The following is a 57,671-nucleotide window of genomic DNA, read 5'->3' on the forward strand; positions in this document are numbered from 1 at the left end:
GCGTGATGCGGCGGCAAGCCGCCCACCCTGAATACGCGACAGATGCTTGCGCACGATATTCATGTCGGTGATCGGCGCACCGCAGCGCAGCAGCTCGCGCGTCACGGCTTTCAGATCGGACATCGGGATGCCCTCGGCGGGCAGCGACAGCAGGCTGGAACCGCCGCCCGAGACCAGCACGATAAGCCGGTCGTTCTCGGTGAGCGCGCAGACGCGATCCAGGATTTCCTGCGCGGCTTGTTCGCCCGCCTCGTCCGGCACCGGGTGCCCCGCTTCAATGACGCGGATGTGCTCGGTCGGCAACCCATGCGCATAGCGCGTGACGACCAGTCCTTCGAGCTGCGCGCGGCCGGCATAGGCCTGCTCGACAGCCAGCGCCATCGACGCAGCCGCCTTGCCGGCGCCGACCACCAGTGTTTTGCCGCCGGCATACGGCGGCGGAAGGAAGTTTGCGACGATTTTTAGCGGATCGGCCGCGCCCACGGCGGCGGCGTAGCTCTCCAGCAGGAGGGCGCGGGCGGCGGTGCGGTCGAGCTTCATGGGAATGGCTTCTCCGGTTAAGGCAATCTGGAGGCGGTGGCGTGCGGCATGTGCGCAACGCCCGGCCCCCAGGCGCGGCGCCGTGAAGACGAAGGCGCTTGGCACCCCCGGCGGCCGGCAGGATAATGATCATTTTATTGCATCCGACTTTTCCCCCACCATGTGCCAGCTGCTGGGCATGAACTGCGCTGAACCGACCGATGTGACGTTCTCGTTCACGGGGTTCGCCGCGCGCGGTGGCGTGACCGACCACCATGCCGACGGCTTCGGCGTCGCCTTCTTCGAAGACAAGGCATGCCGCCTGTTCATCGACAACCAGTCTGCCGGTACCTCGCCGGTAGCGGAGTTGGTCAAGCGCTACCCGATCAAGTCCAAGAACGTCATCTCGCACATCCGCAAGGCGACGCAGGGCACGGTGCGGCTGGAAAACTGCCACCCCTTCATGCGCGAGCTGTGGGGCAGGCACTGGATCTTTGCCCACAACGGCGACCTGAAGAACTTCTCGCCGTTCCTCTCGGGCGTCTACCAGCCTGTGGGCGATACCGACAGCGAACTCGCCTTCTGTTTCATCATGCAGGCGCTGCGCAAGCGCTTTCCGGGTTCGCAGCCGCCGCTCAACGAGCTGTTCTACGCGCTGTCTGACATCACCAAGGAAATCACCCGCTACGGCGTGTTCAATTTCCTGCTGTGCAATGGGCAGGCGCAGTTCGCGCATTGCTCGACGCGGCTGTATTACATCGTGCGGCAGTGGCCGTTCTCGACGGCGCATTTGATCGACGCCGACATGACGATCGACTTCGCCAAATACACGACGCCTGCCGATCGCGTGGCTGTCATCGCCACCGCGCCGCTCACCGACAACGAAGTCTGGACGCAATTCGTGCCAGGCGAGCTGCTGATGTTCGAATCGGGCCAGGCCACGATGGCCACCAAGGTGCCGATTCCGGAAGCCGTGCAGATCGCCAACGCTGCCAACACCGCCTGCACCTGACGCCGCGTCGCCCACAAAAAAAAGCCGCTCTCGAAAGAGCGGCTTTTGTTGCCGGGAACCGTCGATCAATGCGACAGGATCTTCGACAGGAACTGCTTGGCACGATCGGAACGAGCGTCGATGTTGCCGAAAAACTCTTCCTTCTCGCAGTCTTCAACGATGCGGCCCTGGTCCATGAAGATCACGCGGTTGGCAACCTTCCGCGCGAAGCCCATTTCGTGGGTCACGCACATCATGGTCATGCCTTCCTTGGCCAGTTCCACCATCACGTCGAGCACTTCGTTGACCATTTCAGGGTCCAGCGCGGAGGTCGGCTCGTCGAACAGCATGCAGATCGGGTCCATCGACAGCGCGCGCGCGATTGCCACGCGCTGCTGCTGACCGCCCGACAGTTGGCCCGGGTACTTGGCAGCGTGCGCCTTCAGGCCCACGCGGTCCAGATACTTCAGGCCCTTGGCCATGGCTTCTTCTTTCGAGCGGCCCAGCACCTTTTGCTGTGCGATCGTCAGATTCTCGGTAATCGACAAGTGCGGGAACAGCTCGAAGTTCTGGAACACCATGCCCACGCGCGAACGCAGCTTCGGCAAGTTGGTACCCTTCGCGCCCACCGAAGTGCCGTCAACGAAGATCTCGCCCTTCTGGAACGGTTCCAGCGCATTGACGGTCTTGATGAGCGTGGACTTACCCGAACCCGACGGGCCGCACACCACCACCACTTCGCTCTTCTTCACGCTGGTGGTGCAGTCGGTCAGCACCTGGAAGCTGCCGTACCACTTGGAAACGTTCTTGATCTCGATCATTGGGTCACCTTCTTCTGAAGTCGCTTCACCAGCACGGAGGCGCCGAAGCAGATCACGAAATAGCACAAGCCGGCAAACAGCAGCAGTTCGACGATACGGCCGTCGCGCTCACCGATGTTGTATGCCTGCGTAAAGAAGTCCGACAGCGCGCTCACATACACCAGCGACGTATCCTGGAACAGGACGATGGCCTGGGTGAGCAGCAGCGGAATCATGTTGCGGAATGCCTGCGGCAGGATCACCAGGCGCATGGCCTGGCCGTACGTCATGCCCATCGCATAGGCCGCGAACATCTGCCCGCGCGACACGCTCTGGATACCGGCGCGGATGATCTCCGAGTAATACGCCGCTTCAAACAGCGCGAAGGCGACCAGCGCAGACATCATGCGCATGTCGGTCGCCGGCGACAGATCGAAGATCCTCTGCAACACCTGCGGCACGATCAGGAAGAACCACAGCAGCACCATCACCAGCGGGATGGACCGGAAGAGGTTCACGTACGCCTGCCCGAACCACTGCAGCAGCTTGATGCCGGAGAGGCGCATCATCGCGAGCAGCGTGCCCCACACGATGCCGACCAGGATGGCCGTGCCCGTGATCTGGAGCGAGAGAACCATCCCCTCGCCGAGCACACGCATGTTGTCGACGTTGATGGACGAGAAATCGAATTGATAAGCCATGAAGAGTCCTCGCCCGATTACTTGCCACCGATGAAGCCAGGCAGCCGGGAACGTGCTTCCACCCAGCGCATCAGGCCCATTACGGTCAGGTTGATCAGCATGTACATCAGCGTCACGGCGATGAACGATTCGTACGGCTGCGCGGTGTAGTCAACCAGCTGGCGGCCCTGTGCGGCAAGCTCCAGCAAACCGATGGTCGATGCCACAGCCGAGTTCTTGAAGATGTTCAGAAACTCCGACGTGAGCGGCGGCACGATGATGCGGAACGACATCGGCAGCATCACGTAGCGATACGTCTGCGCCAGCGTGAAGCCCATGGCCAGTCCGGCGTTGCGCTGCCCGCGCGGCAGCGAATTGATACCTGAGCGCACCTGCTCGCAGACACGCGCGGCGGTAAACGTGCCAAGACACAGCATCGCAGACAGGAACATCGCCGTGTTGGGGTTCATCTGCTTGATGTAGTCGCCACCCGGCACGAGCTCGGGCATGACGAAGTACCAGATGAAGAGCTGCACGATCAGCGGAATGTTGCGGAACAGCTCCACGTACGCTGCGGCCAGGCCCGACAGCCACTTGTTCGGCACCGTACGCAGCACGCCCAGCAAGGAGCCGATGACGAGCGCGATGATCCAGGAAGACAGGCCGAGTACGACGGTGGTCTTCAACCCCGCCAGCAGCCAGTCCAGATAGGTCTGATTCTGGGCGGCTTCCGTAAAGAAGACGCCCCAGTTCCAGTGGTAATTCATGATGGTTCCCTCAAAAAGAAACGGAAGGGAGAAGACCTGTTAACCGGCCTTTGCCTTCCGTTTCGGTGACGCTTGTATCAGGCCCGTTGAGGGAGCCGATCAGTCAAGAGCCTTGTCGTTCGGGTTCTTGATCAGCGCCTTCATGTCGTCCGACAGCGGGAACTCCATGTTCACACCCTTGGGCGGAACCGGCTGTTCGAACCATTTCTTGTATTCGGCTGCAATCGAGCCGTCCTTCATCATGCCGGCGATGGTCTTGTCGGCCAGTGCCTTGAACGGCTTGTCGTCCTTGCGAACCATACAGCCGTAGGCTTCGCGCGATTGCGGCTTGGCCACGACCACCCAGTCAGTCGGGCTCTTGGCCTTGGCGCGCTCGCCGTACAGCAGGGCGTCGTCCATCATGAACGCAACAGCGCGGCCCGATTCCAGCGTCAGGAACGACTGGCCGTGGTCCTTCGTGCTGATGATGTTCATGCCCATCTGCTTGTCATCGTTCATCTTGCGCAGCAGGCGTTCCGACGTCGTGCCGGCGGTGGTCACGACGTTCTTGCCCTTGAGCTGCGCCCAGTCGGTGATGCCCGAATCCTTCTTCACCATGATGCGCGTGCCGATGATGAAGATCGTGTTCGTGAACGATGCTTGCTTCTGGCGCTCAAGGTTGTTCGTGGTCGAACCGCACTCCAGATCGATGGTGCCGTTCTGCAGCAGCGTGATGCGGTTTTGCGAAGTGACCGGGATCTCGTTGATCTTCAGATCCTTCAGGCCGAGCTGCTTCTTCACGTCCTCGGCAATCTTGGTGGCGACGTCGTACGAATAACCGATCGTGCGGACACCGCCGACGTTGTAGCTGAACGGAATCGACGAATCGCGCACGCCCAGCGTGATGGTGCCGGTGTCTTTGATCTTCTTGAGCGTACCAGTCAGCTCTTCTGCGTGGGCAGCGCTGCCGAATGTACCAACGGCGACACCAACGGCTGCAACCACGGTTGCCAGCTTGGCGAGGTTCATGAAAGTCTCCTTTTGACCATGAAAGAGAAAGACGGGACTGTACCAAAAAACGTTTGGCGACAGTATTGGTGTTGCCACTAAATCGTTGAATCCAACGGAGTTTTTCCTCTGGCGCGGACCCTGCCGCAACCGCGTTTTCCATGCAACCGGATACCTTACGTTGTGCTTTTCCGAAAATCCGGAAAAGACGCGCAGCGCCCGACACGGCAACGCTCTGCAACATCGGCACGCGGGCCCGATTGCTTGAGCGGATAACCGCCAATTGCTAAGGAAAACAAGGGGAAATAAAGCCCGCCCGATGTGCGCTCTCTGTCGCTTAACGAACCCGACTTGAGGATGGGAAGGACGACGATGATGCCATCGCCCTTCTCATGGTGCGGTGCTCCGGAACGTTATGGTTCGTCCCATGAGCACCGGCTTTCTTCAACCGTCGCGCATGGCCGCCTGATCGGCAGCAACGCGATAGACCAGTGCAGTGCCCTGTTGGGGCACCGCGCCGGTATTGATCAGCGCGTTGCCGATCAGGGGTACAGACCGCGCTCTTGGCGGGCCTGCAGAATCCGCGTACAGGCGATGATGAATGCCGCCGTACGCAGAGTAACCTTGTTGTCCTGCGCCACTTGCCAGACGCCACGGAAGGCGTCTTGCATGATCCGTACCAGGCGCTGGTTGATCTCGTCTTCGGTCCAGAAGAAGCTCGAGAAATCCTGCACCCACTCGAAATAGCTGACCGTCACGCCGCCGGCGTTGGCAATCACGTCCGGGCAGACCAGGATGCCGCGGTCGCGCAGGATGTCGTCCGCTTCGGGCGTTGTGGGGCCGTTTGCACCTTCCACGACAATCTTTGCCTTGATGTGGGGCGCGTTCTTCGCAGTGATCTGGCCTTCCAGCGCGGCCGGGATCAGGAATTCGCACTCCAGCCCCCAGAAGTCGTCTTGCGAGACGGTCTCTGCAACAAAGCCGGCCACGCTGCCATTGTGGTCAACGTGCTTGATGAGCGCGTCGACATCCAGGCCGCTGCCATTGAACACGATGCCCTTGTGGTCTTGCACGGCAATGACCTTGGCACCAGCGTCGTGGAACAGCTTGGCGGCCACGCTGCCCACATTGCCGAAGCCTTGCACCACCACACGCGCGCCCTTGACGTCGATGCCAAGGTTGCGCGCGGCTTCGCTGCCGACCACGAACACGCCACGGCCAGTGGCTTCGCGACGGCCCAGACTGCCGCCCAGTGCGATCGGCTTGCCGGTCACCACGCCGGTGGCGGTGGAGCCTTCGTTCATGGAGTACGTGTCCATCATCCACGCCATGATCTGCGCGTTGGTGTTCACGTCCGGGGCCGGAATGTCCTTGTTCGGGCCGATAATGATGCCGATCTCGCTGGTGTAGCGGCGGGTCAGGCGTTCGAGTTCACCGGAAGACAGCTTGCGCGGGTCGACGCGGATACCCCCCTTGGCACCACCGTACGGCACGTTCACGGCCGCGTTCTTCACCGACATCCACGCAGACAGCGCCATCACTTCCGACAGCGTCACGTCCTGGTGGAAACGCACGCCGCCCTTGCCCGGGCCGCGCGACGTGTTGTGCTGCACGCGGTAGCCCTCGAAGTGGGCGATGCGGCCGTCGTCCATCTGGATGGGCACGTCAACGATCAGCGCGCGCTTGGGGCGCTTGAGCGTTTCAACCCAACGTGCCAGCGAGCCGAGATAGGGGGTGACCCGATCGACCTGCTGCAGATAGATGCCCCACGGGCCGAGGTTGTCGGCCGGCAGATAGGACGGGATGGCGTGCTGGAGTGTCGACGGAGATGCGACATTGGACATGGCTGTCTTCCTTTTTTGGGCCTCGGTAAGGCCCTTCAAGTCCCACAAAATGCCCGCCAGCTTAGGGACCGCCCAGAACGAAATCCAATGCCGTTTTTACATCGGGTTATGCATTGGACGCATAACCTCATAGTCGAACCCGATCGCCCGTTCAGCCCGCCAGCGCGCTCCATAACGTGTCGATCAGCTCGCGCTTGCGCTTGGACTGCGGGTGCCGACGGTCGTGCGCGCCGCTTTGCGGGTGCTCACGATAGAGCCGGATTTCCATCTCGATCGACAAGGTACCGCCGCCCTTGCCTTCCGCGCGCACGAGGCGTCCGGCTGCCACATCCTCCCGCACCGCACTCTCGGGCAGGAACGCCACGCCGTGGCCCGCCAGCGCCATCACCTTGAGCGCTTCGGCCATGTCGGTTTCGTAGCACTTGTCGAGCAGCGGTGCCACGGGCGAGTTTTCCAGCAGCACATCCACCATGCGGCCCAGAAAGGCATTGGGCGTGTAGCTGAGGTAGGCGATCGGCTTGCGTGCGGTGGGAACAAGCCGATAAATCGGCCGCCCGCTTGCATCGGGCTTGGAGAACGGCGAAAGCCGCTCGGTGCCCAGCACCAGCATGTCGTAGCGCGTGGGGTCGAGCTGGATCATCTGCCGCGCGTGGTGATAGACCATCACGAGATCGCAGCCGCCCTCCACCAGCGTCATCACCGCATCGTGCACGTTGAGCGCGCGCAGCCTGCATTGCAGCTTGCCGATCTTCTCTTCCACCTGCGCGAGCCAGCCGGGGAAGAACGTCAGCGATAGCGTATGCGGCACGGCAAAGTCGATCGTCGACGCACTGGCCGGGCGCTGGCCGCGCATCAGGGCGCGCGTCTCACTCACCTGGGCGAGCATCGCCAAAGCCTGTTCGTAGAAGACCTCTCCGGCGGGAGTCAGGCGTGTTGGGTAGCTTGATCGGTCGATCAGCTCATTGCCGAGCCACGCCTCGAGGGATTGAATGCGCCGCGAAAACGCCGGCTGCGTCACGTGCCGCAATTCGGCCGAGCGCGAAAAGCTGCGCGTCTCCGCCAGGCTGATGAAGTCTTCCAGCCATTTGAGTTCCATCGCGTTGTCTCTCCCTCAACCTGCTCGGGTGTCTTCTGTTTCTTCGGCCACGCGTTCGGGCTCGCGTGCCTGCATGCGCCACATCTGCGCGTAACGGCCTTCCGCACGCAACAACGATTCGTGCGTTCCGCGCTCGATGATGTGGCCGTGTTCCATCACCAGAATCTGGTGCGCACGCACGATGGTCGACAACCGATGTGCAACGACCAGCGTGGTGTGGTTCTGCGCCAGCCGCATCAGCTCTTCTTGAATGGCGTGCTCGGTACGCGAGTCGAGTGCGGACGTTGCTTCATCAAACACGAGAATCGGCGGGCGCTTGAGCAAGGTACGTGCAATCGCCACACGCTGCTTCTCGCCGCCGGAGAGCTTCAGGCCGCGCTCGCCGACTTGCGTCTCGTAGCCATCGGGCAGCGATTCGACAAAGTGGTGGATCTGCGCCGCGCGGGCGGCTTCGATCACCTCTTCGCGACTGGCATCGGGGCGGCCGTAGGCGATGTTGTAGTAGATGCTGTCATTGAAGAGCACCGTGTCTTGCGGAACGATGCCGATGGCGGCGCGCACGCTGGATTGCGTAACATCACGCAGGTCCTGACCGTCGATCTGGATAGCGCCGGACTTCACGTCATAGAAGCGGAACAGCAAGCGCGCCAGCGTCGATTTGCCCGAGCCGCTTTGCCCCACGACTGCCGTGGTCGTGCCGGCAGGAATAGTGAAGTCCACATCGAACAGGATCTGGCGCTTGGCCTCGTAGCTGAAGTCGACATGCGCGAAGCGGACTTCGCCCGCGTGCACCGCCAGCGGTTTGGCGTCGGGCTTGTCGGCTACCTCGCGATTGGTCTGCAGCAGGTGGAACATGCGGTCCATGTCGGTCACGGCTTGCTTCAGCTCACGATAGATCACGCCCAGGAAGTTGAGCGGAATGTAGATCTGCAGCATCAGCGTGTTGACGAGCACGAGGTCCCCCAGCGTCATGTGCCCCGCCGCCACCCCCTGCGTGGCGCGATACAGAATCAGGATGAGCGCGGTGGCGACAATGACCTGCTGGCCGAAGTTCAGCACCGACAACGAGTTCTGCGAGCGGATCGCAGCCGCGCGGTAGTGCTTCAGGTTCTCGTCGTAACGACGTGCTTCGTAGTCTTCGTTGCCAAAATACTTGACCGTCTCAAAGTTGAGCAGCGAATCGATTGCCTTCTGGTTGGCGCGCGAATCCAGCTCGTTCATCCTGCGGCGGAAGTGCGTGCGCCAGTTCGTCACCGTCACCGTAAAGACGATGTAGCTGACCAGCGCGCAGAACGTGATGAGCGCGAACCACACGTCGTACTTCACGAAGAAATACGTGATGACGAGGCCGACTTCCACCAGCGTCGGCAGGATGCTGTACAGCGAATACGAAATGAGCGACTGGATGCCGCGCGTGCCGCGCTCGATGTCGCGGCTCATGCCGCCAGTTTGGCGCTCAAGGTGAAAGCGCAGTGACAGCGCATGCAGATGCCGGAACACCTGCAGGGCGAGCGTGCGCACCGAACTCTCCGTCACCTTCGCGAACAGGATTTCGCGCAGCTCCGAGAACAGCGACGTCGACAACCGCAGCAGCCCGTAGCCGATGATGACGCCCACCGGCACAACCAGCAGCGCGCGGGGGTCGGACGGCGACACGTTCATCGAATCAATCAGCCGCTTCATGACCATCGGCACACCAAGGTTTGCCACCTTGGCCGCGATCAGGAACGACAGCGCCAGCGCCACACGCCATTTATAGGCCAGCAGATAAGGCAGCAGGCTCTTGATGGTGCGCCAGTCACCGCGGGCAGCCCCCGGCGGAGGCGGTTCGGAAGAAGCGGGAAAGCGGCGCATGTGCGGTGCAATAAAATGGCGGATTGTGTATTCTCCCACCGATCACCTGCGCGCGCCCTGGGCTCGCTGGTGGGCCCTCCCTCCGCTTCAATGCTGCCCTGCATCATCATGTCCGATACCCAAGCCACCACTGAAACCGTCACGCTGCCCGCCGACAAGCAGCCCGCCGTGCGCGTGATGCCGATGCCCTCCGACGCCAACGTCCACGGCGATGTTTTTGGGGGCTGGATCATGTCGCAGGTGGACATCGCCGGGTCGATCCCTGCCGTGGTGCGCGCCAACGGTCGTGTCGCCACGATCGCGGTCAACTCGTTCGTCTTCAAGCAGCCCGTGTACGTGGGCGATCTGGTGAGCTTCTACGCCAACGTGGTCAAAACGGGGCGCACGTCGATCACCGTGGATGTGGAGGTCTATGCGCAGCGCATGCACGCCAGCGGCCGCCACGCCACCGTCAAGGTCACGGAAGCCACCCTCACCTACGTGGCCACCGACGAGACTCGCAAGCCGCGCGTGCTGCCGCCGCTCTGAACCGGCAACGCTCAACAAAAAACCCGGCGTCGCGCCGGGTTTTCTTTTGCGTATGAACGCCTCGCTCAGTTGAACTTGGAAAAATCTGGGCGGCGTTTCTCGAAGAATGCCGTGAACGCCTCGCGCGCTTCCGGCGCGCGCAGCATCTCGCCAAACTGCTTGCCTTCCACCGACATGCGCTCCGCGATCTGCGGCGTGGCGCCTTCCTTCATCAGCCGCTTGGTGGCGCGCAGCGATGCGGGCGGCAGCAGCGTCAGCTTACGCGCCTGCGTACGCACGAAGGCATCCAGCTCCCCGGCCGGCAGCACGCGGTTGACCAGGCCGAGTTCACGCGCTTCGCTCGCGTCAAAAGGCTCGCCGAAGAGCAGCTTGTCCGCTGCGCGGTGATAACCGGCCAGTTGCGGCAGCAGCAGGCTGGATGCGGCTTCCGGACAGAGCCCCAGTTGCGCGAACGGCATCGACAACTTGGCCGTCTCGGATGCGTAGACCAAGTCGCAATGCAGCAGCATGGTCGTGCCCACGCCGACGGCCGCGCCACTCACCGAAGCGATCAGCGGCTTGGTCGCCGTGCTGATCGCCTTCAGGAACTGGTGCACGGGGGCGCTCTCGTCCTTGGGCGGATTCTTCATGAAGTCTTCGAGATCGTTGCCCGCGGTGAACACGCTCTCGTGGCCGGCCAGCACGATCACGCGGATGGCAGGATCGGTTTCGGCGGCCACCAGCGCGTCGGCCAGCGTTTGATACATCGCAGCCGTGATGGCGTTCTTGCGGTCCGGGCGGTCAAAGGTGAGCGTCAGGACGCCGTCTACGGTCTCGGTACGAATCGACATGAAAACTCCAGGTGAAACCTGCGCCGCTAGATCGGCACAGGAGAGTCAGATAGATAACCGACGGAGAACGCGTTGGCCCCCACGTTCAACGCCACGGTCAGGCTCATCGGCGCGAGCAGCACTTCTACGCCGTGGTCCTGTGCGGTTCGCATCAACGCTTGCACCGGCTCCATGCGGCGCACGGTGTCGAGCGAACCGGAATACGTGATCGCCACCACAGGCGTGGCCAGACGCTCCTCGGCGATCATGGTTTCGGTATGCGCCATCAGACGGCGGATGCCTTCATCGGAACCGCGCACCTTGGCGATGGCTTCTGTCTCGCCCCGGTGCATATGGATGAGCGGACGCACGTTGAACGCCGTGCCCATCATGTAGCGGCTCCAGGTGATGCTCTTCTCGCCCTTCTGCTTGGCGCGCGTGTACATGTACAGCAGCTCATCGGGCACAAGGTAGACGTGCGAGGCGTCACGCAGGCGGTTCTCGATCACGTGCACGACGTCACGCACCTCCGCGCCTTCGCGCAGCATGCGTGCGGCTTCGTGCACCATCAGCGCCTGACCGGGGCCGATGGCGCCGGTATCCACCACTGTCAACTCAAACAGCCCCGAGCGGCCGGCGTCCTTGCGTGGCTTGAAGCTCTTGGCAGTTGTGCCCACCACCGCGCCGGTTGCGTGGCTGTAGAAATGGCTGCGCGAGCTGGCAATCGTCAGCAGCAAGGCCCGGTCGTGCTGCGTGACCACGTGCTTGAGCAGGTAGTCTTCGATCTCGCGTTCAAGCAACGGAATCGATTCGGCGTAGTGATCTTGCTTGTCGACGAGGTACTTGCGATAGAGCTGCGGCAGCGCCGCCTCGTCGCGGCGGTCTTCTACAAACAATTCGCCCGCACGAATGCGGAACGGCACCACGCCCAACCCCAGCTGATCGATCATCGAGCGCGGCATATCGCATGCCGCATCGGTCAATACGATTGTGTCGCCGACAGTGTTGCCCATCGCGCGCCCTCCTCTTGGTGCACCGCCGGTGACCCGGTGGTGTGTCTCCTCTGTTGCGGAATCGTGGCTCCGCTTCTATTGCGATACCGGCTGGGTGCCGGCCGCATTCTTCGGCGCGCTTGTTCGGAACGACTGCGCGCCTGCGCAACTATGCGTGGTGAGACGGGCGATTAGCAAGCAGGGGAAGGCCCTAAAAAGCTACCTGAGCCTTCCCCCTTGCGTGGGGTCACATGCGTTCGAAAATGCCTGCAGCGCCCATGCCGGTGCCGACGCACATCGTCACCATGCCGTACTTCTGGTTGCGACGACGCAGGCCGTGCACAACCGTGGCCGCACGGATGGCACCGGTCGCGCCCAACGGGTGGCCCAACGCGATCGCGCCGCCCAGCGGGTTGATTTTGCTGGTGTCCAGACCCAGGTCCTGAATCACGGCCAGCGACTGCGCGGCAAACGCTTCGTTCAGCTCGATCCAGTCGATCTGATCCTGCGTCAGACCGCCAGCCTTCAGCGCGGCAGGAATGGCTTCCTTCGGGCCGATACCCATGATTTCCGGCGGCACGCCGCGCACCGCAAACGATACGAAGCGCGCCAGCGGCACCAGGTTGAACTGCTTCAGGATCTTCTCCGACACCAGGATCAGCGCGCCCGAACCATCCGAGGTCTGCGAGCTGTTGCCGGCGGTCACGCTGCCCTTGTTGGCGAACACGGCGCGCAGCTTGCCAAGGCCTTCAACCGACGTATCGGCACGCGGGCCCTCATCCAGCGACATCGTGCGCGTCTTGATGTCGATGGCGCCCGTGCCCAGGTTCGGGAACTTCTCGATGATCTCGATCGGCGTGATCTCGTCCTTGAACTCGCCGGCTTGCTGCGCGGCGAGTGCCTTCTGGTGCGAAGCCAGCGAGAAAGCATCCTGCGCCTCGCGCGAAATCTTCCATTGTTGGGCGACCTTTTCGGCGGTCAGGCCCATGCCATAGGCGATACCGACATTCTCGTCGCGCGTGAAGATGTCCGGCGACATCGACGGCGAGTTGCCCATCATCGGCACCATGCTCATCGATTCCACGCCGGCGGCGATCATCACGTCGGATTCACCCACGCGGATGCGGTCGGCGGCCATCGCCACGGCGGTCAGGCCGGAGGCGCAGAAACGGTTGACGGTCACGCCGCCTACCGTGTTCGGCAGGCCGGCCAGCAGCGCGCCGATACGCGCTACGTTCAGGCCCTGCTGCGCTTCGGGAATCGCGCAGCCAACGATGGCGTCTTCGATCAGCGCCGGGTCCAGGTTCGGCACCTGGGCGACGGCGCTCTTGAGGATGGTCGCCAGCAGATCGTCGGGGCGCAGGTTCTTGAGCGTGCCTTTGGGCGCCTTGCCGATCGGGGAACGCGTCGCGGCGACGATGTAGGCGTCTTGCAGTTGCTTGGTCATGATGAAACTCCTGTTCTCTGTCGTCGCGCGGGTCAGTTACGAACGGGCTTGCCGGTCTGCAACATGCCCATGATGCGTTCCTGGGTCTTGGAGCTGCCGAGCAGATCCACGAAGGCCTTGCGCTCCAGCGCCAGCAGCCAGTCTTCGTCCACCAGCGCGCCGGCTTCGACGTCACCGCCGCACACGGCTTCGGCGATGCGCGAGGCGATCGTGAAATCGTGCTGCGAGATGAAGCTACCGTCACGCATGTTCACCAGCGACGCCTTGATCGTGGCGATACCCGAACGGCCCGCCACCGGAATGCCCACCGGACGCAGCGGTGCGCGGTAGCCCGAGTCGGACAGCGCACGCACTTCGTTGCGCGCCACGTGCAGCAACTCGTGCACGTTGAAGACGATGGTGTCGGTCGGCTGCAGGTAGCCGATCTTCTGCGCGTCCAGCGCGGAGGACGACACCTTGGCCATCGCCGCCGCCTGGAAGCGGTTCGTCAGGAACTGCAGGATGTTGGTGCTGCCCGCAGCTTGCGCAGCCTTGGCAGCGGCCAGCGCCGCTTCCTTCAGGCCACCGCCCGCCGGAACCAAGCCCACACCAACTTCCACCAGACCGATATACGTTTCCAGCGCAGCCACACGCTTGGCCGAGTGCAGCAGCAGCTCGCAGCCGCCGCCCAGCGCAATGCCCGACGCAGCCGACACGACCGGCACGCCGGCGTACTTCACGCGCATCATGCCGTCCTGGAATTTCTTGACGAACGGCTCGATACCCTTGGCGCCGCCCATCATGAAGGCCGGCATGGCTTCTTCCAGGTTGGCACCTGCGGAGAACGGACCACCCGGTGCGCCCAGCTTGAGCGACGTCGGTTGCCACACCACCAGACCCTTGTAGCCAGCTTCGGCCAGATCAACCGCACGCGTCAGACCATCGATGACGCTCGGTCCGATCGTGTTCATCTTGCTCTTGAACGAGACGATCAGCACGTCGTCCTGGCCTGCCGCGTCGTCCACCCAGATGCGCACGGCGTCGGTCTCTTCGATGGTCTTGCCATACGTGAGCGGGTTGACCGTCGTCGCACCCTTGATCGGTGCACGGAACACCTGGCGGCCGTACACCGGCAGCGTGCTACGTGACAGGAACGTGCTCTGGTTGGCCGACCACGAGCCCTCTGCCGAATGCACACCGCCGTTGTCCGCCACCGGGCCGGAGAACACCCATTGCGGCAGCGCTGCATTCGACAGCGCCTTGCCGGCTTCGATGTCTTCCTTCACCCACTCGGCGACTTGCTTCCAGCCGGCCTCTTGCCAGTCTTCAAACGGGCCGCTGTTCCAGCCGAAGCCCCAGCGGATGGCGAGATCGACTTCCGCTGCCGAATCCGCAATTTGCTCCAGATAGACGGCGATGTAGTGGAACACGTCGCGGAAGACCGCCCACAGAAACTGCGCCTGCGGGTTGGTCGATTCGCGCAGCAGCTTCAGACGCTCGGCGGGCTCCTTCTTCAGGATGCGCACGACGATGTCGTCGGCCTTCTTGCCGCTCGGCCCGTACTGGCCGCTTTGCGGGTCCAGCACCTTGATTTCCTTGCCTTCCTTCTTGTAGAAACCGGCGCCTGCCTTCTGGCCCAGGGCACCCGCTTCCACCAGCTTGGCCAGCACGGGCGGCGTGGCGTAGACCGGAGCGAACGGATCGTCCTTCAGGTTGTCCTGCATCGTCTTGATGACGTGCGCCATGGTGTCCAGACCCACCACGTCGGCCGTGCGGAACGTTGCCGACTTGGCGCGGCCCAGCTTCGAGCCCGTCAGGTCATCCACCACATCAAACGGAATGCCGTACTTGGCCGATTCAGCAAACACCGCCAGGATCGAGAAGATGCCGACGCGGTTGGCGATGAAGTTGGGCGTGTCCTTAGCACGCACCACGCCCTTGCCGAGCGCGGAGGTCAGGAACGTTTCCAACTTATCGAGGATGTCGCCGCGCGTGTGTGCGGTCGGGATCAACTCGACCAGATGCATGTAGCGCGGCGGGTTGAAGAAGTGCACGCCGCAGAAGCGCGACTTCAGCTCGGCATCAAAGCCGTCCGACAGTTCGGTAATCGACAATCCCGAGGTGTTCGACGCAAAGATCGCATGCGGAGCAATGTGCGGCGCGACTTTCTTGTACAGATCGTGCTTCCAGTCCATGCGCTCGGCGATTGCCTCGATGACGAGGTCGCAGTCGCGCAGGCGCTCGATGTCGTCTTCGTAGTTGGCAGCCTGAATCAGGTTGGCGTCGTCCTTGATGCCCAGCGGCGCCGGCGACAGCTTCTTCAGGTTTTCAATGGCTTTGAGCACGATGCCGTTCTTCGGGCCTTCCTTGGCCGGAAGATCGAACAGCGTGACAGGAACCTTGGCGTTGACCAGGTGCGCAGCAATCTGCGCGCCCATCACGCCGGCGCCCAGCACAGCAACACGGCGGACGAGGAAGTTGGAGCGCTGGCCGGCCTGCGGCTGCGCGCTGGTGGAGAGTTCAGTGCGGGTCATGATGTCCTCGCGGGGAGAGAGGAAGAGACGAGGGGGCGACGCTTACACACGTCGCCCCAAGAGAATGCGGCTGTTTAGAACAGATCCGCTTCGAGTGCCATCAGCGTCGCGCCGCCGGCACGTGCCATGCGGATCTGCGAAGCCGTTTCGGGCAGCAGCTTGGCGAAGTAGAAGCGCGCCGTTGCCAGCTTGACCTTGTAGAAGGTGTCGCCGCTGTCTTGCTTTTCCAGAGCGATCTTGGCCATGCGGGCCCAGAAGTACGAGAACACCAAGTGGCCGACCACACGCAGGTACGGCACAGCGGCAGCACCGACTTCGTCCGGATTGGCCATGGCCTTCATGCCGATTTCCATGGTCAGCTTCTGGACCTTGTCACCAATGTCGGCCAGGGGGTTGATGAACTCCTGCATGGCTTCGTTGGTGCCTTCGGCTTCCACAAAATCCTGGACCAGCTTGCCGAACTTCTTCATCTTGGCGCCCATGTCACCCAGGATCTTGCGGCCAAGCAGGTCCAGCGACTGCACGGTGTTCGTGCCTTCGTAGATCATGTTGATGCGGGCATCGCGCACGTACTGCTCCATGCCCCACTCGGCGATGTAGCCGTGACCGCCGAAGACCTGCATGCCTTCGTTGGTGGAGATGAATGCGTTGTCGCTCAGGAAAGCCTTGGCGATCGGCGTCAGCAGCGCGACCAGATCAGCCGCATCCTTGCGTACGGACTCGTCTTCGTGCGACAACTCGCGGTCGATCTGCAGGGCGATCCAGTAGCTGAATGCGCGGCCGCCTTCGGCGAAGGCACGCTGCGTCAGCAACATGCGGCGCACGTCCGGGTGCACGATGATCGGGTCGGCCGGCTTGTCCGGTGCCTTCGGGCCCGACAGGCTGCGCATCTGCAGGCGTTCCTTGGCGTAAGCGGCCGAGTTCTGATATGCAACTTCGGTCAGGCCCAGGCTCTGCATGCCGACGCCCAGACGGGCGGCGTTCATCATCACGAACATGGCGTTCAGGCCCTTGTTCGGCTCGCCGACCATCCAACCGCGTGCGCCGTCCAGATTGATCACACAGGTGGCGTTGCCGTGGATGCCCATCTTGTGTTCGATGGAGCCGCACTTCACGCCGTTGCGCTCGCCTGGGTTGCCGTTGGCATCGGGAATGAACTTCGGCACCACGAACAGCGAGATGCCCTTCGTGCCGCCGGGCGCATCCGGCAGGCGTGCCAGCACCAGGTGGATGATGTTTTCGGCCAGGTCGTGCTCGCCCGCCGAGATGAAGATCTTCGTGCCGGTGATGGCATACGAGCCATCGGCCAGCGGCTCGGCCTTGGTGCGCAGGATGCCGAGGTCGGTGCCGCAATGTGGCTCGGTCAGGCACATCGTGCCGGTCCACACGCCCGACACCAGCTTGGGCAGGTAGCGCTGTTTGAGTTCGTCGGTACCGTGCGCGTGCAGGGCTTCGTACGCGCCGTGCGACAGCCCCGGATACATTGTCCACGCCTGGTTAGCCGAGTTCAGCATCTCGTACAGCGCGTTGTTGATCAGGATGGGCAGACCCTGGCCACCGTACTCGGGATCGCAGCCCAGCGAGGGCCAGCCAGCCTCAACGTACTGTTGATACGCTTCCTTGAAACCCTTGGGAGCCGTCACCACGCCGTCGCCGTGGTAGGTGCAGCCTTCGCGATCGCCGGACTGGTTGAGCGGGAAGATGACTTCGGAGCAGAACTTGCCCGCTTCCTCGATCACCTGATTGATGGTGTCTGCATCGATCTCCGCGTGCTGCGGCATTTGCTTCAGGTGGTCCTCCACGCCGAGAAGCTCGTGGAGAACAAACTGCATGTCACGCAGCGGTGCGGTGTATTGACCCATCTTGCAACTCCTTGGTGTGTACTGCGCGACCGCTAGGTGTGCGATGCCGCGTCAGGTTCGGTAAGACTGAATGAGTTTGTTAAGCGCCACCATGGCCAGCTCGGCACTGTTCGGCAACCGCAGGAAACGCGCATCGTGATGCAGACCCAGCTCCAGGCTGTACATCTCGAAGAGCATCAATTGCGGGTCCGCTTCCGCACGCAGGTGGCCTTCTTCCTTTGCCTGTGCAATGGCGCGAGCCAATGCTGCACGCCAGATCGTCACGCTCTTGACGAGTTCGTCGCGCACCGGGCTTTCGGCACGATCGTCGTACTCCACCGCGCCGCTGATGTAGATGCAGCCTGTGGTCACTTCCTGAATGCGACGCTCCATCCAGCGTCGCACCATGCTCCACAGGCGCGGCAGACCGCGCGGTTCCGTCAAGCTCGGGTAGAAGACTTCCTGCTCGAACCGTTTGTGATACTCGCGAACTACTTCCACCTGCAGATCCTCACGCGAGCCGAAGTGCGCGAACACCCCGCTCTTGCTCATCTGCATGCGCTCCGCGAGCACACCGATCGTCAATCCTTCCAGTCCGTCGCGCGAAGCCAATTCCAGCGCGGCATCGAGAATCGCTGCACGCGTCAACTCGCCCTTGCGCATCGGCGTGGCTGCTGCGTGATTCGATTCGAGACGAGCGGTCGGGTGACGCATGATGATTTCTCTCCGTTCTTTTCTGGGGCGTGACACGCGAGAAAATTGGCGTCTTGCAGGGCGCCTTTCGCGTGCCGGGCAGGACTGTAAACCAGCCTGCGCGAACACTCTAGCCCAAAATCGAACGGTCGTTCAATTATTTACAGGGGCCCTTTGAGCGGCAAGTGTTTTATTAGAAAGCGGCATCTAAATGGCGACCCGGAATCGCCACCTTCCGCGGTGCAGCGCGAATCCCGCAAATCCTTTAGATGAAAGGCTTTGCAGGGTGTGCACCGCACTCATAAAACGCGTGCGGCGCAGCATATCTGACGGATTTTCTAGTGCTACCCATCAGTAAATAAACAGCCTAAAAATCAGACCGGCTTGATGCCCGTGCACATGGCGCCACGGCGGAAGATGCGGGCGTCCATTTCGCGCAGCTCGGCTGCCACGGCAACCTCTGCCGCACACTGGTCTAACACGTCACGCTGCAGGTCGATGCCGGGAGCGATTTCGGTCAGCGTGAGGCGCCGGCCGCCGTGGCCATCGTCACGCATTTCGAAGACAGCGCGCTCGGTCACGTAGCGCACGGGAATGCCCGATCGCGCCGCATACTCACCGTTGAAGGTCAGGTGGGACACGGCTGGCACGATCTTCTTGAGCCGTCCTTCGCGCACGATGCGCAGCTTGCCGTCTTCGGCCTCGACCTGGAGGCCGCCAGCGGTGAGCGTGCCCATGAACACGACCGAGCGTGCGCTCTGCGTGATGTTGATGAAGCCGCCGACGCCCGCGACGACGGTGTCGCCGCCCTCGCCAAACAGGCTGACGTTGACGTTGCCGGCGCCGTCCAGTTCTGCCAGGCCGAGGATGGCGAGATCGATGCCGCCACCTTCGTAGAAGTCGAACTGCGCTGGCTGGTCCACCACGGCTTCAGGATAGGCCGAGGCGCCGAAGCTGAGGCCATCTGCCGGCGTGCCGCCGATGGGGCCGGCCTCCACGGTGAGCGTAAAGCCACGCGCACCCTCCTGTTCTGCCAGGGCGCCGACAGCTGCGGGCATGCCCACGCCCAGGTTCACAACGCGCGGCTGCTGTGCCATCAGTTCCAGCACGGCACGGCGCTGCACCAGCGTGCGCGCATCGAGCGCGCCGTGCTGGCTGGTCTCCAGCGCCTCGCTCGCTTCGATGGCGTCCTCCTTGAGCTGGATCGCTTCGCCTTGCCAGGGGCGGATATAGGTCGGGTTGAACGCCTCGCCGAAGGTCATCTGGTGTTCGGTTTCATCGTCAGCCACGACTACGTAGTCGACGAGGATGCCCGGCACGTGGATCGCCTGCAGGTTGTCATGCCGATCGACGAGCCGACGCACTTGCGCGATGACGATGCCACCCGAGTTGCGCGCGGCCTGCGCCATGGCCAGCAGTTCGTGGTGAAAGGCTTCTTCGTGCGTGCTGATGTTGCCGCGCGGGTCGGCAGCCGTGCCGCGCAGGAAGACACAGTGCAGCGGAAAGCTGGGGTAGAAGAGATAGTCTTCGCCGCGAAAGCGTTCGTGCTCGACCCACGAGGCCGTGCCTGCAGCCCGTGCCGCCTTGGCGCGGGCGTTGATGGCACCGCCGTGGTAACGCGCGTCAAGCTCAGTGCGTGGGTCGACGAAGGTGTGCAGGCCCATCTTGGTCAGCACGCCGGGCTTGCCGCCCGCGATGGCGCGGTACAGATGCGTGAGCACGCCCTGCGGCAGGTTGAAAGCATCGCACTGCTCGGCAAGCGCCAAGTCCGCCAGTCGCGTGGCCGAGCGCCAATGCCCGCCGACCACACAGCGCGTCATCCCGGGGTTGCCGAAGTGGTTGACGCCGCGCGTGGCGCGATCGCCCTGGCCGGCGGAATAGACCAGCGTGAGATTACGCGGCTCGCCGGTGGCCAGAAAGCGGCGTTCGAGCGCATGCGTGACGGCCTCTGCATGACCCGCGCCGACAAACCCTGCGCACGCAACCGTCCACTCCGGCTGTACCAACCGCGCCGCTTCATCGGCTGTGATGACTTGCATGTCTCCTCCGTCTTGTTGTGTTTTATCGGTGTCTGCACCACTAATACTGTGCTGCGCGCCCGCTGATGACGACGCCAAGGCGCACGAGCCGGTAGGCGCACCAATCTGCCAGGCGCCACCACCAGCGGCGCGCGGCGTGCTCATCAGCCAGGATGCGGCGTGCGTGATGGGCGATGGCGTCTTCGAGGGCAGCACGCAGTTCGTTGGCCACGATCGCATCCCACGCAACGACGTTGGCTTCGCGTGCCAGCAACAGGCTGAACGGGTCGATGTTGCTGGAGCCGACGGTAGCCCAGCGGTCGTCCACCACGGCCACCTTGGCGTGCAGGAAGCTGGCCGTGTATTCGTGGATCTCGACGTTGTCCCGCAGCAGCATGTGATACAGCGAACGCGTCGCGTAGTGCTGCAACCGGTATTCGACCTGTCCCTGCAGCAACAGGCGAACGCGCACACCGCGCTGGCGGCATGCCGCCAGCGCGCGCATGAAACGCACGCCCGGCAAGAAGTACGCGTTGGCGATGATCACCTCGTGCCGCGCCGCCCCTAGCGCGCGCAGATATTCTCGTTCGATCGCGCGCCGGTTGCGGACGTTGTCACGCAGCACCAGCGAAGCCAACACGGTGCCCGGTGCGCGCTCGCTTTCTCGTCCGGACGCGCCGCGATGCCGTGGTCGCGGCGTATCGGTCATCACCGGAAAGTCGGCGGCGACGCCCGTGACGCCCACTTCCCGCATGCCTGCGCGCACGCCCATCTGCCACCAGAGCCGGTCGACGGTCAGCGCAATCTGCGCGACCAGCGGCCCGCGTACCCGCACGGCAAAGTCGTAACGCGGTCCCAGCGCAGCATCGTGAAATGGCGCGTGGTTCAGGTCATCAATGATGTTGATGCCGCCCACGAACGCGACGTCGTCATCGATGACAACGATCTTCCGATGCAGCCGGCGCAAGTAGCGGCGTTGCAGGCGAAAACCGCGCACCGGACGATAGATGCGCAAGATCACGCCCGCCGCCTCGAGCATCGCGGCGGCGGGCAGCAGGCCGGTGCCGAAGCCGTCGATGGTCAGGTGGACATCCACGCCACGGCGTGCCGCGCGGGCGAGCGCTTCAGTCACGCTGTGGGCGGTGGCGTCATCGGTGTAGATGTAGGTTTCAAGCGCGACACGGCGTTGCGCGGCATCGATGGCCTCGATCAAGGCCGGGAAGAACTCGCCGCCGCCGCAAAGCAAATCGACGTCGTTGCCCGGCAGGGGCTTGCCCCGCCGCCACTCGGAGCGCAGCGGGCCCGCATCGCGCACGACCCTCATGGATGGGCCAGTTCCGCCAGCAGGGGCACGTGATCGGAGCGCTGCGCCCATTCGCGGCCGGTCAGCGCATGCGCACGTTCGATCTCGAAACCGCGCACGTAGATGCGGTCCAGCCGAAGCCACGGCATGTGGCTTGGGAAGGTGCGCACGGGGCGCGCGTCGGCGGCCTTGTCGGCCACTTCGGTCGCCCCCAGCGCCTGGCAGATCATGCGATCGAGCCGGTTGCTCCAATCATTGAAATCACCCGCTACCACGAGCGGTGCATCCGGCGGCACGACTGAACGCACGCGATCAAGCAGCGCCTCCGCCTGCCGCTGCCGGCTGCGTGCAAACAGGCCGAAGTGCGCGCACAGCAGATGCACCTCGCCAAAGCCGAGATCGGTCACGGCGTGCAGCAGGCCGCGCTGCTCGAAACGGTGGTCAGAAATATCGAGGTTTTCCGACAGCAGAATCGGATAGCGCGACAAGATGGCATTGCCGTGATGCCCGTGCTCGTACACGGCGTTGCGGCCATAGACCGTGTGCGGATAGACGTCGGTCGCGAGGTAGCGCAGTTGCGTGTAGTTCGGGTCGAACAACTCGGCGGCGACGAGGCGGTCGTTGCGGTCCTGCACTTCCTGCAGGAAGACGATGTCGGCGTCCATGGTATGCAGGCCCTGCCGCACGTCATGCACGCGCACGCGCCGCGCAATGCCCGTCACGCCCTTGTGGATGTTGTAGGTGGCGACGCGCAAACGCAGCATGTCAGGCTTGGTCCTTTGTCAGCGCGGCCTGACGCGCATGATAGGCAGCAAGGCGTTCGGGCAACTGCAAAATAGCCTCGGCGTTGCTGCGCGAGAAGCACCGCGCGGCAGCCTCTTGGTACGGCAGCCATTCGGCCTGCACATGCTCGCGCGGTGACATCCGCACCGGCACCTTGCCGCTCACCAGCAAGCCAAACCAATGCTCGGTGTTGCGCGTAACGCCCGGCGCGTAGCGGTGCCGCCAGTGGGGGTAGATCTCGTATTCGATGTGGTGGCCCCAGTCGATCAGATGATGCTGGGCCGCGTCGATGCCGGTTTCTTCGAGCGCTTCGCGGCGGGCCGTGTCGGCCAGGGGCTCGTCGAGCGCATCGCAACTGCCCGTCACGGATTGCCAGAAGCCCGGATGGTCTGCCCGCTCCATCACCAACACGTGCAAATCGAGTGTGTGAATGACGACGAGAACGGAGACGGGAATCTTGTGCGACATGGGTGCGGTTGCTGCGTGCTTCGATGGGCGGCGCGATCGCGCTGCAAGGCAATAGCTTACCGCAGCCAGAAGCGTGCCACCGTGACGTTCAGCGTGCTGCCATGCCGTGGCAACAATCAGGCAGCCCGCAGCGGCCCTTGGCCAGTACGCGTGCGGGCGAGCCACAGCGCCGTCTCATCCGTCGCCGTTTCGTGACCAAGCTCGCGGCGAGCCACAGCAAGCAGCGGATCGAGCATCGCAGCATAGTCATCGGCCGCGCGCTGCGATTGCGCCCACAACGCTTCTGTACGCTCGCCGATTTGTTGGCGCAGCGCAGCGAGCTGTGCGGTCAATTCGCGTTCGCGATTGCCTAGCGTGTTGAATTTCTGGATGAGGAAGCGCTGTACATCGGTCTGCTCCGATTGCGCATTGGCTTGGTCGAAGCGTTCAACGATGGCCGAGGTCTCGCGCTCGATGCGATGCAGCTCGCTGGTGCCCTCACGCTCAGCGGTCTCCAGCGATTGCAGGGCGCGGCGTTCGGCCTGCAAAACACGTGCGTGGTCGGCAAAGCGGAGTTCTGCCGCCAAATGAGCTTCGGCCAGGGCGCGCGGTGTGTCGTAGACAAGCGGATGCACCGGCATGCCTGGTGCGGCCGGCGGCAACGCCGTCTCGGGCAAACGCAGGTTAGCGACCGCGTACAACCAACGCATCCGCTCCGCGGCAAGGTGACCCAGAGCGCGCATCGCCTCGATCAAACCCGGAGACGACGCCGATGCGGGTACTGGTGGATGTGCGCTCTGCGCCGCTGCCGCAATGTCGGGCACGCAAGCCGCAACCGTGGTGGCCACTGCCTCGGTCATGGCCAGGGCGGCACGCCGGGTGGCACGGCGAATTTCGAACCACGCCAGCGTCATCACCACCAGCGCGGCGATCAACCAAGTCAACAAGAACTCGGCATGTGCGGCGATCCATGTGCGCGCAAAGTCGATGTAGTCCATCTAAACACTCCTCCTTCGTTGTCACCCAACGTGACAGAAACGAAAGAGTCGGTTTAGCACGCAATGTTCCCGATTGCTGCACCTTGCCCGGCGGCCGCCCAAAAACAAACCGCGCCGCCCTTGTCAGGCGGCGCGGTTCTTTGTGAAGCGTCAGCGCGGGCGCTTAGGCAGTCGTTGCAGCCGTCGGCGCGGCCACTTTGGCCTCGGCAGCACGCAAGCGGATGTGCAGCTCGCGCAATTGCTTCTCGTCGACCGGGCTCGGTGCCTGCGTGAGCAGATCCTGCGCACGCTGCGTCTTCGGGAAGGCGATCACGTCGCGGATCGAATCCGCACCGGCCATCATCGTGACAACGCGGTCCAGACCGAACGCGATACCGCCGTGCGGAGGCGCACCGTACTGCAGTGCGTCGAGCAGGAAGCCGAACTTGGCACGCGCTTCCTCATCGTTGATCTTCAGCGCGCGGAACACCTTGCTCTGTACTTCTTCGCGGTAGATCCGCACCGAGCCGCCGCCGATTTCCCAGCCGTTGAGCACCATGTCGTAAGCCTTGGCGATGCACTTGCCCGGATCAGTTTCCAGGTATTCCAGGTGTTCGTCCTTCGGGCTCGTGAACGGGTGGTGCATGGCCACCCAGCGCGCGTCTTCCTCGTCGTACTCGAACATCGGGAAGTCGATCACCCACAGCGGCTTCCAGGCGTCTTCGAACAGCCCGTTGCTCTTGGCGAAGTCCGAATGACCGACCTTCAGGCGCAGCGCACCCATCGCGTCGTTGACCACCTTCGCGCGGTCAGCGCCGAAGAACAGGATGTCGCCATCTTGTGCGCCGCTGCGCTTGAGGATCTCGGCGATGGCCGCGTCGTGCAGGTTCTTCACGATCGGCGATTGCAGGCCGTCACGGCCCTTGGCCACTTCGTTGACCTTGATCCAGGCCAGGCCCTTGGCGCCGTAGATTTCGACGAACTTGGTGTATGCGTCGATATCGCCGCGCGACAGGGAAGCACCGCCCGGCACGCGCAGTGCTACGACGCGGCCGCCTTCTGCGTTGGCCGGGCTCGAGAACACCTTGAAGTCGACGTCCTTCATGGCGTCGGTCAGTTCGGTAAATTCGAGCTTGACGCGCAGGTCCGGCTTGTCCGAACCGAAGCGGGCCATCGCCTCGCGGAACTCCATCACCGGGAACTTGGCATCCAGCTCAACCGACATGGTGTTCTTGAACACCGTGCGGATCATCTCTTCAAAGAGGTCGCGGATTTCCTGCTCGGTCAGGAATGACGTTTCGCAGTCGATCTGGGTGAATTCGGGCTGGCGGTCAGCACGCAGGTCTTCATCGCGGAAGCACTTGGTGATCTGGTAGTAGCGGTCAAAGCCCGACACCATCAGCATCTGCTTGAAGAGCTGCGGCGATTGCGGCAGCGCGAAGAACTGGCCGGCGTTCACGCGCGACGGCACCAGGTAGTCGCGCGCGCCTTCCGGCGTGCTCTTGGTCAGCATCGGCGTTTCGATGTCGATGAAGCCCTTGTCGTCCAGGTACTTGCGCACTTCCATCGCAACCTTGTAGCGCAGGCGCAGGTTGTACTGCATCTGCGGGCGGCGCAGGTCCAGCACGCGGTGCGTGAGGCGCGTGGTTTCCGACAGGTTGTCGTCGTCCAGCTGGAACGGCGGCGTGACGGAAGCGTTGAGCACCGTCAGCTCGTGACACAGCACTTCGACCTTGCCGCTGGTCAGGTTGGCGTTGGTGGTGCCTTCCGGGCGGGCACGCACGACGCCCTTCACCTGCAGGCAGAACTCGTTGCGCACACCTTCAGCCACCTTGAACATCTCCGGGCGGTCCGGGTCGCACACGACCTGCACCAGGCCTTCACGGTCGCGCAAATCGATGAAGATCACGCCACCGTGGTCACGACGACGATGGGCCCAGCCCGACAGCGTGACGCTCTGGCCGAGCAGTTGTTCGGTGACCTGACCGCAGTATTGAGTACGCATTTGCATGTTGTGGTTTTCCGCGAAGCGCGCCGCCAAGAAAACGTCGCGCATGAAAGTTGATTGGGGGGCCGGGGTCGATTCGACTTCGTTCGTATCGCCGGCTCAGGGTGCCGCGATGGCGCCGCCCTCTGCAGGCAGCGCGGTCGGATTCGAAGGGTCGCGCGGCTCTTGAGCCGGCGACCGGTCCTCCGTCTTTGGCGAGGCATCGGGCGGGTCCATGCGGCGCGGCAGCGCTTCGGGCGCCACCACCCCCATCGACACGATGTACTTGAGCGCTGCATCCACCGTCATATCCAGCTCGATGGTGTCGGCCTTGGGCATCATCAGGAAGAAGCCCGACGTCGGGTTGGGCGTGGTCGGCACGTACACGCTGACGTACTCGCCCTGCAGATGATTCTCGACATCACCGCCGGGGCGGCCGGTCAGGAAGGCGATCGTCCATGAGCCTTCGCGCGGGTACTGCACCAGCAGCGCCTTGCGGAACGCATTGCCGTTGGACGACAGCAGTGTGTCCGACACCTGCTTCACGCTCGAATAGATCGGGCCGACCACAGGAATGCGGCCCACGAGCGCTTCCCACCACAGCACCAGCTTCTGACCGATGAAGTTGTGCGCCAGCACGCCGACGATCAGGATGAACGCCAGCGTGAGAATCGCGCCCACGCCGGGAATGCGCCGGCCAAACAGCTGATCTGGCTGCCATGCCGACGGCAGCAGCGCCAGGCTCTGGTCCATCGTGCCGATGATGAGCGACAGCACCCACAGCGTGATCGCAAGCGGGACAAGCACCAGAAGACCGGTTAGGAACCATGTCTTGAGTGCGCTGGTTTTCTGTTTCATGGGGCGATGGACCGAAAGGTGAGCGATGCGATCAGTGGCAAGCGCACGACGTGCCGCAACCACCGGACGCGGCCGGCGTGCTGGCACTGGTCGACGCGCTGTCCGACGACGCGGCAGCCGCCGCAGGCGCAGCGGCCTCCGTCTTGGCCGCCGAACCGGTTGCCGGAGCCGCAGCCGATGCGCCGCCCGAGCCACCGCGGAAGTCCGTCACGTACCAGCCCGAACCCTTGAGCTGGAAGCCGGCAGCGGTTAGCTGCTTCTTGAACGCCGGCGCGCCGCATGCGGGGCAATCCGTCAGCGGCGCGTCGCTCATCTTCTGCAGCACATCTTTGGCGTGGCCGCAGGCGTCGCATCGATAAGCATAGATCGGCATGGTGTCCTCACCCTGGAACAAACAAATGACAAGAAAGCGATTGGATTGCCCGCGCATCCCGCGAACACGGTGCGGGAAATAATGCACACGGGCTCACGCAAGATCGGGGCAGCTGTGCGCCATACAAGTGCTGGCGCGCAAAGCCTTGAATTATAAACCCTTTTAAGGGAATTCCCGACCGCAGATTCGGCGCGGGCGATGGCGATGCGCGACAAAGTGGCACACCGCGCACGCGTGCGCCGGGACGCTCAGGCTTGTGTGGCCGCCTTGGTAGTCGGCGCGCGGTTTGCGATCCACTGCGGTCCGAGCGAGCCGAGGACCATCGCGCCGAAGCTGGCCAAGAGGCCAACCAATTGTGGCGGAAGCATCGCATCTGGCAGGACCACTTCGCACCAGATCCATGCCGCGAGGCCCAGGATGATGGCCAGCAGACCACCCTGCTTCGTCGCGCGCTTCCAGAACAGACCGAAGGCCAGCGGCACGAAGGCGGCCACCAGCGTTACCTTGTAGGCACTTTCGACCATGTGGAAGATGGATAGGTGCGAGTTCAGCGCGAACAGCGTCACCAGCACCGTGAATGTCAGCACCACCGCCTGCATCACGCGCAGGAAGCGCTTGTCGTCCATGTTGGGCAACAGCGGGCGCAGCACGTTTTCGGCAAACGTTACGGACGGCGCCAGCAGTGTCGCGCTCGCGCAGCTCTTGATGGCCGACAGCAGCGCGCCAAAGAACATGACCTGCGCGAAGATCGGCGCATGCTGCAGCACCAGGTTCGGCAAAATCATCTGCGAGTCGGTATCGATGTACTTCGCGACCATCTCCGGGTCGATAAGCGTGGCGGAATACGCCAGAAACATCGGGACGAACGCAAACATGAAGTACAACACGCCGCCCAGCACCGAAGCCGTACCGGCAATGCGCTCGGTGCGCGATGACGTTACCCGCTGGAACACGTCCTGCTGCGGGATCGAGCCGAGCATCATGGTGATCCACGCTGTCACAAAGCCGATCACCTCGATCGGGTTGAACGCCGGCCAGAACGAGAACTTGCCCGAAGCCGCCGCGTGCGCCACCACCGTGCCCACGCCACCGGCCTGGCCCGACACCTCCCAGCCGATGTACAACATGCCGATCACGATGATGATCATCTGGATGAAGTCCGTCACCGCCACCGACCACATGCCGCCGAACAGCGTGTAGACGAGCACGCTGCCCGCGCCGATCATCATCCCGAGGTCTTGCGAAACCGCGCCGTCAGACACGGTGTAGAACACCAGGCCCAGCGCCTTGATCTGCGCCGCCACCCACCCCAGGTACGACACGACGATGCACAGGGTGGTCAGCGTCTCGGCTGCGCGGCCAAAACGGTTGCGATAGAAGTCCCCAATGGTGAGCAGGTTCATCCTGTACAGCGGCTTGGCGAAGAACAGACCCACCAAGATCAGGCACAGCGACGAACCGAACGGATCGGCCACCACACCGTGCAGGCCATCCTTGAGAAATTCTGCAGGAATCCCGAGCACCGCCTCGGAGCCGAACCAGGTGGCGAACACCGTGGCGGTCACGACATAGAACGGAAGGCTGCGTCCAGCCACGGCGAAATCGGCGGTACTGCGCACCCGCAGTGCAGCCCACAGGCCGATCCCGACCGAAATCACCCAGTAAACAATGACAAACCAGATCAGCATGGCAGCGCGGATAGAAGCTGGAAAACCCCATGGCAGCCCGGTTTTGGGCCCAGGGGTGCCGGGCAAAGTGGCCGGATTATAGCGATGGGACCGCGCGCCGGGGCATCGGTGCGACCACGAAGGCCGCCCCGTTTGCCAGATTTTTGGGCGACGGCCCGCAACGGGCGACGGCAGGCTTTTTGTTGACCACGGCCCATGTTGCTTTGCACCAACAGTGGCCGGGAAAACGGATCAATCGGCGCGACGGCGCCAGACTTGCCAGCGCTCGCGCCCGGCGAACACCGGAATCGAATCGGCTTCGGCGATGGGTATATCGCTGATGCGCTCGAACGCGTGCGACAGCAGCCCATCCAGCTCGGGTTGCGTGGTCTCGAACGGCGGCCCCTTGGGCGCCGCCTCTCGGCCTTCCACCACAGCAAAGAAGCCGGCCAGCAACCCGCCGGGCGGGAGCAGTTTCGCCACCTGTACGGCGTAGTCCGGCCACAGACGACGCGGCATCGCACACAGAAATGCGCGTTCGTAGATCCATTGCACCGGGCGCGGCGGCGAGAAACGGAAGAAATCCGCCAACTCCACGACGCCGGCATGCGGGCCCAGCAGGGTCTTGGCCGATGCCACGGCACTTGGCGCAAAGTCGATGGCCGTAACCGGCCAACCGCGGTCCGCCAGCCAGCCGGCCTCATAGGCGTTGCCGCAACCGGGAATCAGCGTGGAAAGCGGCGCAGGCTGCGCTTCACAGAATTGCCGGAACGCGCGGGGTACACCGGCGGCATCCCAGGGGGTGTGCTCGCGGCTGAACCGCTCGTCCCAGAAGGCGGGATCGGCGGCGTCACGGGATTGGAAGACGGGCGGCTGGGCCATGGCGCTGGGAAAGTGAAGACGAATCAGTAACGGGACATCCAGGCCAGCACATGCGTGGCGACGATGCCGACCGCGAAGCCACCGACGAACAGCAGCGCGGCGGACAACAGCCGGTTCGTGCGCTTTTGCTCGGCAAGCAGCGCGGTGAGCGCAGCGGTCTGCGCATTGCCGTCCTCGCGGGAGCGGCGATCCAGAATCTGGTACACCAGGCGCGGGAAGTCCGGCAACTTGTTGGCCCACTGGGGCGCCTCGACCTTCAGGCGCTCGACAAAACCGCGCCAGCCGATCTGCTCGTGCATCCAGCGTTCGAGGAACGGCTTGGCCGTTTTCCACAGGTCCAGATCCGGATCGAGCTGGCGGCCAAGGCCCTCCACGTTCAGCAGCGTCTTCTGCAGCAGCACAAGCTGCGGCTGCACTTCCACGTTGAAGCGGCGCGAGGTCTGGAACAGCCGCATCAGCACCAGGCCCAGCGAAATTTCACCCAGCGGCCGATCAAAATACGGCTCGCAGCACGCGCGGATGGCGCCTTCCAGCTCTTCCACGCGCGTCGCTTCCGGCGCCCAGCCGGACTCGATGTGCAGCACCGCCACGCGGTGGTAGTCGCGCTGGAAGAACGCCAGGAAATTCTGCGCGAGGTAGTTCTTGTCGAACTCCGAGAGCGCCCCGACGATGCCGAAATCCAGCGCAATATAGCGGCCCAGCGTCTCGGGTGCCACGCTCACGAGGATGTTTCCGGGGTGCATGTCGGCATGGAAAAACCCGTCGCGGAAGACCTGCGTGAAGAAAATCTCCACGCCGTCGCGCGCGAGCTTGTGCATGTCGACGCCGGCGGCGCGCAGCTCTTCGGTGTGCGAGATCCGCATGCCGTGCATGCGCTCCATCACGAACACCTCAGACGTGCACCAATCCCAGAAAACCTCGGGCACCAGCAGCAGGTCGGACTTGGCAAAATTGCGGCGCAACTGGCTGGCGTTGGCTGCCTCGCGCATCAGGTCAAGCTCGTCGTGCAGGTACTTGTCAAACTCGGCGACCACCTCGCGCGGCTTCAGCCGCTTGGCGTCGGCCCACAGCTTCTCCATCCAGGTGGCGAGGTCTCGCATGAGCGCGAGGTCGCTGTCGATCACGGGCAGCATGCCCGGACGCAGAACCTTGACTGCCACTTCGCGGCCGTCGTCCGGGCCGCCGCGCAGCGTGGCGAAATGCACCTGCGCAATCGACGCACTCGCCACCGGATGATGATCGAAACGATGGAACAGCGCCGACAGCGGCTTGCCGAGCGATTTCTCCACGATGGCCGCAGCCACCTTCGGGTCAAACGGCGGCACGCGATCCTGCAGCTTGGCCAGTTCGTCGGCTACATCGGGGGGGAGCAGATCTCGCCGCGTCGACAGCACCTGCCCGAACTTCACGAAGATCGGCCCGAGCTGCTCGAGCGCCAGGCGCAGGCGCTCGCCGCGCGGGAGCTTGGGCTTGCGACCCAGCGTCAGCAGCCAGACGAGCGCGCGAATGCGGCGGCTCTTGAAGCCCGACAACGCGAGCTGATCCAGCCCGTAATAGAGGATTACGAAAACGATCTTGCCCAGCCGGAAGAGGCGCGTCATGCCGATTCACCCTGGCGTACGGCCTGGGTGGCCGGTCGTGGAAATTTTTCGAGCCGCTCCAGCCGCTTGGCCAGACGCGCCTCGGCATCACGTAGTGCCGCCACATCGGCGGCGAACTGGGCGAGGCGCGCATGGCGCACGAGCGTCGGTTGCTCATCGGTCAGGTACGACGCCACCGATTCCGCCAGCGAACGGCTGACGCGCGTGGCCTCGGTGCGGGCGGCCTGCGCGCCGCTCACCATACGCTGCGCGATCACATCACCAAACACGCGCGACAGATCTTCCGCCGCATCCCAGCGCAGATTGCGCAGCAACGTCGACAGCACGTTGGCGAACTCGGCCTCGCCCTCGATGCGCACGTGCTTGAGCACGGCGGCCTGCCCGCCCGTGGCGTAGTCGCCTGCTGCAGCCGCGAGCGGCACGACAACAGTCACGGCTGGTTCAACGTCAGGCTGGGGGGCCGTCACCAAGCCGGCCGCGTCCACCTGCAACGACATCGACATGGGCGCCAGATCAAAGCGTGCGACGCGGCCCGCGAACGGCCGCAGCGTCTCCTGCGCCCAGGGCTCCTGGCGTAGCAGATGGTTGAGCGCGAGCAGCAGCGGCTGCATCAGCACAAGCGGAAACGAAGACGGAGACGAAGTGGCTGTCGAGGACATGCGGTGATGGTGCGCAAAAACAGCAAGGAAGCAGCAAAAAGCGGGCTAGCGGCGGGCAGCAAAAAGGGCCCGAACCAGACGGTCGGGCCCTATTTTACGGGGAATGTTGAAACGGCCGTTTTGCGGCGCTTCAAGTTGTTACAGCGTCACTGCAACTGCTGAATACCCGCCAGCACCCAGCCACCCGCACCCTGCGTCGGCTTGGTCAGGTTCCACACCTCGGCAAACGGCTGTGCGGGCGCGTTGGCTTCTTCGCGGATCATGCCCGAGAAGCGCACGCTCGCGAGGTACTCGGAGGCCTGCGTTTCGATCCCCAGCATTTCGGCTTCGACCGAAACCACGTCGGTCTTGTTGGGCGACGTGCCGCGGTCAGCCAGGTCCATTTTGATCTCGGCAAACATCTCCGGCGTGGTGAACTCGCGGATGTCGTTGAGATTGCCGGCATCCCAAGCGGCCTGCAGGCGGATGAAGTAAACCTTGGCGTTGCGCAGGAAGGCTTGCGTGTCGAAATCCGCCGGCACGCCCCATGGCTGCTGCGGTGCGGCTGCGGCAGGTTGTGCGTTGACGGCCTGCGCGCCGGAAGCGGCCGGACCACCCAGATTCCACGACTGTGCAGCGGTTGCCGCGCCAGCGCCCAGGCCAGACGTGTTGCCGGTGTTCAGCGATGCGGCTGCCGGGGCGGCAGGTTGCGGCACGTACGGCTCACGGTCGCCGCCAAGCGACGGGCCACCCGTGGCATAGGCCGGACCTTGCGGACGGCTGCCGCGCACCTTGCGGATGATCCACATCACCACGAAAGCGACAAGCGCGATCAGGATCAGGTTCGACAGCAAAGAGGCGAGGCCCGCGCCCAGACCGAACTTCGACAGCAGATAACCGATACCCAGACCGGCTGCCAAGCCACCCAGCATGCCGCCCCAGTTACGTCCAGGCTTTGCCGCCGGCGCAGCCGGAGCCGGTGCAGCGGGCGAGGGTTGCGCAGCCGGTGCGGCCTGCTGTGTCGGCGACGGCGTTGTGGCCGGCGGCGTCTGTTGGCGTTGCGTCACGGTGGACGACTGCTTGCCGACGCTGCGGCTGCCGCCCATGCGTTTGGCGTTGGCGTCAATCGCCGTGCCCAGTGCGAGCGTCGCGACCAGCGCGCCCGCCATCAATTTTCCACCCCAATGCAAACTCATCGCTGTCTTCTCTCCAATGGCAGTGACGCCCATTAGATGAAGACGTCAATGCGGAAATTCAATGTGAAGGATCGTGGCATATCGCCGCAGTGCACTACATCGCCCATCTGGTGGAACGACGAAAACACTTAGAGGCGACGGCCAACGTGCAGAGCCACGACACCCGCTGTCAGATTGAAGTATTCGACCGAGTCCAATCCGGCCTGTTCCATCATCTGCTTGAGCGTTTCCTGATCCGGGTGCATGCGGATGGACTCGGCCAGATAGCGGTAGCTCTCGGGGTCGCCCGCCACTTTGCTGCCCAGCCACGGCAGCACCTTGAATGAGTACACGTCGTAGGCCTTCTCCAACGGCTGCCACACCTTGGAGAACTCCAACACCATGACCTTGCCCCCTGGCTTCACTACGCGGCGCATTTCAGCGAGCGCGCGATCCTTGTGCGTCATGTTGCGCAAGCCGAATGCCACTGTCACCACATCGAAGTAAGCATTCGGAAAGGGAATGTGCTCGGCGTCGCACAGCGCGGTGGGGGTGAGCACACCGGCATCGAGCAGGCGGTCACGGCCGACGCGCAGCATGGACTCGTTGATGTCTGTCAGCCACACCTCGCCGGTGGGGCCGGCCTGGCGCGCAAAGGCCTTGGCAAGATCACCCGTGCCGCCAGCAATATCGAGCACCTTATAGCCCGGGCGCACCGCTGCCTGGGCTATAGTGAACATCTTCCACACGCGATGCAGGCCACCGGACATCAGGTCGTTCATCACGTCGTACTTGCTAGCGACGGAATGGAACACGCCGGCAACCTTGCCGGCTTTCTCCTGCTCATCGACCTGCTGGAATCCGAAGTGGGTTTGGCTCATGACAGAAAAGGATGCGGATGCGGCGTGCAGGCGCCGCGAAGTGAATCGGGAATCAGTGGCTGTGGCCGCAGGCGTGGCCAGCGTTTTCTGCCATTGGGGCGTCACGGTCGACGCCCGCAGCGGTCAGGCGATCGAGATACGCCTGCCACAGCGCGTCGTGCTCAATGCCGAGGCGGTACAGGTAGGCCCAATCGAAGATGCCGGAATCGTGGCCGTCGGAGAACAACGGCCGGATCGCGTAATTGCCCACCGGCTCGACGCCGATGATGCCCACCTCGCGCTTGCCGGTCTGCAGCACTTCCTGACCGGGCCCATGCCCCTGCACTTCGGCCGACGGCGAGAGCACGCGCAAGTATTCGAACGGCAGGCTGAACTGCTTGCCATCAGCAAAGGCGATCTCCAGCACGCGCGATTGCGTGTGCACGGTGATGCCGGTCGGGTGCGGGGTGTCGGCGGAAAGTCCGGCCATGAAAAACGTCTCGTTCGGTCTAAAAACTGTGTTTCAGGAAGCCGCCAGCGCCATGTGCGCAGGCTCTTCCACCACCCGATAGCTTACCGCAGTCAACGGATCGCCCTCGGGGATGTAGCGCAGGCGGCGATGGTGGAATCGTGCCACGGTGCTGCGATGTGCCACGCTGACGATGGTCACGTCAGGCATCGATTCGACCATCAGGCTGTACATGAATGCCTCGGTGTCTTCGTCGAGTGCGCTGGTGGCCTCGTCGAGGAAGAGGTAATCGGGGCGCTGCAGCAAAGCCCGCGCAAAAGCCAGGCGCTGCTGCTCGCCGGGGGACAGGCGAAGGCTCCAGTTGCTCACCTCGTCCAACAAGTCGGTCAGTGCCGGCAACCGGCACGCGTTCAGCACCTGGGTCAGACGCTCAGCGGTGTACTGGGTAGCCAGATCCGGATACGACAGCGCATCGGCCAGCGTGCCCGACGGCAGATAGCTGCGCTGCGGCAGGAACAGCACGCGGGCATCGTCCGGCACCTCGATGCGGCCGCTGCCATACGGCCAGATGCCGGCCACGGCGCGCACCAGCGTGCTTTTGCCGCAGCCCGACGGGCCGTTGACGAGCACGCGCTCACCGCGTGCGAGCGTCATGTCGAATGGCTCGACCAGCAGATCCTCGGGCTTGCGGTTTGGGAGGTTCAGCGCAAGAGCACGGGCTTCGATGGCGGGTACGGCTGCGATTTCGACCTCGACGTCGCGCACGCCGGCGCGGTGCTCTTCTTCACGCTCGGCGGCGCGGATGGCGCGCTGGAATTCGATCAACCGGTTGGTGGAAGCTTTCCAGGTGACCAGCGTGCGGTAGTTCGTGACAAACCACGACATCGCGTCCTGCACCTGTCCGAACGCCGTGGCGACCTGCATCATCCCGCCCAGCGTAAGCGTGCCACCAAAATAGCGCGGCGCCGACACCAGAAACGGAAAGATGATGGCGAACTGCGCATAGCCGGAACTGGCGAAAGTCAGGCGCCGCGTGTAGTCCATCAACTGATTCCAGTTGGTGCGGATGCGTTCGAAACGGCCGCGCAGGATGGCTTTCTCGGTGGGCTCGCCGCGGTACAGGGCGATGCTCTCGCTGTTTTCGCGCACGCGCATGAGCAGAAAACGGAAGTACGCCTCGTAACGTTCCTGCTGGAACGACAGCCCGATCAGCGGCCGCCCCACAAAGTGGATGATGACCGAGCCTACGATCGAGTACAGCAGCGCAAACCACACCATGTAGCCCGGAATCACGAAGTCGTGGCCGCCCAGGCTGAACGCCAGCGGCCCCGACACTGCCCACAGGATGCCGAAGAACGACACCAGCGTCACAGCCGAATTCAGGAACCCCAGCGCCAAGGTAAGCGTCGCATCGGTGAAGGTGCGCAGGTCGTCGGCAATCCGCTGGTCGGGGTTGTCGGCGCTGCGCGTCTGTTCCAGGCGGTAGAACGCCTGCTTGCCAAGCCAGTCGTCGAGGAAGCTGCCGGTAATCCACGTCCGCCAGCGCATCTGCAACATCATCGAGTAGTACAGCCGCATGATCGAGCCAATGATCAGCAGCGCGGCAATCCATGAGAAACGCAGCAACTGCGCCCAGAACTCGCCGTAGTTCTTCTGCTCGAGCGCGTTGTAGAAAAGCCGGTTCCAATCGGTGAACAGCACGTTCATGAACACCAGGAACAGGTTCAGGCCGATCACCAGGGCAAGCAGCCCCCAGGCCTTGTGGCGATCTTCCGAAAACCAGTACGGGCGAATCAGTTGCCATGTCTCCGAGAGATTCAACCGCCCATGGTGGACGGTCAGTTCGGAGATGGAATCCTTGTGGGAATCGGGTGTGGCGGCGGTGCGCGGTGTCGTCATGGCGAGGGCGTTGGCGCAACAGAAAGAGAATCAGACGTCGTGTGCGCCACAGGGGTTCCGCGCACGACGTGGCGATGCGTTACCAGGCGTTACCCAGCGCTACCGCCGACGGGGCTCAAGCGTCGGCGAGCGCCGCTTGGAGCGCGTACGACAACGCTGGCAACTTGGCCGTGATCTCGGCCATGCGCGCGGTATCGGGCGCGCGCTGCTCGGGGCCCCACACGGCTTCTGGAAAATGCGTGTCCCACCGATAGCGCGGAATGACGTGCCAATGCAGATGCGGCACGAAATTGCCGAAGCTGGCGAGGTTGATCTTGTCCGGGGCCAGTTCGGCGCGCAACACCCGCTCAACACGGGTGACAACTTCCATCAGCCAGTGGCGATCGGCGTCAGACAAGTCGGTCTGCTCGGCCACGTGGTCGTTCCAGATGATGCGGCAGAATCCCGGAAAGCGCGCGTGCTCGACCAGCACCACGCGCGCCTTGGCATTACGCCAGACAGGCTCGCCGCCATCCGCCTCGCACAGCGCGCAGCCTGGCGTCCGCTCGATTATCGTCACACCAGCACGCGCTCGATGCCGCCGGCGTTGGCCTGCGCAACGTAGTCCTGCAGCCAGGTCTCGCCGAGCACATGACGCGCCATCTCGACCACGATGTAGTCGGCCTGCACCGAGACATCTTCGGTGTAGCGCGACAGACCCTGCAGACACGCCGGGCAGCTTGTGAGGATCTTCACATCGCCGTTGAACGCCTCGCCCTGGCCGTTGGTCTGGCCAAGGCTGCGCAGCTTGTCGGCGCCCTTCTGCATCTCCTCTTCCTTGCGGAAGCGGACCTGCGTGGAGATGTCCGGCCGCGAGATCGCCAGTGTGCCCGACTCACCGCAACAGCGATCGTTCTTCTCGATTGCGCGGGTCTGGCCGTCGGCGCCGATGTTGCCGCCCATCAGCTGGTTGACCAGCTTGGTCGGGTCCATGGTCTTGATCGGGGTGTGACAGGGGTCGTGGTACATGTACCGCGTGCCCTGCACACCATCGATCTTCACGCCCTTCTCCAGCAGGTATTCGTGAATGTCGATGATCCGGCAGCCCGGGAAGATCTTGTCGAATTCATATCCGGCAAGCTGGTCGTAGCAGGTGCCGCAGCTCACCACCACCGTCTTGATGTCGAGGTAGTTGAGCGTGTTGGCCACGCGGTGGAACAGCACGCGGTTGTCGGTGACGATCTTCTCGGCCTTGTCGAACTGGCCCGTGCCGCGCTGCGGATAACCGCAGCACAGGTAACCCGGCGGGAGCACCGTTTGCACGCCGGCGTGCCACAGCATTGCCTGCGTGGCCAGACCCACCTGCGAGAACAGGCGCTCCGAACCGCAGCCTGGGAAGTAGAAGACCGCCTCGCTGTCCGGCGTGGTCGCCTTCGGATTGCGGATGATCGGGACGATCTCGTTGTCCTCGATATCCAGCAACGCGCGCGCGGTCTTCTTGGGCAGGTTGCCCGGCATCTTCTTGTTGATGAAGTGAATCACCTGCTCGCGCACCGGCGGCTTGCCCACCGTGGCTGGCGGACGGGCGGTCTGCTTCTTGGCGAACTTCTTCAGGATGTCGTTGCCCAGACGCTGCGCCTTGTAGCCCCAGTCGAACATCACCTTGCGCGTGAGGTTGATGGTCTCGGGGTTGGTCGCGTTCAGGTAGAACATCGCCGCTGCGGTGCCGGGGTTGAATTTCTTCTGCCCCATCTTGCGCAGCAGGTTGCGCATGTTCATCGACACATCGCCGAAGTCGATCTTGACCGGGCACGGCGTCACGCACTTGTGGCAGACCGTGCAGTGGTCGCCCACATCGGCAAATTCTTCCCAGTGTTTGACCGACACGCCGCGACGCGTCTGCTCTTCGTACAGGAAGGCCTCGATGAGCAGCGAAGTGGCAAGAATCTTGTTGCGCGGGCTGTACAGAAGGTTGGCGCGCGGCACGTGCGTGGCGCACACCGGCTTGCACTTGCCGCAGCGCAGGCAGTCCTTGATCGACTCCGAGATGGCGCCGATGTCGCTCTGCTGCATGATGATCGACTCGTGCCCCATCAGGCCGAACGACGGCGTATAGGCGTTGCGCAGATCAGCAGCCAGACCTTGCGGGTCGTTGATGTCGCGCAGCAGCTTGCCCTTGTTGAAGCGGCCGTTCGGATCGACGCGGCGCTTGTAGGCAGCAAAGTCGGCGATCTCTTCGTCGGTCAGGAATTCCAACTTGGTGATGCCGATGCCGTGCTCGCCCGAGATCACACCGTCCAGCGAACGGGCGAGCGTCATGATGCGGGCCACCGCCTTGTGGGCGTCCTGCAGCATGTCGTAGTCATCCGAGTTGACAGGGATGTTGGTGTGCACGTTGCCGTCGCCGGCGTGCATGTGCAGCGCCACGAACACGCGGCCGCGCAGCACTTTCTTGTGGATCGCCTGGGCCTCGTCGAGGATCGGCTTGAACTCGCCACCGTTGAAGATCTTGCGCAGCTCGGCGCGAATCTCCGACTTCCACGACACGCGAATCGTACGATCCTGCAGCAGGTGGAACAGGTTCGCGTCGGGCTGATTCACCAGACGGTCATCGATGGTCTGCGCCAGGTAGCCCAGGCCGAGGCCAATGAGGCTGGCGCGCGCAGCCGTAACGGGCGTATCGAGATGGTCCAGCAGGTATTGCCAACGTGCACGCGTGGCACGCAGCAGTTGCTGCGCCTGTTGCACGCGGTCTTCCAGCAGTTCGGCGCTGGGGATCTCGTTGGCGTCGTCGGTGCGACCGAGCGGCAGGTTGCTGCCGGCGAAGAAATCGAGCAGCGCGTCGGTCAGCTTGAGCTTGCTCTTGATCGACAGCTCGATGTTGATGCGCTCGATGCCGTCGGTGTACTCGCCCATGCGATTGAGCGGGATCACCACGTCTTCGTTGATCTTGAAGGCGTTGGTGTGCTTCGCAATCGCTGCCGTGCGCGAGCGGTCCAGCCAGAATTTCTTGCGTGCCTCGGGGCTCACGGCCACGAAACCTTCGCCGCTCTTGCCGTTGGCCAGACGGATCACCTCCGACGTGGCGCGCGCCACGGCATCATCGTCGTCGCCAACGATGTCACCGATCAGCACCATCTTCGGAAACGCGTTGCGCTTGCTCTTGGTGGCATAGCCGACCGCGCGCAGGTAGCGCTCATCCAGATGCTCCAGACCCGCGAGGATCGCGCCGCCGGGCTTCTTCGTCTCGGCGTCGAGGTAATCCTTGATCTCGACGATGCTCGGGATCGCGTCGCGCGCCTGGCCGAAGAACTCCAGGCACACGGTGCGGATCGACTTGGGCATCCGATGCAAAATCCAGCGTGCGCTGGTGATGATGCCGTCGCAGCCTTCCTTCTGCACGCCGGGCAAGCCGGCCAGGAACTTGTCGGTGACGTCCTTGCCCAGCCCTTCCTTGCGGAACTTGCGGCCTTCGATGGTCAGCGTCTCGGTGCGCAGCAGCTTGGCTCCGACCGGCGCGTTGCCGTCGAACCACTTCAGCTCGAACATGACGACCGGCGCGTCGTGGATCTTGCCGAGGTTGTGATTGAGGCGCTGGACTTCCAGCCAGTTGCCGTCCGGATCAACCATGCGCCACCAGGCGAGGTTATCCAGCGCGGTGCCCCACAGCACAGCCTTCTTGCCGCCGGCGTTCATGGCGACGTTACCGCCAATGCACGACGCGTCGATCGAGGTCGGGTCCACGGCGAAGACGAGGCCGGCCTTCTCCGCCGCATCCGCCACGCGACGCGTCACCACGCCGGCGCCCGAGTAGATGGTCGCCACGGGATGGTCAACGCCAGGCAGGTCGGTCATCTCGACCGCATCCAGACGCTCCAGCTTTTCCGTATTGATGACGGCCGAGAACGGCGTGAGTGGCACGGCGCCGCCGGTGTAGCCGGTACCGCCTCCGCGCGGGATGATGGTCAGACCCAGCTCGAAGCAGCCCTTGACGATCCCGGCGATCTCTTCTTCCGTATCGGGCGTGAGCACAACGAACGGATATTCAACGCGCCAGTCGGTGGCGTCGGTCACGTGCGACACCCGCGACAGGCCGTCGAACTTGATGTTGTCCTTCGCGGTGACGCGGCCGAGCACCTTCTGGGCGCGACGGCGCAGGTCGTACACCTGGGCGAATTCTTCCTGGAACGCCTTGACGGCACGGCGGGCATGCACGACCAGTTGCTCGACCTTGCTGGCACGCTCGTCGCCCACCGGATCGTGGTGCGAATCGTGGTCGGCCACGCGGCGCTTCTCGATCTCCGCCAGGCGGTGATTGAGTGCGTCGATCAACATCTGACGGCGCTTCGGGTTGTCGAGCAGGTCGTCCTGAAGATAGGGGTTGCGGCGCACCACCCAGACGTCGCCCAACACTTCGTACAGCATGCGTGCCGATCGGCCGGTGCGGCGCTCGGCGCGCAGTTCGTCCAGGATCTGCCACGCAGACTCGCCCAGCAGACGGATGACGATTTCCCGATCCGAGAACGAGGTGTAGTTGTAGGGAATCTCGCGCAGCCGGGGCGCAGCGTCCTGCGCCGTGAGTTTGGCGTCGATCAGAAGTGGGGCATTCATGGCGTGCCGCTGGGGAGGGAGGCGCGGCAAAGAGGGCTCAAGCCGCGCGGTCTTTAAAGGGCGATTGTACTGCAACGCGCAGCGTTGATGCGTTGCAGCAACGGTATCCCTGCCAGTGATATGGGCGGCAAAACCGTCGCGTTTTCAATGGCTTGCGGAAAGCGCACGACCGCTAAAGTGCCGCATACGCCACGCAAACGTCACATCATCACGCCCTTGATCCAACCCAGGATGCCATGCCAGAAGCCGTCGGGCAGGGTCATCAGGGCCGCAGTCATGGCCAGATAGCGTAAAAATTTGCCGATGGCCATGTACATGGCGCTGGGCCAGAACTTCAGGCGCAGCCAGCCGGCCAGCGTGCAGAGCGGGTCGCCAATGCCCGGCAGCCACGACACCAGCAGCGACACCGGCCCGATGCGGCGCATCCAGCGGAAGTATTTTTTGTCGAGCGGGGGCTCACGGTGGCGCTTGGGATGCGGCACGTGCTGGACATGCTCGGTGTTGTGCTGACGGCGGCGGCGCGCAAGGTGGTAGCGCACCAGCGCCAGCTTGGCCGCATAGCCCATCCACCAATCGACCACGCCGCCCAGTGTGTTGCCGAGCGTGGCCACGATGATGGCCGGCCAGAACATGTCCGGATTGAGCTTGATGTACGCAAAAACCGCCGGCTCGGAGCCCAGCGGCAAGAGGGTCGCCGAAATGAAACTGACGACGAAGATGGCAGGCAGCCCAACCTTTGGCAGGGCGAGCGTGGCAAAAAGCGTGTCGATCCACTGTTCCATGCAGTCGATTGTAGAGGGCGGGCGGCTGCGGCGTCGCTTGGGGGCCGCCCTAGCCGGTCAGGCGAAGAACAGGTAAGCGACAAGCACGGCGCCGATCAGCCCGATCAGGTCGGCCCACAGCCCACATGCCAGCGCGTAACGCGTGTCCTTGATGCCAACGCTGCCGAAGTACACGGCCAGCACGTAGAACGTGGTCTCGGTCGAACCCTGGATGATGGCCGCCAGCTTGCCCTGGAAGGAATCCACGCCGTAAGTGGTCATCACATCAACCATCAGGCCGCGCGCACCGGCGCCGGACAACGTCTTCATCAGCCCAACGGGCAGAGCCGGCACAAAACGCGTGTCGATGCCCAGGTGCGCGAACAGCGCGGAAAGCCCCTGCATCAGGAAATCCATGCAACCCGCCGCGCGAAACACGGCAATGCCCACCAGCACCGCCACCAGATACGGGACGATGCCGATCGCCACCTGGAAGCCATCCTTGGCGCCATCGACGAAGGTTTCATACACGTTGATGCGGCGAAGTGCCCCGCATACCAGGAACGCCACGACGATGGTGAGGATGGCGCCCGCGCCGATCAGGCCGATCCAGGCCGCCATCTGCTGCGGCGGAAACTGGCGCAGCCAGGCAAACAGCAGCCCCATCAGCGCGACGAAGCCCCCGAAATACGCCAGCAGCGCAGGCTTGAAGAGGTTGATGCGCTGATACCACGCCACCGCCGCGATGCCCGCGCAGAAGCCGATGAACGTGGACAGCAAGGTCGGCAGGAAGATGTCTGCCGCGTTGAAACCGACCAGGCCCTGCTTGACTGCCATGGCCTGGCGGATGGCGATGACGGACGTCGGCACCAGCGTCACCCCCGCCGTGTTGAGCACCACGAACATCAACTGCGCGTCGCTGGCGCGCTGCGGCTGCGGGTTGATCTGCTGCAACTCGCGCATGGCCTGTAGGCCGAGCGGCGTAGCGGCGTTGTCCAGCCCGAGCACGTTGGCCGAGACGTTCATCATCATCGCGCCGTTGGCGGGGTGGCCGGCGGGCACGGAAGGAAACAGGTGCCGCATCAGCGGGTTCACGAGCCGCGCGAACAGATCGACCACGCCGGCGCGCTCGCCCACGCGCATGATGCCCAGCCACAGCGCCATCATGCCGGTCAGGCCGATCGCAATTTCGAAACCGGTGCGCGCGGCATCGAACATGCCGGTCAGCATGCGGGAAAAGACCTCCATGTCGCCCTGCACCACCTGGACGCATGCGGTAACGAAGGCAACGAGGAAGAAGGCGAGCCAGACGAGGTTCAGGGCCACGGAGGTTGCGCGTTGGTGTCGGACAAGCCGGTCATTGTGCCTGCGGCGGCGTCTCGATCGGATGGATCAGGTGGAAATTGTCGTAGTCGACCGACGTGACGCCGCCCTCGTCGCGGATAAGGTCGGCATAGCGATAGTTCCAGCGGATGTCGTCGTGCCGCCAGGAATGACGCGCCTGCACGGTTTGCGCCGCGGTCTCGTCGGCGCCTTCGATCGTGAGCAGCAGCAAGGCGTCACCGGCGGCGAGCGATTCTGCGGTGGCGCCATGCAGCGGGCTGGTTTCGTCGATCACGTGCATCATCACCCAGCCCAGCAGAAAGATCGGGTGCTCGCTGCGCTCAAGCTTCAGGTCGTGGATCTTGTAGATCGAGTAGCCCTCTGGCGAGACCTCATCCTGCATCAGGCGCAGCCGGGCGGTGGCCTCTGCGATGACGTTCTGGCGCGCATTGGCCGCCCGCAGCATCAACGTGGACTTACCGTTGAGCGGCCGCACGACAACGTTGCGCGCAAACATGATCTTGGCGCGCGGGCGCGAGAACCGCGCAAATACCAGCCCCGTCGCCATGGCAATGCCCGACATGCCGATGAAGATCTCCAGCGTGGCGATGACGTGGGCGTAGAGCGTTTGCGGGTGCATGTCGCCGTAACCGACGGTGGCGAGGGTCTCGACGCTGAAGAAGAATGCCCCCACGAAACCCGGCGGCGACTGGTTCGCGATCGCGCCGTCACCCAACGAATACAGCCCCGCGAATACCGCGTTGAGCGCCAGGAACAGCGTGGCCAGCAGCGCGAAGAAGGTGGGCCAGTTGACTTCAAGCGCGTGGTGATAGAGGTCACGCCAGCCCAGCGGAGGCATGCCGTAAGCAACGACGTGCTGCGTGCCGGACCAGACTTTGCGGCCCCGGCGCGCACGTCCGGCACGCTCGGAGGAAGACGACGGGGTGTTCATGGAGGCCTCTCGCCGATGATGCGCTGCGCCCGCCCGGGCACGGCCGGGGCAGTGTACCGACCGGCACGCAGGTCCGGCAAGGCGGGCAAGGCGCCGCGTGATAGGCTTACGGGCTCTGTTCACGTCCAACCCGGTCCGCACCATGGCCATCGATTACCTCAAGAAAATCCTGACCGCGAAGGTCTATGACGTCGCGGTGGAAACCGAGCTGAAGTTCGCGCCAAACCTGTCGGCGCGCACCGGCAACCGCGTCTACCTCAAGCGCGAGGATGACCAGCCGGTGTTCTCGTTCAAGCTGCGCGGCGCCTACAACAAGATGGCCTCGCTCACGGCGGCCGAGCGCAAGCGCGGGGTGATTACGGCATCGGCGGGCAACCACGCGCAGGGCGTGGCCTTCAGCGCGGCCCGCATGGAGTGCAAGGCGGTGATCTGCATGCCGGTGACGACGCCGCAGTTGAAGATCGACGGCGTGCGCTCCCGCGGCGGCGAATGGGTCGATGTCGTGCTGCAGGGCGAGAGCTATTCCGACGCGTACAACCACGCCGCCAAGCTGCAGGAAAAGCACGGCTACACCTTCGTGCACCCGTTCGACGATCCCGACGTGATTGCCGGCCAGGGCACCATCGCCATGGAAATCCTGCGTCAGCATCCGCAGCCCCTGCATGCCATCTTCTGCTCGATCGGCGGCGGCGGGCTGATCTCGGGCGTTGCGGCCTACGTGAAGGCCGTGCGGCCGGACGTCAAGGTCATCGGCGTGCAGAGCGTGGATTCCGACGCCATGGCGCGTTCGGTCGCCGCTGGCAAGCGCGTCGAACTGAAGGAAGTGGGCCTGTTTGCCGACGGCACCGCGGTGAAGCTGGTGGGCAAGGAAACCTTCCGCATTACGCGCGAGCTGGTCGACGAAATCATCACCGTGGATACGGATGCCATCTGCGCGGCGCTGAAAGATGTGTTCCAGGACACCCGCAGCCTGCTGGAGCCGTCGGGCGCGCTGGCGCTGGCCGGCCTGAAGCAGTATGCCGAGACCCACAAGCTGAAGAACGAATCGCTGGTGGCCGTGGCCAGTGGCGCGAACATGAACTTCGACCGCCTGCGCTTCGTGGCCGAGCGCGCCGAAGTGGGCGAGGCGCGTGAAGCCGTGTTTGCCGTGACGATCCCGGAAGAGCGCGGCAGCTTCAAGCGCTTCTGCGAACTGGTCGGCTGGTCGCGCAACGTGACGGAGTTCAACTACCGCATTGCCAGCAAGGACGCGGCGCATATCTTCGTGGGCGTGCAAATTGCATCGCGCGCAGAGGGCGACAAGATTGCCGAGAACTTCCGCAAGCACGGTTTCCCGACGCTGGACCTGTCCAACGACGAACTCGCCAAGCAGCACATCCGCTACATGGTGGGCGGGCGTTCGCCGCTGGCAGAAAACGAGCATCTCTATCGTTTCGAGTTTCCCGAACGGCCCGGCGCGCTGATGAAGTTCCTCTCGAGCATGAGCCCGAACTGGAACATCAGCCTGTTCCACTACCGCAATCAGGGCGCGGATTCGAGCAACATCCTCGTCGGCATCCAGGTACCGAAGAACGAGAAGCGCGAGTTCAAGGCGTTCCTCGCCACGCTGGGCTATACCTACTGGGACGAAAGCGAGAACCCTGTCTACAGCCTGTTTTTGTGATGAGCAACCAACCCGAACATTCGCCCCTGGGTAAGACCTCCGCGTACAAGACGGAGTACGACCCGAGCCTGCTGTTTCCGATTCCGCGCCAGGGCAAGCGCGACGAGATCGGCCTCGCCGCCGGCACGCCCCTGCCCTTCTTCGGCGTCGACCTCTGGAACCTGTACGAGCTGTCGTGGCTGAACCTGCGCGGCAAGCCGCAGGTGGCGCTCGGCACCGTGATCGTGCCGGCGGATTCGCCCAACATCGTTGAATCGAAGTCGTTCAAGCTGTATCTGAATTCGTTCAACCAGACGAAGGTGGCGTCGCACGAAGCGCTGCAGCAGTTGATCCACCACGATCTGTCGGAAGCCTGCGGTGCACCGGTGCAGGTGCGTATCGTCCCCCCGGAGGAATTTTCCCGGCAGAAAATGGGCGAACTCGATGGCCTGCTGCTCGATCGCCTGGACATCGAAACCGACGTCTATCAGCCCACGCCCGAGCTGCTGCATGCCGATGAGGAAGAAAGCCCGGTGGAAGAAACGCTGGTGTCGCACCTGCTGAAGTCCAATTGCCTTGTGACGGGTCAGCCGGACTGGGGCAGCGTGCAGATCCGCTATGTGGGTGCGCCGATCAATCAGGAAGGGCTGCTGAAGTATCTGATCTCGTTCCGTGAGCACAACGAGTTTCACGAACAATGCGTGGAGCGGATCTTTACCGACATCCTGCGCCAGTGCCGGCCGGTCAAGCTGGCCGTGTATGCGCGCTACACGCGGCGCGGCGGGCTGGACATCAACCCGTTCCGCACAAACTACAACACGCCCTGGCCGGATAACCTGAGAAACGCGCGTCAGTAAGCGCTGACACTGCGTAAGCCACGCAAGGCGCCTTCGGGCGCCTTTTTTCTTGCCTGAGCGATCCACCAAACGGGCATTTCGGCCTCGTCCGTTTTGTGGACGCCACCGCCCTATCGTTTCACGCCCGCTCGCCTATAGTGGTATCCGCAGTACACCACCCGGGGGAATCGTGAAGCGTCCGTCCGCTGCCAGCGGTAAGGACACTCTCGACGGGGGACATTGCCGTGACGAAGACGCCATGGTGGCCGCAAGGTGAGACAACCCAAGCGGTTACGTGCGCATGCCTGCTGTTGTGCAGCGGGTCGGTCCTTGCGCAGACCAACGAGCCGGTGGACGACAAGCCACCCAGTCTGGAAGCGCTGCAGCGCGAGCTTGCCGATACGCAGGCGCGCCTGCAGGAACTCAAGCGCTCGATCCAGCAACAGGAAACGCATCTGCGGCGCATGCGGCGCGCGCTCGGCATGAGCGAGGGCCGACTCGACACCGTGCGCGGTGCCGGCGCTCCTGGCGCGGCAGGCGACGCATCGGAAATCGCGCAGAACGACCAGCCCGGTGCCACGCCCGTCGGCAAACCGCCGGAGCCACCTGACCGGCCACCCCGCATCGCGCAGATCTTCGACGAGCCCAGCGCGCTTACACCGCCGGGCAAGGTGGTCGTCGAGCCGTCATTGCAGATGGCGTATTCATCGTCCGACCGCGTGGCGCTGGTGGGCTACACCATCATCCCCGCGCTGTTGATCGGGCTGATCGACGTACGGCAGGTCAAGACCACCACGCTCACCGGCACGGTGGCATTGCGTTACGGCCTGGCGCGCCGTTGGGAACTGGAAGCGCGCGTGCCCTATGTCTACAGCGCGAGCGACACGGTCAGCCGCGAACTGTTCACCGGCACGGCGACAGACAACGCCTTCAGCTCGCACGGGCGCGGCATCGGCGATGTGGAACTGACCGCGCGCTATCAGATCAATGCGGGCGGCGTCGACAAGCCGTTCTACATCGGCTGGCTGCGCTTCAAGACGCGCACCGGCAAGGATCCGTTTGACGTCACCACTGATTGCGTGACGCGCTGCGTGAGCAATACCACGGGCACCGGCCTGCCTCTGCAACAGCCAACGGGTTCTGGCTTCTTCGCGGTTCAGCCGGGGCTGACGTGGCTGTTCCCAACGGATCCGGCAGTGTTCTTCGGCAGCATCAGCTACCTGCACAACTTCGAGCGCAAGGACGTGAGTCTGAACCTCGTGGACGGTTCGAAGCAGTTCCTGGGCAACGTGAAAGCCGGCGACATCATCGGCCTGAACTTCGGCATGGGGCTGGCGCTGAACGAAAAGGCATCGTTCTCCATCGGCTACGACCAGAGCATCATCGCGCCGACCAAGCAGAACGGCCAGCGCGTGCCGGGCTCGGTGCGGACGATTCTCGGTACGTTGCTGGTCGGCTATTCGTACCGGCTATCGCCCAAGATGTCGCTGAACCTGTCGGTGGGGGCAGGCCTGACGCGCGACACGCCGGATCTGACCGTCACGCTTCGCCTGCCGATCCAGTTCTAGCTCAGTGCTGCATGGTGACGACGTTGGCCAACGCGCCTTGTAGCACGTTGGCGAGATTCATCTGACGGAACTGCGGCAGGCTGTTGACCGCCGCATTGATGGTCGTCACCGCCTGCAGCGTCTGGTTGTTCAAGCTGTTCTGGATGACCGTGGCCGCCGCTGTCGCACCCGCGGCCACATCGGGCGGTGCGACATTGTTGGGGCCGTTCTGCACGAGGTTCACCGTGTTGACCACCGAGGCCAATTGCTGCGCCTGGTTGGCCGTCATGCGTGCCACATCGGGGATGTTGACCGATGCGCTCGCCACCAGATCGCCGTTGACGTAGACCGCCCGGTCGATGCCGAACGAGATGTGCAGCCCCGCAAGCGAGGGCACATCAAACCCGCCGCGCATGTCGTCGAGCTTGTCTTCGGACACGGCGCGCCAGACATGGACGGGATTGTTATCCATGCCATCCATGCCGGCAGCAAACGCATGCCCGGCCGCAGCCAGCGCGAACCAGCCGGCCCACGCCATCTTGCCAAACCGCTTCATGATGCCCTCCTGCCGGACTACCTGACTGCCATGCAGACGACGCTCAGAAATCGGACGGACCGTGCTTGGGAACAACGATGTTTCCCAGGCCGCTGCGGTCCATGCCTTCCTCCAGCGGCGCACGCGGTGCCACGCGCCAATCCGATGCGGCGTTGAACGTCGCCCCCGACTCGCGGTTGTGGACGACGAACAGCAAATGGTTGTCCCACATGCTCTCGAAACTAGCACGCGGAATCGCACGCGTGCCCATGGCCGGATCGCCCACCAGCACACGCCCTTCTTGCACACCCTTGACCACCACGAAGTGGTGATAGCCGTTCTCGGTCAACAGCACGATGGCCGGCAAGTGCGCGTCCTTCAATGCATCCAGCGGCTGCTCGAAACCATCGGCCTCAAAGCCTACCGACGCCAGATAGCGTTTGATGTCGAGCAGCGAAAAACCTTCTCGCCGGATCTTCTCCTGGTTGCCATGCTCATACATGGCCTGGAACACGGTCTGCTCGCTCACCGGATAGCCGTACTGATACGTGAGCAGCGTCGCTACCGCGGCCGACCCGCAACTGAAGTCGAAACGCTGATGCACGGTTCGCAGATAGCGCGCGGCCTTCATGCTCGTCACCGGCACCGCATACGTGCCGCCGCCCGTGCCGAGCATGTCGATCGCGCCCGCCAACGCGGGCCCGCACATCAGTGCCATCAGCACTGCGCCGCACGTCTTGCGCATCATTCCGTCCTTCACAAGCTCAAGGCCGGAACTGCACGTTGACGATGGTGGCGTTCTGGATCAGCACGTTCGCTCCGCTGTTCTGGATGACCGTGGGGATCCCGCTGGCATTGGCAAACGAGCCGTCGCGCACGATGTTCGACCCCGTCGCCACATTCACGGCGGCGTTGTCGCTCACGGTGCCCGACAGGCGCGCGTCATTGACGGTCTGGTAGAGATCCTGCGTGCCGCCGCGATAGCTGTCGAGCCGATCTGCTCCCACCGCATGACCGAACCCAGGCACCGACACGGCCGCGGCGACCGGGGGACGCACCGCTTCCGTATTGGCTGTCTGAGCACCGTCTGCGATTGACGCATCGTCCGCTGCCATCGCCGCTGCCACTGGCCACACTGCCAGGCCGCATGCCAAACACCATGCCGCCCATCCTGCTGTGGTTCTTCTGTCGGATCGCATCGAACATCTCCTATACGCTCCAACTGCGGGCCGGACCACGCATGCAGTCCGGCCCTGTCCACCGCCATGCGCGCAATGTCACCGCACGCACAACGGCACTTCCCCGCTCACGCCTGATACCGGGCTACTTGCCGACATTCAGGTTGGCCTGCACGTTGATGCTTTGCTGGATGAGGGAAGCGAAGCCGCTGTTCTGGTTCGCCACCATCACGCCTGCTGCAGACTGGCCGACGCTGGTCATGGCGTTGGACATGTTGAACGTACCTGCGTCCACCATGACCGTGCCGCCTGCACCGCCCGTGCCGCCCACCGCACCATTGCCGACACCGCCATTGCCCACGCCGCCTGCGCCGCCGGCCGCACCGACTGCACCCACAGCGCCATTGCCCGCCGTGGACGATGCTGCGCCGTTGGTTGCGCTGCCGTTGGTCGCGCTGCCGCCTGCGCCGCCATTGCCTGCCACGTTGGTAGCTGCACCGCCCGCGCCTGCCCCGCCACCCGTGCTGGTGCCGGTGGCACTGCTCGAGCCTGTGCCCGCACCTGCCGATGCCGTGGACGTGCCGCTGGTGGTGGAGCCGCCAGCGCCGCCTGCCCCGCCTGCCGAGGCACTGCCGCCGCCCGTGGCCGCGCCGCTGCCGTGATGGCGGTTCGCATCGCCACCGCTAGCGCTGGACGTGCCGCCTGCCCCGCCGCCACCGCCGCCGGCTGCGCTCGTGCTGCCCGCTGCGCCGCCAAGGCCCGCGCCCAGGCTGGCCGAGAGCGTGCCGGAGCTGCCGCCGTTACCGCCGCTGCCCGCACTGCCGCCGGCGTCTCCGCCATTGCCACCGTTGCCGGCCACTGCGCCGCCGTTGGTCGCGCTGCCATGCGTGACGCTGCCCGAGCTGCCGCCCGCGCCACCACTGCCACCTGCGCCGCCAGCGCCACCGTTGCCGCCAGCGCCAGCGCCGCCGTAGCCGTATCCGCCACGCCCGCCCGCGCCGCCATTGGCCGAGCCGCCATTGTTGGTGGCGACGTTGCCGATGCCCGACACGCTGATGTTGGTGACGGTGCCGTCCAGCTTCGAGACTGCAATTGCCTTGCTTGTGTTGAAGGAGTTGGTGAATGTTGCCGTTGCCATACCGCCGTTGTTGGCGGCGGCGGTGCCATAGCCGTCAGCGTTGGCCCAGCCGCTGTTGTCGCGGTTGCTGCCCTGGCTTTGGTTGTTGTGCTGATTCGAGTTATCGGTTGCCGTCGTGGTTGTGGTCGTTGCGGTGTTCGTCGTCGTGTCTGTGCTGGTGTTGGTTCTGGTGATAGTCGACGTGTTGGTTTGGGTCTTGTCACCCGCGCCGGACGCCGTATTCCCGATGTCGGCCAATGCAACGCCAGAGACCCCCAATCCCATGGCGATCGCGGTGGCCAGTAAGGTCTTCTTCATAACGCACTCCATAAAGGTGAGAGGGACGGCTGGAAACGCAGCCAGTAAGGCCGGCGCGCTCTGCCTGTGGGAAAAAACATGACCCACCCCGGGGCGGCTCGTTTGCATAATCAGTGCCAACTTGTGCGCCTGCTTTACGCGGCTGCTCTAAGCGTTTGAAAACGCAAAAGTTTCACCGGCACCCGCGTACATGGGCGCGCACCGTGCCATGCAATCGTGTCGACGCGTGCAACTTTTGGGGGGCGGTTTGCGCCTTTTCGGTTGCGGCGCCGATACACCGTCGTGTCACGCATGGCAGCCACGGCATGCACGGCCTTCGCGCCAAGACGCAAACCACGCGCACGCATACGCTCGGTGTGGGTGTTTGAGACGAGCGATTGGCTGGGTGTTTCAGGCGTGATACGTCGGCGCATCGTCGCTCACATTGCGTGAGCGGTTGGTCGCGGCGAGTGAGCATCCCGCCGCGCACCTCGCAGCGGTTTGCATGCCTCGATGGCGTACGCACCGTCAGCACGCAGCCGCGCGTGGCTGCTCGATTGCGAGTGCCCCCTATCGGCAAGACGCATGCGGGAGACGTGTCTCGATTTCTGCGTCAGGCGTTGCCCAGGCAGGCGAAAAAAAGCCGCGCGCGGCAAGCATCGTCATGGCAACGAAAAGCCGCGCGCAACCGGTTGGCATTTCAGCGGCGAAACCGCAAGCTCAGGTTCAGGCCGTAGCGGCCACCGTCAACTTGAGTTCTTCGATCATGCGGTCGCGCATGACGAACTTCTGCACCTTGCCCGTCACCGTCATCGGCATCTCGGTGACAAAGCGGATGTAGCGCGGGATCTTGTAGTGCGCGATCTGGCCCTGGCAGAACGTACGGATCTCCTCTTCCGTGGCCTGTTGGCCGGGCTTGAGCACGATCCACGCGCAGACCTCTTCGCCATACTTCGGGTCGGGCACGCCAAATACGTTGACGGCCTGCACCTTCGGATGCCGGAAGAGGAATTCTTCGATCTCGCGCGGGTAGACATTCTCGCCACCGCGAATGAGCATGTCCTTCACGCGGCCGACGATGTTGCAGTAGCCCTCGGCATCGAACGTTGCCAGATCACCCGTGCGCATCCAGCCGTCGTGGATCGATTCGGCGGTCTTGGCCTCGTCGTCCCAGTAGCCGAGCATGACCGAATAGCCCTTGGTGCACAGCTCGCCCTTCTCGCCCACAGGCACCACCTCTCCCGCGCCATCGACCAGCTTGACCTGCAAATGCGGCTGGATGCGGCCGACGGTGGTCACGCGCTTGTCGAGCGGGTCCGTCACGGCGCTCTGGAAGGACACGGGGCTCGTCTCGGTCATGCCGTAGGCGATGGTGACTTCGCGCAGGTTCAGCTCCGACACCACGCGCTTCATCACCTCGATGGGACACGGCGATCCGGCCATGATGCCGCCGCGCAGCGTCGATACGTCAAAGCTCTTGAAGTCCGGATGATCGAGCTGCGCGATGAACATCGTCGGCACGCCGTGCAGTTGGGTGCAGCGTTCTTCCGCCACCGTGCGCAGCGTGGCCAGCGGATCGAATGCCTCGCCCGGGAACACCATGCACGCTCCGGTGGCCGTGCAGGTGAGCACCGACATGACCATGCCGAAGCAGTGATACAGCGGCACGGGAATGCACAGCCGATCGCCCTCTTGCAGATTCATCGCCATGGCAACGAAGCGCGCGTTATTGACGACGTTCACATGCGTGAGCGTCGCCCCCTTGGGCGCTCCGGTCGTGCCGCTAGTGAACTGAATGTTGATGGCGTCGTCGGGCGACAGCGTGGCCGTGATGGCATCCAGCGCATCAACGGGTACGCTTTTTCCACGCGCAATGACGTCAGCAAAGTTGAGCATGCCAGGCGTATTGGCGTCGCCCATGCGGATGACCCAGCGCAGCGCCGGCAGCTTGGCCGCGTTCAACGCGCCGGGCTGCGCAGTCGCCAGTTCGGGCGCGAGCGTCTGCAGCATTTCCAGATAGCGCGATGTCTTGAAGGCCTCGGCCGCCACGATGGCCTTGCAACCGACCTTGTTGAGCGCGTATTCCAGTTCCGACAGCCGATACGCCGGATTGATGTTGACGAGGATAAGGCCCAGGCGCGCCGTCGCGAACTGCGTGAGCACCCATTCGACGCGGTTGGGCGACCAGATGCCGATGCGGTCGCCCCGCTCCAGTCCCAGCGCGTGCAGGCCGGCGGCCAGCGCATCGACCTGTTCGGCAAAGGCGCGCCACGTCCAGCGCACGTTCTGTTCGCGGAACACGACAGCCTCGTCGTCGGGACAGCGACGCACCGTTTCCGCCAGCAACGCCGAAACCGTCACGTGTGCCAGCGGCACCGCCGTGTCGCCCACCACATACGACGCACCGTTGCGCGGTCGCGCGTCGAAAACCTCACCAGCCATGGATGTCTCCTCCAATCAACGTTGACCTTTTTGGGGCCTTGTTCTGAATGATTTGTAACCAATGCTTCCACCGCAATTTGACGCAGCTTGACGTATTTGGCAATCCGTTGCCGGACGAACAATGACGCGGAACAATTGCTGCGCTGCAGCAGCAAAAATCGGCGGGCGCGGCCTTCAACGCGCTAACATGCCGCCCTGATGTTTTGCGCTTTCTTGCACGTAGGGAATGACGATGATCGTAGTAGTGATGGGTGTTTCGGGTTGCGGCAAATCCACGGTGGGCCAGAAGATTGCCGAGCGGCTGGGCTGCGCTTTCCGCGATGGCGACGAGTTCCACTCCGAGGCCAACCGCGCCAAGATGCACGCCGGCATCCCCCTGAACGACGACGACCGCAAACCCTGGCTCGAATCCATCCGCGCCTACATGGACGAAAAAACGAGCAGCGGGCAATCGCTGGTGGTGGCCTGCTCCGCTCTCAAGCAGCGCTACCGCGACGTGCTGCGCGGCCCCGCCGGCAACACGGAATTCGTCTACCTGAAGGGCGACTTCGATCTGCTGCAAGGCCGCCTCGCCGCACGGAAAGACCACTTCTTCAACCCGAACCTGCTGCGCAGCCAGTTTGAGGCGCTGGAAGAGCCGACCGACGCCGTCATCGTCGACATCGCGCTGCCGCCCAAAGCCATCGTCGACGAGGCCATCACGCAACTGCAGGCACGCGCCGCGCACCGCCCGGCCGCCTGAACTCGCACGTGTTCGCGCGCTAGCTGCGCGTGAGTTGTTGCAATACGGCCTGCACCTCGCCATTGCACACGCGACTCATGCGCTCCTGCTCACGCGGCGTGTCGATCTGCTCGTGCGCCTGCAGCCCAAGTTCGATCAGCGATTGCGCACGCGGCAGCCAATGGCGCGTGAGCGCTGCCTGCAAATCAGCGGCAATGCGGTCTGGGTCTCCAAAGTAGAGCCGGCCGCCGTATTCGCTCTCGATCTCCTTGCGGATCACCTCGGCGGCATGCGGCAACACCGCACGGTTGACAGCCACATGCCGCAACTCATGCTCGCGGATGGCGTTGTACGCGCAAGTGCCCGGCGCAAATTCGCGCGCCACTGTCACCCGAAAGTTATTCAGCACCAGCTCCACCGAGATGGACGGCCGCAGGCAGGTCGTAGCCGGCTGCGTGGCGATGGCCATGTAGCGACTGTTGACGTCGAAGCGCGCCAGCAGCGTCGCATACGTCTTGCCCAGCACGCGGGCTGAGCGATCGTACGGCGGCGCCTCGGCGGTGAGTTGACTGACTGAGCGGTCGTTGGAGAAAGACAGCGGCGTTTCGATGGCACGCACCTCCACGCGCATCGGGCCAAGCGCCTGGTCGCACGCCTTGAGCCAGTGCGATTTGTTGGCATTGAAGGCGGGGCCGCCCGCAGCGCCGGTCGCGGCGGCGACGGTTTCGATCGGTGCAAAACGCACATTCGCCAGCCTCAGCCGATGCTGCCGACTCCAATGCCAGGCGCCGGCCGCCACAGCCAGCACCAACCCCAATACCACCACCCGACGCATGCTGGGCTCCCCGTTTGCGCATCCCGACCGGGCTACGCATGGGCGCCATAGGTCGGGTCATGCCGGTGTCAGTGCCACCGGTTCTCGGTTCTCATATTGGGCGGCAACGAGTCGTCTGATCTGCTCGCCCGATCGTTTGAGCGCTACGCGCGCCTCTGGAAGGAAAGGATAGAAGATCGGCCACACGTGCGGAAGCCGCCGCCCCATTTCTACCGAAACGGATACCCCGGCCGCCCGCGCGCGCTCGGCCATTCGGAGGGTATCGTCGCGCAGTACCTCGCTGGTGCTGACATAGCAGTGCAGCGGGGGCAGGCCCGTGAAATCGGCATATAACGGCGAGGCGAGCGGATGGTCCGTCGGCGCGCCCGAATCGCCCAGGTACAACGCCGCACCGTGCGCCATCCACGCGCCGCGAAACATCACGTCGGATTCATCGTTATCGATCAGGCTCTGGCCGGTGGCTGCCAAGTCCGTCCACGGCGAATACAGCACCGCGCCGGCCGGCAGCGGATCAGCCGCATCTCGCAGGGCCACCAGCAGCGCCAACGCCAGCCCGCCCCCCGCGGAATCGCCGGCCACCACAATGCGCGATGGCGCCACACCCTGCGCCAGCAGCGTGCGATACGTGAAGAGCGCATCTTCCACCGGCGCTGGAAACGGATGTTCGGGTGCGAGCCGGTAGTCCGGGACGCACACGCGCGCCCGCGCATGCGTGGCGAGGCCAATGGTGATCGGGCGATGTGTGCGCGGGCTGCAGAAGAAGTAGCCGCCGCCATGCAGATAAAGGACGACGGGCGCGTCGTCATGCAGGTCCGGATCAGCGGGTTCGATCCATTCGCCGGTGAGGCCGTCGCCGTTGACACCCTTGGCCGGCACGATGCGCCAATCCGGCGGCAGTTCCACCGGCGAAGGCATCTTGCGCTTCTCGGCATGCAGGCGCGTGGCGATGGGATCGAAGGGCTCCCGCTCGGTCGGCTTCTTGACCTGGTTGCGCACCATCCTCGAGACGACCCAGTTCTGCCAGCTCATCGCGCAACCCTCCGCTGCAAAGCCCCAGCCTAGCGAGGAAGCGCTGCCCAGACAATCGGTTCACACCCTGCGGGAACGCGAGTGTGCCCATACGACAACGCCGTCTCTCAGGACGTAACGTCAAGCCACGTCAGGCGTCTCGCGCGTCGCAGCCGAGGGACGGGCGCAACCGCGTTTCCGGAGTACCGATCGCGCAGCGGTGCGGTCATCTCGCTGCAACAGCGCGTGAATGATTGCTTCCAGCGGTCGATGAACGGCAAGCCCATCGCCTTCGATGGCGAAGACATGAACGCCATCCTCGCCTACATGAAATGGCTCTCCAGCGGCGTACCCGTGGGCACCAACGTGACAGGACGCGGTTTCGAAAAGATCGACACGTCGCTCGCGCCTAACCGCGAGAACGGCAAGGCCGTCTACGCCCAGCGCTGCGCAGCCTGCCATGGCGCCGAAGGCCAGGGGCTGCCCAACCCGCAAGGTGGTTACCTGATGCCCCCGTTGTGGGGCAAGGATTCGTTCAACGTGGGTGCGGGCATGGCTCGCATGTACACCGCCGCTGCCTTTGTGAAGCACAACATGCCCCTGGGCCAGGGCGGCACGTTGACCGCGCAAGAGGCAGTGGACGTGGCCGCCTTCTTTACCCAGCAGCCGCGCCCCGACTATGCCGCGCGCGCCAAGGACTGGCCCAAGGGCGACAAGCCGAAAGACGCGCGCTGAGCGCCGCCTGCCTCAAAAGCAAAAAGCCTGCGACGCAACCGCCGCAGGCTTTTTTTGCTCTCGCACCTCGGGGCGCTGAATGCCCTTTCAGTGCTGGTCCGGTTCAGCCCGATCAGTTGACCTTGAGCTGACCGCCACGACCCAGGCCGCCCTTGACGTCCTGCGCCTTGTAGCTACGCAGTGCAACAACCATCTTGTTCCACGCGTCGATAAAGGCGACCACCGTGGCCTTGCCTTCCGGCGTGCTGGAGAAACCTGCCAGACCGCCGCCCACGCCACCGCCAAAGCCGGCCAGCACCGCACCGTAGTTCGTCGCGGTTGAGCTGCCTTCGGCGGCTGCGATCTGCACGGCCGAGCGCACGTCGAACAGGGTCAGCGTCACAACCGAAGCCTTCGACTTCACGCTGCCGGCCAACGCGGCGATGGCGCTGTTGCCCAGCAGGCCGCCCACGGCACCCGCCACACCGCCGATCGGCGAGTCGTTGATGATGATCTGCGGTTCCATGTAGTAGTCAGCCGCCACGCGCTGACCCTTCTGCTGCTTCGAGCCGGCACGGTATTCACCGGAGTTGCGCTGCAGATCGGTGATGCGCGACAGGCGTGCGTCGGTCTTCTGGTTGCCGATCGACGTGATCACGAAGCAGTTCGATTGCTGCACAGCCATGCGCAGCAGCGGATCGATGGTCGTCACCTTGGTGGCGCTGCCGAACTGGCCGTACCAGTCGGCATTGCGGCCATCATCCATCGCGATCGTGCCCAGCGGCGAGGCACAGCGCTCGAGCGTCGGGTCTGCACCCACGCTGGAGCCGCCGGCCGCCGCACCGCTCACGCCGGCGTTCTGGCCGCCCGGCGTC

General features: G+C 63.8%; 50 protein-coding genes (2 of these 50 only partly in view). 7 read left to right on the forward strand and 43 right to left on the reverse strand.

Annotation, left to right across the window (positions count from 1 at the left end; all coding sequences use genetic code 11):
• Positions 1 to 540, reverse strand: the beginning of a protein-coding gene (locus tag BG83_RS0110280; RefSeq protein ID WP_024976642.1) for a glycerate kinase type-2 family protein. The gene continues 759 nt to the left of window position 1, outside the view; 540 of the gene's 1,299 nt are visible here — the first part of the coding sequence; the start codon lies at positions 538 to 540; its stop codon lies beyond the left edge, outside the window.
• Between the two features lie 160 nt (positions 541 to 700).
• On the opposite strand from BG83_RS0110280, the gene BG83_RS0110285 reads away from it, so the two are divergent.
• Positions 701 to 1,531: a class II glutamine amidotransferase gene (locus tag BG83_RS0110285; protein WP_024976643.1), complete on the forward strand. Its 831-nt coding sequence runs from the start codon at positions 701 to 703 to the stop codon at positions 1,529 to 1,531.
• Between the two features lie 65 nt (positions 1,532 to 1,596).
• Here BG83_RS0110285 and BG83_RS0110290 read toward each other — a convergent pair whose 3' ends face one another.
• From BG83_RS0110290 to BG83_RS0110320, 7 genes are all read right to left on the reverse strand, one after another.
• Entirely contained in the window at positions 1,597 to 2,331 is a 735-nt protein-coding gene (locus BG83_RS0110290; protein ID WP_004633206.1) for an amino acid ABC transporter ATP-binding protein, read from the reverse strand.
• Entirely contained in the window at positions 2,328 to 3,011 is a 684-nt protein-coding gene (gene gltK / locus BG83_RS0110295; protein WP_024976644.1) for a glutamate/aspartate ABC transporter permease GltK, read from the reverse strand. Before gltK ends, BG83_RS0110290 begins: the two co-directional genes overlap by 4 nt.
• Positions 3,012 to 3,028: 17 nt before the next feature.
• A complete protein-coding gene (locus BG83_RS0110300) occupies positions 3,029 to 3,757 on the reverse strand; it encodes an amino acid ABC transporter permease (RefSeq protein WP_024976645.1) in 729 nt (242 codons plus the stop codon).
• 99 nt (positions 3,758 to 3,856) lie between these two features.
• Positions 3,857 to 4,765, reverse strand: coding sequence for a glutamate/aspartate ABC transporter substrate-binding protein (locus BG83_RS0110305; RefSeq protein ID WP_024976646.1), 909 nt, complete (start codon positions 4,763 to 4,765; stop codon positions 3,857 to 3,859).
• A gap of 521 nt (positions 4,766 to 5,286) precedes the next feature.
• Positions 5,287 to 6,588, reverse strand: coding sequence for a Glu/Leu/Phe/Val family dehydrogenase (locus BG83_RS0110310; protein WP_024976647.1), 1,302 nt, complete (start codon positions 6,586 to 6,588; stop codon positions 5,287 to 5,289).
• A 151-nt stretch (positions 6,589 to 6,739) separates the two neighbouring features.
• Positions 6,740 to 7,684: a LysR substrate-binding domain-containing protein gene (locus BG83_RS0110315; RefSeq protein WP_004633215.1), complete on the reverse strand. Its 945-nt coding sequence runs from the start codon at positions 7,682 to 7,684 to the stop codon at positions 6,740 to 6,742.
• Positions 7,685 to 7,699: 15 nt separating this feature from the next.
• Complete coding sequence (locus BG83_RS0110320) at positions 7,700 to 9,538, reverse strand: ABCB family ABC transporter ATP-binding protein/permease (protein WP_024976648.1); 1,839 nt, start codon at positions 9,536 to 9,538, stop codon at positions 7,700 to 7,702.
• 90 nt (positions 9,539 to 9,628) lie between these two features.
• On the opposite strand from BG83_RS0110320, the gene BG83_RS0110325 reads away from it, so the two are divergent.
• The gene (locus BG83_RS0110325; RefSeq protein WP_024976649.1) at positions 9,629 to 10,066 is read left to right on the forward strand and encodes an acyl-CoA thioesterase; all 438 of its coding nucleotides are present in this window, start codon (positions 9,629 to 9,631) and stop codon (positions 10,064 to 10,066) included.
• A gap of 65 nt (positions 10,067 to 10,131) precedes the next feature.
• Here the strand turns inward: BG83_RS0110325 and BG83_RS0110330 are convergent, their stop codons facing one another.
• The 27 genes from BG83_RS0110330 to BG83_RS0110460 all read right to left on the reverse strand — a co-directional run bounded on the left by BG83_RS0110330 (position 10,132) and on the right by BG83_RS0110460 (position 43,924).
• Entirely contained in the window at positions 10,132 to 10,896 is a 765-nt protein-coding gene (locus tag BG83_RS0110330) for an enoyl-CoA hydratase (protein ID WP_024976650.1), read from the reverse strand.
• A 26-nt stretch (positions 10,897 to 10,922) separates the two neighbouring features.
• Positions 10,923 to 11,888, reverse strand: a complete 966-nt coding sequence (locus BG83_RS0110335) for a DegV family protein (RefSeq protein WP_024976651.1) — start codon at positions 11,886 to 11,888, stop codon at positions 10,923 to 10,925.
• Positions 11,889 to 12,114: 226 nt separating this feature from the next.
• Positions 12,115 to 13,314, reverse strand: coding sequence for an acetyl-CoA C-acyltransferase (locus BG83_RS0110340; RefSeq protein WP_012761166.1), 1,200 nt, complete (start codon positions 13,312 to 13,314; stop codon positions 12,115 to 12,117).
• Between the two features lie 32 nt (positions 13,315 to 13,346).
• Positions 13,347 to 15,827: a 3-hydroxyacyl-CoA dehydrogenase/enoyl-CoA hydratase family protein gene (locus tag BG83_RS0110345; RefSeq protein ID WP_024976652.1), complete on the reverse strand. Its 2,481-nt coding sequence runs from the start codon at positions 15,825 to 15,827 to the stop codon at positions 13,347 to 13,349.
• A 74-nt stretch (positions 15,828 to 15,901) separates the two neighbouring features.
• Entirely contained in the window at positions 15,902 to 17,689 is a 1,788-nt protein-coding gene (locus BG83_RS0110350) for an acyl-CoA dehydrogenase C-terminal domain-containing protein (protein ID WP_024976653.1), read from the reverse strand.
• Positions 17,690 to 17,740: 51 nt separating this feature from the next.
• Positions 17,741 to 18,331 (reverse strand): TetR/AcrR family transcriptional regulator, encoded by a 591-nt coding sequence (locus BG83_RS0110355; protein WP_021196492.1) that lies wholly within the window; start codon positions 18,329 to 18,331, stop codon positions 17,741 to 17,743.
• A gap of 404 nt (positions 18,332 to 18,735) precedes the next feature.
• Entirely contained in the window at positions 18,736 to 20,400 is a 1,665-nt protein-coding gene (locus tag BG83_RS0110360) for an acyl CoA:acetate/3-ketoacid CoA transferase (RefSeq protein ID WP_024976654.1), read from the reverse strand.
• 40 nt (positions 20,401 to 20,440) lie between these two features.
• Complete coding sequence (gene clsB / locus BG83_RS0110365) at positions 20,441 to 21,703, reverse strand: cardiolipin synthase ClsB (RefSeq protein WP_024976655.1); 1,263 nt, start codon at positions 21,701 to 21,703, stop codon at positions 20,441 to 20,443.
• Positions 21,700 to 22,446 (reverse strand): endonuclease/exonuclease/phosphatase family protein, encoded by a 747-nt coding sequence (locus BG83_RS0110370; RefSeq protein ID WP_024976656.1) that lies wholly within the window; start codon positions 22,444 to 22,446, stop codon positions 21,700 to 21,702. Before BG83_RS0110370 ends, clsB begins: the two co-directional genes overlap by 4 nt.
• A 1-nt stretch (position 22,447) precedes the next feature.
• Complete coding sequence (gene nudB, locus BG83_RS0110375; RefSeq protein ID WP_024976657.1) at positions 22,448 to 22,933, reverse strand: dihydroneopterin triphosphate diphosphatase; 486 nt, start codon at positions 22,931 to 22,933, stop codon at positions 22,448 to 22,450.
• Positions 22,934 to 23,049: 116 nt separating this feature from the next.
• A complete protein-coding gene (locus tag BG83_RS0110380) occupies positions 23,050 to 23,910 on the reverse strand; it encodes a hypothetical protein (protein WP_024976658.1) in 861 nt (286 codons plus the stop codon).
• 163 nt (positions 23,911 to 24,073) lie between these two features.
• Complete coding sequence (gene aspS, locus BG83_RS0110385; RefSeq protein ID WP_024976659.1) at positions 24,074 to 25,945, reverse strand: aspartate--tRNA ligase; 1,872 nt, start codon at positions 25,943 to 25,945, stop codon at positions 24,074 to 24,076.
• 51 nt (positions 25,946 to 25,996) lie between these two features.
• Positions 25,997 to 26,734 (reverse strand): DUF502 domain-containing protein, encoded by a 738-nt coding sequence (locus BG83_RS0110390; protein ID WP_024976660.1) that lies wholly within the window; start codon positions 26,732 to 26,734, stop codon positions 25,997 to 25,999.
• 31 nt (positions 26,735 to 26,765) lie between these two features.
• Positions 26,766 to 27,107, reverse strand: coding sequence for an FmdB family zinc ribbon protein (locus BG83_RS0110395; RefSeq protein ID WP_024976661.1), 342 nt, complete (start codon positions 27,105 to 27,107; stop codon positions 26,766 to 26,768).
• A gap of 248 nt (positions 27,108 to 27,355) precedes the next feature.
• A complete protein-coding gene (locus tag BG83_RS0110400) occupies positions 27,356 to 28,795 on the reverse strand; it encodes a sodium:solute symporter family protein (RefSeq protein ID WP_024976662.1) in 1,440 nt (479 codons plus the stop codon).
• A 231-nt stretch (positions 28,796 to 29,026) separates the two neighbouring features.
• Complete coding sequence (locus BG83_RS0110405; RefSeq protein ID WP_024976663.1) at positions 29,027 to 29,656, reverse strand: SAM-dependent methyltransferase; 630 nt, start codon at positions 29,654 to 29,656, stop codon at positions 29,027 to 29,029.
• A 23-nt stretch (positions 29,657 to 29,679) separates the two neighbouring features.
• On the reverse strand, positions 29,680 to 31,257 hold the full coding sequence (gene ubiB, locus BG83_RS0110410) for a ubiquinone biosynthesis regulatory protein kinase UbiB (protein WP_024976664.1): 1,578 nt from the start codon (positions 31,255 to 31,257) through the stop codon (positions 29,680 to 29,682).
• A complete protein-coding gene (locus BG83_RS0110415; protein ID WP_024976665.1) occupies positions 31,254 to 31,916 on the reverse strand; it encodes a ubiquinone biosynthesis accessory factor UbiJ in 663 nt (220 codons plus the stop codon). The genes ubiB and BG83_RS0110415 overlap by 4 nt, the downstream gene beginning before the upstream one ends.
• A gap of 146 nt (positions 31,917 to 32,062) precedes the next feature.
• Positions 32,063 to 33,091: a Tim44 domain-containing protein gene (locus BG83_RS0110420; protein WP_200869037.1), complete on the reverse strand. Its 1,029-nt coding sequence runs from the start codon at positions 33,089 to 33,091 to the stop codon at positions 32,063 to 32,065.
• A 128-nt stretch (positions 33,092 to 33,219) separates the two neighbouring features.
• On the reverse strand, positions 33,220 to 33,951 hold the full coding sequence (ubiE, locus tag BG83_RS0110425) for a bifunctional demethylmenaquinone methyltransferase/2-methoxy-6-polyprenyl-1,4-benzoquinol methylase UbiE (RefSeq protein WP_004633265.1): 732 nt from the start codon (positions 33,949 to 33,951) through the stop codon (positions 33,220 to 33,222).
• Positions 33,952 to 34,003: 52 nt separating this feature from the next.
• Positions 34,004 to 34,420 (reverse strand): gamma-butyrobetaine hydroxylase-like domain-containing protein, encoded by a 417-nt coding sequence (locus tag BG83_RS0110430; RefSeq protein ID WP_024976667.1) that lies wholly within the window; start codon positions 34,418 to 34,420, stop codon positions 34,004 to 34,006.
• A gap of 33 nt (positions 34,421 to 34,453) precedes the next feature.
• Positions 34,454 to 36,298 (reverse strand): ABC transporter ATP-binding protein/permease, encoded by a 1,845-nt coding sequence (locus BG83_RS0110435; protein ID WP_024976668.1) that lies wholly within the window; start codon positions 36,296 to 36,298, stop codon positions 34,454 to 34,456.
• A gap of 115 nt (positions 36,299 to 36,413) precedes the next feature.
• Positions 36,414 to 36,857: an HIT family protein gene (locus BG83_RS0110440; protein ID WP_200869038.1), complete on the reverse strand. Its 444-nt coding sequence runs from the start codon at positions 36,855 to 36,857 to the stop codon at positions 36,414 to 36,416.
• A complete protein-coding gene (locus tag BG83_RS0110445) occupies positions 36,854 to 40,888 on the reverse strand; it encodes a DUF3683 domain-containing protein (protein ID WP_024976670.1) in 4,035 nt (1,344 codons plus the stop codon). Before BG83_RS0110445 ends, BG83_RS0110440 begins: the two co-directional genes overlap by 4 nt.
• Before the next feature lie 200 nt (positions 40,889 to 41,088).
• Positions 41,089 to 41,670 (reverse strand): YqaA family protein, encoded by a 582-nt coding sequence (locus tag BG83_RS0110450; RefSeq protein WP_024976671.1) that lies wholly within the window; start codon positions 41,668 to 41,670, stop codon positions 41,089 to 41,091.
• 57 nt (positions 41,671 to 41,727) lie between these two features.
• Positions 41,728 to 42,975, reverse strand: a complete 1,248-nt coding sequence (locus tag BG83_RS0110455; protein WP_024976672.1) for a nucleoside recognition domain-containing protein — start codon at positions 42,973 to 42,975, stop codon at positions 41,728 to 41,730.
• Between the two features lie 31 nt (positions 42,976 to 43,006).
• Positions 43,007 to 43,924 carry an ion channel gene (locus tag BG83_RS0110460; protein WP_024976673.1) on the reverse strand — a complete coding sequence of 306 codons (918 nt, stop codon included), beginning with the start codon at positions 43,922 to 43,924 and terminating at the stop codon, positions 43,007 to 43,009.
• Between the two features lie 142 nt (positions 43,925 to 44,066).
• On the opposite strand from BG83_RS0110460, the gene ilvA reads away from it, so the two are divergent.
• From ilvA to BG83_RS0110475, 3 genes are all read left to right on the forward strand, one after another.
• The gene (gene ilvA, locus BG83_RS0110465; RefSeq protein ID WP_024976674.1) at positions 44,067 to 45,587 is read left to right on the forward strand and encodes a threonine ammonia-lyase, biosynthetic; all 1,521 of its coding nucleotides are present in this window, start codon (positions 44,067 to 44,069) and stop codon (positions 45,585 to 45,587) included.
• On the forward strand, positions 45,587 to 46,423 hold the full coding sequence (gene queF, locus BG83_RS0110470; RefSeq protein ID WP_024976675.1) for an NADPH-dependent 7-cyano-7-deazaguanine reductase QueF: 837 nt from the start codon (positions 45,587 to 45,589) through the stop codon (positions 46,421 to 46,423). Before ilvA ends, queF begins: the two co-directional genes overlap by 1 nt.
• A 224-nt stretch (positions 46,424 to 46,647) precedes the next feature.
• A complete protein-coding gene (locus tag BG83_RS0110475; protein WP_024976676.1) occupies positions 46,648 to 47,970 on the forward strand; it encodes a transporter in 1,323 nt (440 codons plus the stop codon).
• A gap of 1 nt (position 47,971) precedes the next feature.
• On the opposite strand, the gene BG83_RS0110480 is transcribed toward BG83_RS0110475, so the two are convergent.
• The 5 genes from BG83_RS0110480 to BG83_RS0110500 form a co-directional block, all read right to left on the reverse strand.
• On the reverse strand, positions 47,972 to 48,505 hold the full coding sequence (locus BG83_RS0110480; protein WP_024976677.1) for a hypothetical protein: 534 nt from the start codon (positions 48,503 to 48,505) through the stop codon (positions 47,972 to 47,974).
• A 43-nt stretch (positions 48,506 to 48,548) separates the two neighbouring features.
• A complete protein-coding gene (locus tag BG83_RS0110485; protein ID WP_024976678.1) occupies positions 48,549 to 49,232 on the reverse strand; it encodes a C39 family peptidase in 684 nt (227 codons plus the stop codon).
• A gap of 16 nt (positions 49,233 to 49,248) precedes the next feature.
• Positions 49,249 to 49,683, reverse strand: a complete 435-nt coding sequence (locus BG83_RS0110490; RefSeq protein ID WP_024976679.1) for a hypothetical protein — start codon at positions 49,681 to 49,683, stop codon at positions 49,249 to 49,251.
• 124 nt (positions 49,684 to 49,807) lie between these two features.
• A complete protein-coding gene (locus BG83_RS0110495) occupies positions 49,808 to 51,097 on the reverse strand; it encodes a hypothetical protein (RefSeq protein WP_024976680.1) in 1,290 nt (429 codons plus the stop codon).
• 705 nt (positions 51,098 to 51,802) lie between these two features.
• The gene (locus tag BG83_RS0110500) at positions 51,803 to 53,518 is read right to left on the reverse strand and encodes an AMP-binding protein (protein ID WP_024976681.1); all 1,716 of its coding nucleotides are present in this window, start codon (positions 53,516 to 53,518) and stop codon (positions 51,803 to 51,805) included.
• Positions 53,519 to 53,750: 232 nt separating this feature from the next.
• On the opposite strand from BG83_RS0110500, the gene BG83_RS0110505 reads away from it, so the two are divergent.
• Positions 53,751 to 54,260, forward strand: a complete 510-nt coding sequence (locus tag BG83_RS0110505; RefSeq protein WP_024976682.1) for a gluconokinase — start codon at positions 53,751 to 53,753, stop codon at positions 54,258 to 54,260.
• A 19-nt stretch (positions 54,261 to 54,279) separates the two neighbouring features.
• Here the strand turns inward: BG83_RS0110505 and BG83_RS0110510 are convergent, their stop codons facing one another.
• Positions 54,280 to 55,074, reverse strand: a complete 795-nt coding sequence (locus tag BG83_RS0110510; RefSeq protein ID WP_024976683.1) for a hypothetical protein — start codon at positions 55,072 to 55,074, stop codon at positions 54,280 to 54,282.
• Between the two features lie 57 nt (positions 55,075 to 55,131).
• The gene (locus BG83_RS0110515) at positions 55,132 to 56,103 is read right to left on the reverse strand and encodes an alpha/beta hydrolase (protein WP_024976684.1); all 972 of its coding nucleotides are present in this window, start codon (positions 56,101 to 56,103) and stop codon (positions 55,132 to 55,134) included.
• 81 nt (positions 56,104 to 56,184) lie between these two features.
• On the opposite strand from BG83_RS0110515, the gene BG83_RS0110520 reads away from it, so the two are divergent.
• Positions 56,185 to 56,817, forward strand: a complete 633-nt coding sequence (locus BG83_RS0110520; RefSeq protein WP_024976685.1) for a c-type cytochrome — start codon at positions 56,185 to 56,187, stop codon at positions 56,815 to 56,817.
• Between the two features lie 112 nt (positions 56,818 to 56,929).
• Here the strand turns inward: BG83_RS0110520 and BG83_RS0110525 are convergent, their stop codons facing one another.
• Positions 56,930 to 57,671, reverse strand: partial view of a hypothetical protein gene (locus tag BG83_RS0110525; protein ID WP_024976686.1) — the 3' portion only. 92 nt of this gene lie beyond the right edge of the window; the window shows 742 of its 834 coding nt (coding positions 93-834); its start codon lies off the right edge, out of view; the stop codon is at positions 56,930 to 56,932.

The sequence above is a fragment of the Ralstonia pickettii genome (assembly GCF_000607165.1).
Lineage (GTDB): Bacteria > Pseudomonadota > Gammaproteobacteria > Burkholderiales > Burkholderiaceae > Ralstonia > Ralstonia holmesii.

What these genes read in the sequence shown, in the direction of transcription:
- BG83_RS0110285 (WP_024976643.1), top strand. Translation starts at nt 701, where the DNA reads ATGTGCCAGCTGCTGGGCATGAACTGCGCTGAACCGACCGATGTGACG.
- BG83_RS0110290 (WP_004633206.1), bottom strand. Translation starts at nt 2,331, where the DNA reads ATGATCGAGATCAAGAACGTTTCCAAGTGGTACGGCAGCTTCCAGGTG.
- gltK (WP_024976644.1), bottom strand. Translation starts at nt 3,011, where the DNA reads ATGGCTTATCAATTCGATTTCTCGTCCATCAACGTCGACAACATGCGT.
- BG83_RS0110300 (WP_024976645.1), bottom strand. Translation starts at nt 3,757, where the DNA reads ATGAATTACCACTGGAACTGGGGCGTCTTCTTTACGGAAGCCGCCCAG.
- BG83_RS0110305 (WP_024976646.1), bottom strand. Translation starts at nt 4,765, where the DNA reads ATGAACCTCGCCAAGCTGGCAACCGTGGTTGCAGCCGTTGGTGTCGCC.
- BG83_RS0110310 (WP_024976647.1), bottom strand. Translation starts at nt 6,588, where the DNA reads ATGTCCAATGTCGCATCTCCGTCGACACTCCAGCACGCCATCCCGTCC.
- BG83_RS0110315 (WP_004633215.1), bottom strand. Translation starts at nt 7,684, where the DNA reads ATGGAACTCAAATGGCTGGAAGACTTCATCAGCCTGGCGGAGACGCGC.
- BG83_RS0110320 (WP_024976648.1), bottom strand. Translation starts at nt 9,538, where the DNA reads ATGCGCCGCTTTCCCGCTTCTTCCGAACCGCCTCCGCCGGGGGCTGCC.
- BG83_RS0110325 (WP_024976649.1), top strand. Translation starts at nt 9,629, where the DNA reads ATGCTGCCCTGCATCATCATGTCCGATACCCAAGCCACCACTGAAACC.
- BG83_RS0110330 (WP_024976650.1), bottom strand. Translation starts at nt 10,896, where the DNA reads ATGTCGATTCGTACCGAGACCGTAGACGGCGTCCTGACGCTCACCTTT.
- BG83_RS0110335 (WP_024976651.1), bottom strand. Translation starts at nt 11,888, where the DNA reads ATGGGCAACACTGTCGGCGACACAATCGTATTGACCGATGCGGCATGC.
- BG83_RS0110340 (WP_012761166.1), bottom strand. Translation starts at nt 13,314, where the DNA reads ATGACCAAGCAACTGCAAGACGCCTACATCGTCGCCGCGACGCGTTCC.
- BG83_RS0110345 (WP_024976652.1), bottom strand. Translation starts at nt 15,827, where the DNA reads ATGACCCGCACTGAACTCTCCACCAGCGCGCAGCCGCAGGCCGGCCAG.
- BG83_RS0110350 (WP_024976653.1), bottom strand. Translation starts at nt 17,689, where the DNA reads ATGGGTCAATACACCGCACCGCTGCGTGACATGCAGTTTGTTCTCCAC.
- BG83_RS0110355 (WP_021196492.1), bottom strand. Translation starts at nt 18,331, where the DNA reads ATGCGCAAGGGCGAGTTGACGCGTGCAGCGATTCTCGATGCCGCGCTG.
- BG83_RS0110360 (WP_024976654.1), bottom strand. Translation starts at nt 20,400, where the DNA reads ATGCAAGTCATCACAGCCGATGAAGCGGCGCGGTTGGTACAGCCGGAG.
- clsB (WP_024976655.1), bottom strand. Translation starts at nt 21,703, where the DNA reads ATGAGGGTCGTGCGCGATGCGGGCCCGCTGCGCTCCGAGTGGCGGCGG.
- BG83_RS0110370 (WP_024976656.1), bottom strand. Translation starts at nt 22,446, where the DNA reads ATGCTGCGTTTGCGCGTCGCCACCTACAACATCCACAAGGGCGTGACG.
- nudB (WP_024976657.1), bottom strand. Translation starts at nt 22,933, where the DNA reads ATGTCGCACAAGATTCCCGTCTCCGTTCTCGTCGTCATTCACACACTC.
- BG83_RS0110380 (WP_024976658.1), bottom strand. Translation starts at nt 23,910, where the DNA reads ATGGACTACATCGACTTTGCGCGCACATGGATCGCCGCACATGCCGAG.
- aspS (WP_024976659.1), bottom strand. Translation starts at nt 25,945, where the DNA reads ATGCGCGACGTTTTCTTGGCGGCGCGCTTCGCGGAAAACCACAACATG.
- BG83_RS0110390 (WP_024976660.1), bottom strand. Translation starts at nt 26,734, where the DNA reads ATGAAACAGAAAACCAGCGCACTCAAGACATGGTTCCTAACCGGTCTT.
- BG83_RS0110395 (WP_024976661.1), bottom strand. Translation starts at nt 27,107, where the DNA reads ATGCCGATCTATGCTTATCGATGCGACGCCTGCGGCCACGCCAAAGAT.
- BG83_RS0110400 (WP_024976662.1), bottom strand. Translation starts at nt 28,795, where the DNA reads ATGCTGATCTGGTTTGTCATTGTTTACTGGGTGATTTCGGTCGGGATC.
- BG83_RS0110405 (WP_024976663.1), bottom strand. Translation starts at nt 29,656, where the DNA reads ATGGCCCAGCCGCCCGTCTTCCAATCCCGTGACGCCGCCGATCCCGCC.
- ubiB (WP_024976664.1), bottom strand. Translation starts at nt 31,257, where the DNA reads ATGACGCGCCTCTTCCGGCTGGGCAAGATCGTTTTCGTAATCCTCTAT.
- BG83_RS0110415 (WP_024976665.1), bottom strand. Translation starts at nt 31,916, where the DNA reads ATGTCCTCGACAGCCACTTCGTCTCCGTCTTCGTTTCCGCTTGTGCTG.
- BG83_RS0110420 (WP_200869037.1), bottom strand. Translation starts at nt 33,091, where the DNA reads ATGAGTTTGCATTGGGGTGGAAAATTGATGGCGGGCGCGCTGGTCGCG.
- ubiE (WP_004633265.1), bottom strand. Translation starts at nt 33,951, where the DNA reads ATGAGCCAAACCCACTTCGGATTCCAGCAGGTCGATGAGCAGGAGAAA.
- BG83_RS0110430 (WP_024976667.1), bottom strand. Translation starts at nt 34,420, where the DNA reads ATGGCCGGACTTTCCGCCGACACCCCGCACCCGACCGGCATCACCGTG.
- BG83_RS0110435 (WP_024976668.1), bottom strand. Translation starts at nt 36,298, where the DNA reads ATGACGACACCGCGCACCGCCGCCACACCCGATTCCCACAAGGATTCC.
- BG83_RS0110445 (WP_024976670.1), bottom strand. Translation starts at nt 40,888, where the DNA reads ATGAATGCCCCACTTCTGATCGACGCCAAACTCACGGCGCAGGACGCT.
- BG83_RS0110450 (WP_024976671.1), bottom strand. Translation starts at nt 41,670, where the DNA reads ATGGAACAGTGGATCGACACGCTTTTTGCCACGCTCGCCCTGCCAAAG.
- BG83_RS0110460 (WP_024976673.1), bottom strand. Translation starts at nt 43,924, where the DNA reads ATGAACACCCCGTCGTCTTCCTCCGAGCGTGCCGGACGTGCGCGCCGG.
- ilvA (WP_024976674.1), top strand. Translation starts at nt 44,067, where the DNA reads ATGGCCATCGATTACCTCAAGAAAATCCTGACCGCGAAGGTCTATGAC.
- queF (WP_024976675.1), top strand. Translation starts at nt 45,587, where the DNA reads ATGAGCAACCAACCCGAACATTCGCCCCTGGGTAAGACCTCCGCGTAC.
- BG83_RS0110480 (WP_024976677.1), bottom strand. Translation starts at nt 48,505, where the DNA reads ATGAAGCGGTTTGGCAAGATGGCGTGGGCCGGCTGGTTCGCGCTGGCT.
- BG83_RS0110485 (WP_024976678.1), bottom strand. Translation starts at nt 49,232, where the DNA reads ATGATGCGCAAGACGTGCGGCGCAGTGCTGATGGCACTGATGTGCGGG.
- BG83_RS0110490 (WP_024976679.1), bottom strand. Translation starts at nt 49,683, where the DNA reads ATGCGATCCGACAGAAGAACCACAGCAGGATGGGCGGCATGGTGTTTG.
- BG83_RS0110495 (WP_024976680.1), bottom strand. Translation starts at nt 51,097, where the DNA reads ATGAAGAAGACCTTACTGGCCACCGCGATCGCCATGGGATTGGGGGTC.
- BG83_RS0110500 (WP_024976681.1), bottom strand. Translation starts at nt 53,518, where the DNA reads ATGGCTGGTGAGGTTTTCGACGCGCGACCGCGCAACGGTGCGTCGTAT.
- BG83_RS0110505 (WP_024976682.1), top strand. Translation starts at nt 53,751, where the DNA reads ATGATCGTAGTAGTGATGGGTGTTTCGGGTTGCGGCAAATCCACGGTG.
- BG83_RS0110510 (WP_024976683.1), bottom strand. Translation starts at nt 55,074, where the DNA reads ATGCGTCGGGTGGTGGTATTGGGGTTGGTGCTGGCTGTGGCGGCCGGC.
- BG83_RS0110515 (WP_024976684.1), bottom strand. Translation starts at nt 56,103, where the DNA reads ATGAGCTGGCAGAACTGGGTCGTCTCGAGGATGGTGCGCAACCAGGTC.